This is a genomic window from Variovorax paradoxus (genome assembly GCF_024734665.1).
In the GTDB taxonomy this organism is placed as follows: Bacteria; Pseudomonadota; Gammaproteobacteria; order Burkholderiales; family Burkholderiaceae_C; genus Variovorax.
Genome location: NZ_CP102931.1, coordinates 278,848 through 334,745 on the forward strand (window position 1 = coordinate 278,848; position 55,898 = coordinate 334,745).

Here is a 55,898-nt window from a genome sequence, read left to right on the forward strand (position 1 = left end):
GCCTCTTCGCCTACAGGGCCATCCGCCTGACCGCCGCTACTGCCGGCATAGACATCGTCGCCTTGCAGAACAGCATCAATCTGCTGGCCAAGCTCGACATCAAGCTGGAGGCCAACAAGATCAGCATCACCGCCAAGGAAGAGATCCTGATCAACGGAGGCAGCAGCTTCACCAAGTGGAGCGCCTCGGGGATCGTGCATGGAACCAAGGGCCTTTGGCGCGAGCACGCGGGCATCCACAGCTACGCGGGGCCGATGGACATGGAAAAGCTCCTGCGAATGGAGGGTGTCGGCCACGACGACAAGTACAGCGTTCGCTTCGCACCCCTTGGCAGCGACGAAGTCTTCAAGCACATGGAAATGGCAGGGCTGCCCTACAAGATCCTGGACGAGCGAAAGCAGGTCAAGGCCGAGGGAGTCATTCCCGACGATGGGCGGCTACCGCGAATCAGCTTCGAGACGCCCGACGAAGCAATGCTGGTCGTGGGTGAAGAAGCCTGGGACTGGAGTCCTGTTCCGACGATTCGTGCGGCGCAGAGCAATACCGACGCTTTCGAGCCTGAAAACGGCGAAGACGACAGCGATGACTCGGACGACAGCGCGCCAGATATCGAAAACTCAAGATTCGCCAAATCAATGAGCGATCCCGGCCTCAATCATTTTCTATCTGAGTCCGCAGTGGGATCGCATTTGAAAGAGCGGGCGTAAGCGGTAAATCTGATCATGCCAAAGCTGATATCTGCAACCTACCACCCCAATATCGAAGTCGCCGAATTCATTTGTGAAGACGGCCGCCATTTGCTGCGCTCTGGCGGGACCTTGCCATGGCGAATAAACAATCCTGGAGATTTGACAGCCCGAATGGTAGATGGCGTACCAGCTCCCAGGAAGGCAAAAGGTTACGTCGGATTTGCCACAACCCGATCGGGCAGAACTTTTCTGATCTTCCCCGACGAAGATTCAGGGCGAGAGGAGCTGAAAGCAAACCTGAAGCGGCTGCATGGCGAGCGAACCATTTCAGAGGCTATTCCAATCTATGCCCCGAAGAAAGAAAACGATACGGAAAAATATACGAGTGATTTGCTCAAGACAAGCGGCATTCCGGCTTATAGAAAAATAGGCGAATGCACCAATGCGGAGCTTGAGAAAATAATTAACGGCATTTCAGAGATCGAGGGATATCACGCCAATGCCGAAACCAGGAAAGAAATCTGGGTTGTTGTAAGCAGAATCAACGCGACTAACGGCAGTCAACCTCTGCCCGATACGGAAATCATCCTGCAAAGAGAAGGCAAAGAAGAAAAGGTTCGATCTGATGCGACAGGGCGCTTTCCGCCGGTGATTCATCCTGCGGACAACTCAGCTGTGCACGTCAAGGTCGCGGACCCGAAGACCAAAGAGTACGTGACCGTCGGATCGATTCAAGGCAGTGCGGGCAAGGATTTCAATCTTCTGGCGAAATTCAGAAAATGGAAGGGTGTCGCAGGTTCAGAGAAGATCAATAGTTCCACACCAAGGCAGAAGAAGCCGATGAGCTATGTGGTTCTGCCTGGAGACAGTCTCTGGAAAATTGCAAAGCTTTATCGCACCAGCGTTACAGCAATAAAGGATGAAAATCGCTTGAGCAGCGACAGAATCTATCCTGGTGAGGTATTGCTTATCCATGGGAGCGGCAAGGTAAAACTAAGTGATAACCAACCGACTCCACCAGCAGCAACAGCAAAGGCGCCGGCAACTCCGGTAACTCCGCCGAAGCGTCCAATTTTTCCTCCACCACCAGCGCCTCCAATTTCGTCCAGCATTGAGCCATCGGATTCGGAGCGATCCAAAGGAGGTATGGGGCAGGTCTTGGCATTGATCAATCCGGCACCCGGGCGTGCTCCTTGGATGCCGATTGCTATTGCAGAAGCGAAACTCAGATATGGCAGGCATGAGGAAATATTGGGAGGCGAAATTGACTATCACGTCGAAATTGGGGATGGCTCGAAGTCTCTAGCAAAAATGGCCTGGTGCGCTGCTTTTGCCAATTGGTGCCTGTTGAAAGCGGGATATCCGATAGATAACGTGGGTTTTCGAGACCATCGAGCTACGATGGGACGAGCGCATGGATTTTATGAGATGGATGAAGAAAGAAAGATTCGAAATCCTTTGTTTGTCGAATTGGATAGGCCAATATATGGCGCCATTTCGGTTGCCACATATAGAAGTGGGCACGGATATCACGTGGGGCTTGCATATGGCAAAGCGAGTGAGGAGGATTTGATTTTGCTGGGCGGAAATCAGGATGATCGAATTCGGTTTTCTGCTTTCAATATGAATTTGACGCGAACGATAAAAGTGATTGGCAAAGATGGGCGAAATAAAGATGTGGTCGTGAAAAATCCTAAATACTTGAGATATTTTGTTCCTGTTGCCTATCATGAAAAAGCCAAAAAAGAGCTGGAAAGCCCCGGCCTGGAATCAATGAGCGTCGATGCGCTAAATAAAGTCATTGGCGTTCCTCCTGATTCGAAAAAGAAGAAGGCCAAGACAAAAACCGACTAAGACTCATGAGGGAAAAATGAAGTTCACTGGGTGTTGTGCTTTTGGTAGACGATGTGCTGCTGTTTTATTTTTTATTTCTGTAAATTCTTTTGCGGGATTCAGGGATGATCATTTTGTTGCTTGGATCAGTCTTGGGAAAGGAGCGAATAGTCGCGAGGTCTCGAGAAAAATCGATGAATTTGCAAATAGCGATCGCGTGAATTCGACTTGTAAAATTAATTGGACAGGCAATGATTCAATGTTGTATTTGAATGCAACTATTCCTGGCGTGAGTGACAAATTGATCAAGGGTTTGTTTATCGAGCGAGACGGATCATATTTCCCAAAAATAAATCACGCGCTGCGTAATTTTAGAGATGCCGAGGCTAATGTGCGTGATGGGCTTGACGGGATCATCTTTTATGATGGAGAGCAATCTTTCCGCATGATGAGCTTTACTGCTGGACGGAGGGGAATTAAAACCTATCCACTTATATTGAACGCATCTTCGAAGGCTGAAGAAATTGAGAGTGCATTTTGCGCGCTCATCCCTCCAATAACTCGCGCGCCATAGAATTTTCCTGAGCCGCTCAACTTTCCGGTATTTGGTCATCTCGCTGAAAGAAGTCGAAATACATCATGGTGACTAACTGCCCGAGTGTTTGTTTTTTGAAAAAATGGAAAATGAGACATCCGGAGAAATCACATCATCCCGAGGTAGAGCTGAACCCGCCTACCCAAAAACCGCACCACGCCAAATCCGCTCACCTGCGGGCACGCTCGGCGCTTCAAAAATCCCGCTGGTGCCGGGCGAGTTGTGGCGAATTGATTGCGGACGGCCCGCTCGGTTGGTGGCCATGCTGCAGCGAGGCCTGCCTGAAAACCTGGAATGCTCGTCCTCCCGCAAATCAAATTTCGCGCATCGAGTGGCCTCCTCGCCAGCAAAGCCACGAATGAACGGACCGCAATGAGCTCGCAAGAAATCATCCTCAACCACGACCTCTGGCGCAAAGGCGCGGGCGGTGCCCCGGCCGGCTTGGTTGGACAAGCAGATAGTTCTGCCTACGTCGGTCTTGACCTCGATCTGGCCCAGTTCACCGAGTCAGCGTTCTTCGGTAGCAGTTTCACCGGCACGACTTTTCATCAGGCCCGGTGGGTTGCCTGCACGTTCACCGACTGTGTCTTCAGTGGCTGCGGTTTCGGCGATATCTCGATCTCAGACTGCACCTTCGTCAACTGTGTCTTCGAGTACACCGAGTTCGAGCGAAGCACCCTCAGTGGTAGTTGCTTGATGCAATGCAGCTTGAACGAGGTCAGCTTCGATCAGGGTCGTTGGTCTGAAGTCAAGCTGCTCGAATGCACCGGTACGCGGATCAAAGCCGTTGGATTGCGCGGTGAGCGCATTGACTTCATGGGCAGCAACTTCGAGCAGCTGGAGTTTGAGGACACGATCCTCAACAGCGCGATGTGACGAAGCGTTCTTAGCCGCACGGTGCTGCGCTGACATGCGCACACGCGCACGGTTGCCATGGTCCCCGCACTCGTGACACCATGGCCGCATGCCGTACCAACTCCATTACTGGCCCACCATCCAGGGCCGCGGTGAATTCGTGCGGCTCGCTCTCGAGGCGGCCGGCGCCGACTATGTCGACGTGGCGCGGCTACCTGAAGCCAAGGGCGGAGGCGAGTCCGCACTCGGCGAGCGTTTGGACGACCCCAACAGCGCGCGCCCCGCGTTCGCGCCGCCCTTTCTCGTCGATGGCGACATCGTGGTCGGGCAGACCGCCGCGATCCTGCTGTACCTGGGGCCTCGGCTCGGCCTGTCTGGCGTGGGCGAGTCCGACGGGCTGTGGACGCACCAGCTGCAGCTCACCATCGCCGACGTGGTGGCCGAGGCGCATGACACGCACCATCCGATCTCGGTCGACGCTTACTACGAAGACCAGCGCGACGCGGCGGTGCAGCGTGCACGGGCCTTTCGCGACGAGCGCATCCCGAAGTTCCTGAACTGGTTCGAGCGGGTGCTGCAGCGCAATCCCGCGGGCAACCTGCACCTGGTGGGCGACATGCTGACCTATGCGGACCTGTCGCTGTTCCAGCTGGTGGACGGCCTGCACTACGCATTTCCGAAGGCCACGGCCCGGGCGCTGGCCGCAACGCCCGCGGTCGAGAAGCTGCACGCCAACGTCAGGCGCCGCCAGCGCGTGCATGACTACCTGCAGAGCCCGCGCCGTATCGCGTTCAACGAAGACGGCATCTTCAGGCGCTACGCCGAACTGGACGGCTAAGGCTAGGCTTCTTCCGCGCCATTGCGAATGCGCAGCGCGGTCTCGTACAGCGTGTTGCGCGGCGCGCCGCTGATCTCGGCAGCCAGCTTCACCGCGGTCTTCACGGGCAACTCGGCCAGCAGCAGGCGCAACACGCGTTCGCCTTCCGCGCCGCCATCGCCGCTCACCGCCACGGGGTGCAGCACCAGCGCGAACTCTCCGCGCGTGCGGTCGCGGTCGGCGCTGAACCATTCGGGCAGGGCACTGGCCGCGACGGTGGCGATCTCCTCGAACTGTTTGGTGAGCTCGCGGCCGACGGTGATGCGGCGTTCGCCCAGCGTGGCCAATGCGCGCGCCAGGCTCTCGATGCGGTGCGGCGCTTCGAGCAGCACCACGGCGCGCGGTTCCTGCGACAGCGCCTGCACGGCGGTGTCGCGCTCGCCGGCCTTGCTCGGCAGGAAGCCGGCGAAGACGAAGGCGCTGCTGGCGTTGCCGTCGCTGCCGCCATCCGCCACGAGGCCCGCCGCGCTGATTAGTGTGGTCACGCTGCTGGCACCGGGCAGTGGCAGCACGCGCTGCCCGGCCGCGCGCACGGCTGCGGCCAGCCGCGCGCCGGGGTCGCTCACGCCGGGCGTGCCGGCGTCGCTGACATAGGCGATGCGCTCGCCCTGCGCGAGCCGCGCGACCACGGTCTGCGCGGCCTCGGCTTCGTTGTGCTGGTGCACCGCCAGCAGCCGCGCGCCGGGACGGTCGATGCCGTAGGCGCGCAGCATGCTCTGCGTGTGGCGCGTGTCCTCGCAGGCGATGACGTCCACCAACTGCAGCACATGCAGCGCGCGCAGCGTGATGTCGGCCAGGTTGCCGATGGGCGTGCCGACCACGTAGAGCGTGCCCTGCGGATAATGCTGCGCACCCGCGGCGTCGTGCGCGGCCGCGAGGGCGGCGCCGAAAGAAGCAGGGGCGAGTGAAGCCAAGAGGTTTCTCCGTCGGAATGAACGAACAAAAAAGAAGATTGCAGGCAGGGAGCCATGAAGACCACCACAACGAAGCATCGGGGCGATGCGGCGGAAGACGCCGCGCTCGACTACCTGCGGGACGCCGGCCTGTTGCTGCTCGCGCGCAATTATCGGACGCCCGGGCGCGGCGGCGGCGAGATCGACCTGATCATGCGCGATCCGCGCGGCTCCTCAGGCGGCACGCTGGTGTTCGTCGAGGTCCGCCAGCGCAGCGCCGGCACGCACGGCGGCGCGGGCGGCAGCATCACCGGGCTGAAACAGCGGCGCATCGTGTTCGCCGCGCAGCACTACCTGAGCCGGCTGCGCGCGGTGCCGCCATGCCGTTTCGACGTGGTGCTGGTCGAGGAGAAAATCACCTGGCTTCAAGGCGCCTTCGACGCCGGCTGATGTGCCCTGCATGGGGAACTGAAGCCCTGCCGAGGGCTCCACAACTCACACGTCTTGTTTCACAACCCCCAGTTATCATCCCGCCTCATGCTCGAGCAACGTATTCAGCAGCACTTCATCGATAGTGCCGACCTCAAATACCAGACCGGACCGGTCCTCAGCAAACCCATCTCTCAAGCGATGCAGGCCATCCTGGCCTGTGTGACCAGCGGCGGCAAGGTGCTGGCTTGCGGCGCCGGTGTGTCTGGCCTGCTGGCGGCCCAGTTCGCCGCGCAGTTCGTGGGCCGCTTCGAACGCGAGCGGCCCGAGCTCGGCGCCATCGCGCTGCCAGGCGACACCACCGACCCCGAGGCCGACAGCGCCAGTGCTGCGGACTCCGATCGCTTTGCCCGCCAGGTGCGTGCGCTCGGCCAGGCCGGCGACGTGCTGCTCGCTCTGAGCGCCAGCGGGCAGTCCGCGTCGGTGCTGGCCGCGGTGGCTGCAGCGCACGAGCGCGATATGACCGTGGTCGCGCTGCTGGGCAATGCCGTTTCGGGCGTGCCCTCGGCTCCGGGCGCGGGCAGCAGCGGCTCGGGCGGCGCCATCGGCCGCGCGCTGCGCGAAACCGACGTCCAGATCAGCGTGCCGCACGAGCGTGCGGCACGCATCCACGAAATCCACCAGATCGCGCTGCATTGCCTGTGCGACGGCGTGGATGCCCAGTTACTCGGAGAACAGGAAGCTTCCTCATGACCATGACGACCATGAAGACGACATCGACCCAGCGTTTCGCCCTTGCCCTGACCCTGGGCGCCGCATTGGTTGCAGGCCTTTCTGCCTGCGTGCCGCTCGTCGTGGGTGGCGCGGCCGTGGTGGGCGTGGGCATGGTGGCCACCGACCGCCGCAGCTCGGGCGCGCAACTGGATGACCAGGGCATCGAGCTGCGTGCCGCGGCCCGCGTGCGCGACATCGCCAACGACCAGATGTACGTGAGCGTCACCAGCTTCAACCGCCAGGTGCTGCTGACCGGCGCCGTGGGCAGCGATGCCGACCGCCGCCGCGTCGAGGACGAGGTGAGCCGCATCGTGAACGTGCGCTCGGTGGTGAACGAACTGACCATCGGCGCCTCGAGCACCTTCCAGGACCGCTCGAACGACCTCTACATCACCGGCAAGGTGAAGGCCTCGCTGCTCGACGCCAAGGACATCTTCGCCAATTCCTTCAAGGTGGTGACCGAGCGCGGCACGGTCTACCTGATGGGCATCGCCACGCGGCGCGAAACCGACCGCGCCACCGAAATCACGCGCGGCATCTCGGGTGTGGTGAAGGTGGTGCGGGTGGTCGAGATAGTGAGCGAGGCAGACCTGGCAGCCAGCCAGGCGGCGAACCAGGCTGCGGCGCAGCGCGGCGGCACGGGCCCGGCGCCGGTGACGTCGGCCTCGCCGTCCACGCCTTCGTCGTCGTCTTCCACCTCGCGCGTGCCGCTGCCGCCGATGGATCCGCTGCCTGGGTCGGGCTCCACGTCGACGCAGCCTTCGGGCAACGCGACGACCTCGCCGGTGCGCTGACAAACCGGTGGCAGCGTCGCAATGAAAAAAGCCCGCATCAGCGGGCTTTTTTCATTTGAGTCGAATGATGAGGCTCGACGTGTCCCAGCGCCGCCCGCCGGCCTGCTGCACGTCGGCGTAGAACTGGTCGACCAGCGCTGTCACCGGCACGCGCGCGCCGTTGCGCTTGGCTTCGTCGAGCACCAGGCCCAGGTCCTTGCGCATCCAGTCGACCGCGAAGCCGTAGTCGAACTTGCCTTCGATCATGGTCTTGCCGCGGTTTTCCATCTGCCAGCTCTGGGCCGCGCCCTTGCTGATGACGCCCAGCACGGCCTCCATGTCGAGCCCGGCGCGCTGGCCGAAGGCAATGGCTTCAGACAGGCCCTGCACCAGGCCCGCGATGGCGATCTGGTTCACCATCTTCGCGAGCTGGCCGGCGCCGCTTTCGCCCAGCAGCGTGACCGCGCGCGAGAACGCCATGGCCACCGGCTTGATGCGTTCGAATGCCGCCGCGTCGCCGCCGCACATCACGGTGAGCGCGCCGTTCTGCGCGCCGGCCTGGCCGCCCGAGACGGGCGCGTCGATGAAGTGCAGGCCCAGCGCCTGTGCGGCCTTGGAGAGTTCGCGCGCCACGTCGGCCGAGGCGGTCGTGTGGTCGACCAGCACGGCGCCCTTCTTCATGCCGGCGAAAGCGCCGTCGTCGCCCAGTACCACCGAGCGCAGGTCGTCGTCGTTGCCGACGCAGCAGAACACGATGTCGGCGCCAGCGGCTGCTTCGCGCGGGGTGGCGGCATGGCGCCCGGGCGGGCCGAACTCGGCGGCCCAGGCTTGTGCCTTGGCGGGTGTGCGGTTGTAGACCGTGACGCTGTGGCCGGCCTTGGCCAGGTGGCCTGCCATGGGGCCGCCCATGACGCCGAGGCCGAGGAAAGCCACTGTCTGTGCGGGGACGGATTCGTAGGTGCGGGTATTGATGCTGCTCATGGGGCGACAGCTTAAAGCCATTCCGCGACAGGTGTGATGGCTCAAACATGTACGTGAACGTATAGGTTTGGGTAGAATCGCTTCACCATGACTGAAGCGAGCCCCGCCAAGACCATCACCGTGCGCGATGCCGCGGCCCGGCTCGACGTGACTCCGCGCACGCTCAAGTACTACGAGGAACTGGGCATCGTGGTGCCGGTGCGCAGCGAGGGCGGCTACCGCCTGTACGAGCAGGCCGACCTCGACAAGCTGGCGCGCGTGCTTCGCATGCGCTCGCTGGGTTTTTCGCTCACGGCCATCACCACGATGCTGCAGCAGCCGATGGAGGCGCCGGCCGAAGGCGGGCGCCCGCGGCTGTCGAATGCGTCACTAAAGACGCTGCGCGAAACGCTCACCGAGCAGCTGGGCACGCTCGATGCGCGCGTGGCGCAGGTCCGCCGCGAGCTCAAGGAGGCGGCTTCGCTACAGGCTCAAATACGGCGCGACCTCGACTATGTGGAGCGCCGCCTCGCCGGCGAGCCGGTAGAAGAGGCGCTCGAGCAGCGCCGTAAGGAACGGCCGGCGTCATGAACACTTCGGCTCTGGCGTGGCCTTCGCGCGGTAATGCCGCGGCCGCGCTGCTGCCCTGGGCCATCGGCCTCGTCACGGCCATCGACTATTTCGACAACGCGCTGTTCGCCTTCTTCGCCAGCTACATCGCCGGCGGCGTCAACGCCTCGCCCGACGAACTGGTGTGGGCTTCGAGCGCCTATGCGTTGGGCGCGGTGCTCGGCATCCTGCATCAGCATGCGTGGATCGAGCGGCTGGGTTACCGGCGCTACCTGGCCGTCTGCATGTTCGCCTTCGCCCTGGGCGGCGTGGGCGCGGCGCTGTGCGACAGCTCGATGCAGCTCACGCTGGCGCGCGCCGTGCAGGGCTACTTCGTCGGCCCGATGCTCGGCGCCTGCCGCATCCTGATCCAGATCGGCATTCCGCCCGCGCGCCGCGCCAAGGCGCTGAAGGCGTTCATGGTGCTGATCGTCTTCGGCGGCGCGCTGGCGCCCATCGCGGGCGCCTTTCTCGTGACCAACTTCGACTGGCGCTGGCTGTTCGCGAGCACCGCGCCGGCCGCGGCGCTCATCGGGCTGCTCGTGCTCTGGACGCTGCCCGACATCGGCGACGTCGAGCCGCACGAGCGCACCGAGCCGCACTACGTCGCCTACGTGGTGTTCGCGCTCGCGCAGGCCGCGCTGCAGGTGGTGCTGACGCGCTCGCACTTCGAGCTGTTCACTGGCTCGCCAGCGCTGATCGGCCTCACCATCGCCGGCGTGGCGGGGCTTGCGTGGTTCGGCTGGCAGCAATGGCAACACCCCGCGCCGCTGGTGCGGCTGCATGCGCTGCGCAACGCATCGTTTCGCGTGGGGCTGGCACTCTACGTCGTCTACTACTACCTCTCGACGGGCTTCAGCTACCTGCTGCCGCGGATGATGGAAGGCGGGCTCGGCTTCACCGTGGGAAACACCGGCTATTTCACGGGCGCGGCCTCGCTCGCGACCGGGCTGCTGGTGTTCGTCTACCTGAAGTACTCGGCGCGGTTGGCGCGCAAGAAATGGCTCATCGTCACGGGCTTCGGTATTGCGGCGCTGGCGGCGTGGTGGCTGTCGCGGGTCACGCCGCAGGCGGGGCGCGAGGCCTTGCTGGTACCGCTGCTGTTGCGCGGGCTGCTGATGCTGTTCGTCGTGCTGCCGGTGGCGAACCTCACCTTCAAGCCATTCGCGGCAGAGGAGTTCGCGCACGGCTACCGGCTCAAAAACCTCGTGCGCCAGTTGGCGATTTCATTCGCGACCTCGAGCGTGATCGCGCTGCAGCAGCATCGGCTGGCGCTGCACGAGGTGCGGCTCGGCGAATCGGCCAATGCCGCGAACGCGAGCTTCATGCAGGCGCTGGATTCGTTGACCCGTGGGTTCGCGGCGGTGGGCCACGCTGCCGGTGAGGCGCATGCCATGGCGCTGGGCACGCTGTACCGCACGCTCGAACAGCAGGCCACGTTCATGGCCTCGCTGGACGGGTTCACCGCGATGGCGGTGGTTGCACTGGCGGCAGGAATCTTCGCTGCGTGGCAGCGAACGATCGACTGAGCGATTGCCGCTTAAACGATAGCGAAGTGCTCGGTGCCGGCGGCCAGGTCTGTGCTGCGCGCACGCTGGCTGTTCAGCTTGATCTGCAGCCGCAGGTCGTTTGCCGAGTCCGCGTTGCGGATGGCATCTTCGAAGGTGATCGAGTGGCTTTCGAACAGGTCGAACAGCGCCTGGTCGAAAGTCTGCATGCCCAGGTTGCGGCTCTTGCGCATGATCTCCTTGATCTCGCCCACTTCGCCCTTGAAGATCAGGTCGGAAATCAGCGGCGTGTTCAGCAGCACTTCAACAGCGGCCACCCGGCCCTGGCCGTCTTCGGTTGGCACCAGCCGCTGCGAGACCAGCGAGCGCAGGTTCAGCGACAGGTCCATCAGCAGCTGCGCGCGACGCTCTTCGGGGAAGAAGTTGATGATCCGGTCCAGCGCCTGGTTGGCGCTGTTGGCGTGCAGCGTGGCCATGCAAAGGTGGCCGGTTTCGGCGAAGGCCACGGCGTGCTCCATGGTCTCGCGGTCGCGGATTTCGCCCATCAGGATCACGTCGGGCGCCTGGCGCAGCGTGTTCTTCAGCGCGGCTTCCCAGCTGTCGGTATCGATGCCCACTTCGCGCTGCGTCACCACGCAGTTCTTGTGCGGGTGCACGAACTCGACCGGGTCTTCCACCGTCACGATGTGGCCGTACGAATTTTCGTTGCGCCAGTCGATCATCGCGGCCAGCGTGGTCGACTTGCCCGAACCCGTGGCGCCCACCATGATGGTGAGGCCGCGCTTGGTCATCGACACGTCTTTCAGAATCTGCGGCATGCCCAGGCCGTCGATGGTCGGCAGCTTGGCGGGAATGGTCCGCAGCACCATGCCGACCTTGCCCTGCTGCACGAAGGCGTTCACGCGGAAGCGGCCGATGCCGGTCGGCGAGATCGCGAAGTTGCATTCCTTGGTGCGCTCGAACTCCGCCGTCTGGCGGTCGTTCATGATCGAGCGCGTGAGCGCCAGCGTGTGCGGCGCGCCCAGCGCCTGCTGCGACACTTTGGTGACCTTGCCGTCGACCTTGATGGCCGGCGGAAAGTCGGCGGTGATGAACAAGTCGCTGCCGTTTCGGCTCACCATGAGCTTGAGCAGGTCGTTGATGAACTGGCTGGCTTGATCGCGTTCCATGATGTCTGTGCTCCTGGGGGCTGCTCGTCTTGAATCAGCCCGGGAAGTTTTCGGGGATCTTCGCCTTGCCGCGGGCTTCGGCTGCCGAGATGGTATTGCGGCGCACCAGCTCTGTCAGGTTCTGGTCGAGCGTCTGCATGCCCGAGCCCTGGCCGGTCTGGATGGTGGAGTACATCTGCGCCACCTTGGCCTCGCGGATCAGGTTGCGGATGGCGGGCGTGCCCAGCATGATCTCGTGCGCTGCCACGCGGCCCTGGCCGTCCTTGGTCTTACACAGCGTCTGCGAGATCACTGCCTGCAGTGATTCCGACAGCATTGCGCGGATCATTTCCTTTTCTTCGCCGGGGAACACGTCGATGATCCGGTCGATGGTCTTGGCGGCGGAAGAGGTGTGCAGCGTGCCGAACACCAGGTGGCCCGTTTCGGCCGCGGTCATGGCGAGGCGGATGGTTTCGAGGTCGCGCAACTCGCCCACCAGGATGGCGTCCGGGTCTTCGCGCAGGGCGGAGCGCAGCGCGTTCGAGAACGACAGCGTCATCGGGCCGACTTCGCGCTGGTTGATCAGGCACTTCTTCGACTCGTGCACGAACTCGATCGGGTCTTCCACCGTGAGGATGTGGCCGTATTCGTTCTCGTTGAGGTAGTTGACCATGGCGGCCAGCGTGGTCGACTTGCCCGAGCCCGTGGGGCCCGTCACCAGCACCAGCCCGCGCGGCTTGAGCGCGAGTTCGCCGAAAATCTTCGGTGCGTTCAGCTGCTCCAGCGTCAGGATCTTCGAGGGAATGGTCCGGAACACCGCGGCCGCGCCACGTGCCTGGTTGAAGGCGTTCACGCGGAAGCGCGCGAGGCCGTCGATCTCGAACGAGAAGTCGACCTCCAGGAACTCTTCGTAGTGCTTGCGGTGCGTGTCGCTCATGATGTCGTACACCATGGCGTGCACGCCCTTGTGATCGAGTGCGTCGACGTTGATGCGGCGCACGTCGCCGTTCACGCGGATCATGGGCGGCAGGCCTGCGGAAAGATGCAGGTCGGAGGCTTTGTTCTTGACGCTGAACGCCAGCAATTGGGTGATGTCCACGGGGCTCCTCGGCTCGAGTTCGGTGACGTTTTGATACGATTTTGGACGATTATGACGATGATTGGCGACGACCTCCAGCAAGTAAACAGCCGGATCGCAAAGGCATGTGTAACGGCCGGCCGCGACCCGGGCGAGGTGCGGCTGCTGGCGGTGTCAAAGACCTTCGGGCCGGAGGCGGTGCGCGAGGCGCATGCGGTGGGCCAGTCGGCCTTCGGCGAGAACTACGTGCAGGAAGGTCTGGACAAGATCGAAGCCCTCGCCGATCTGCGCGCTGCCCTCGAATGGCACTGCATCGGCCCTCTGCAAAGCAACAAGACGCGGCCCGTGGCCGAGCACTTCGACTGGGTCCACAGCATCGACCGGCTGAAGATTGCCGAGCGCCTGTCGGCCCAGCGGCCGGCTTCGCTGCCGCCGCTCAATGTATGCCTTCAGGTTAATGTGGACGGCGGTGCCAACAAGTCAGGCGTGCCGCCGGAAGAGGCGCTGGCTCTGGCACGCGCTGTGGCGGCTTTGCCACAGCTTTGGCTGCGCGGGCTCATGGCGATCCCCGAACCGGCGGCGGATTTCGAGGCGCAGCGCGCGTTGTGCCTGCGCGCGCATGCGGTGTACCAGTCGATTCGCGACGCGGGCATCGAACTCGACACGCTGTCGCTCGGCATGAGTGCCGATCTTGAAGCGGCGATCAGCGCGGGCAGCACGATGGTGCGTGTCGGCACGGCGATCTTCGGTGGCCGGGCGCGCTCACACCCCTAGCGGCAGGCGCGCGCTGCTCTTCACTTCTTCCATCACCGCATAAGTCCGCGTCTCGCGCACGCCGGGCAATTGCCACAGCACGGTGCCCGCGAACTCGCGGTAGGCGGCCATGTCGGCCATGCGGGTCTTGAGCAGGTAGTCGAAGCCGCCCGCGACCATGTGGCATTCCATGATCTCGTCGCGCACCTGCACCGCCGCCTTGAACTGGTCGAACACATTGGGCGTGGTGCGGTCGAGCAGCACCTCGACGAAGACGGTGAAGCCGCGGCCCAGCTTGTGCGGATCGAGCCGCGCCTCGTAGCCCTGGATGAAGCCGTCGCGTGTGAGCCGCTGCACCCGCGCCAGCACCGCGGTGGGCGAGAGCGCTACCGCCTCGGCCAGCTTGAGGTTGGTGATGCGTCCGTCCTCCTGAAGGATCTTCAGCAGCCGGAGATCGATGCGGTCCAGGTCGAGCATCAGAAGATTATCCGGCCCGAACGCTGATTGCTGGCGGAAGATGCGGCCTATGACCGCCGACCATAGGAGATAGAACCAAGGCGCTGGCGGCGGTCTACCCTGGCCTACCCAGGGCACCGCCGTGCGCCGTCAGCTCTTTCGCGCCTTCTTTCAGCGGACCTGGGTCTGCGACTGCGCCGCCGCCTGCTGGCCCTTGAGCTGGTCGACCAGCGCGCCATAGGCGGGGCTCGCGCGCAGCTTGGCGTATTCGGCTGCGGCCTGGTGGTAGCCGGGCTTCGTCATATCGGCGCCGGCTTCACCGCTCTGCTGGGCCGCCAGGCCCGACTGGATCCACAGCCGCGTGTCGGCCGCCACTGCGGCGCGGGTGTTGGCCGAGACAACGACCGCCTCTTGCTGATAGCCGCTGGTGTAGCCCTGCGTGGGCGCGGTCTTCAGCCACTGCACAGCGTCGGCGGTTACCGCGGAGCGTGTCGTCGACGAGGTCAGCGGCACGGGACGCGGATCGCCCTCGGCGTAGTTGCCGGCGAAGCTCGGCGCTGCAATCACGCCCAGCAGGACGGCGAGGGTGGCGGTGCCGAGCAGTCGGGTGGCGGAAGCTTGCTTGTTCATTCGTGACTCCTTGAGGGTGGTTGGGTTGCCTTGGTTGGTGAAGCCAACTCTACGAAGCCCATCCGCAGGGTCGATAACCCGTAGATGACGTTTCTGTCATGTACATCGGTGCAATGTGCCTCCCTGGCTGTGAAACCAAACCTCTCTTGCATAACCGCCAGCGCGGCGCGCATAAGCCATGGCGCGACGCGCGGTAGAGGTCTATCGTTGCGGCCACCCGTCTAAACCAAGGGATCTCTCATGAGCGAAAAACTCTCCTTCGTCAATCCGACCGCGAACAGCCCGTGGGGCACCTATCTCTCGCAGGTCGACCGCGTCGTGCCGTACCTCGGCCCGCTGGCCCGCTGGGTCGAAACCCTGAAGCGCCCCAAGCGCGCGCTGATCGTCGACGTGCCGATCGAGATGGACGACGGCACCATCGCCCACTTCGAGGGCTACCGCGTGCAGCACAACATGAGCCGCGGCCCGGGCAAGGGCGGCGTGCGCTTCCACCCCGACGTCACGCTCGAAGAAGTGATGGCCCTGTCGGCCTGGATGACCATCAAGACCGCGGCCGTCAACCTGCCGTACGGCGGCGCCAAGGGCGGCATCCGCGTCGACCCCAAGAAGCTGTCGCTGCAGGAGCTGGAAAAGATCACCCGCCGCTACACCAGCGAGATCGGCATCATCATCGGCCCGCACACCGACATCCCCGCGCCCGACGTCAATACCAACGGCCAGATCATGGCGTGGATGATGGACACCTACTCGATGAACGTCGGCGGCACCGCCACCGGCGTCGTCACCGGCAAGCCACTGCACCTGGGCGGCTCGCTGGGCCGCGTGAAGGCCACAGGCCGCGGCGTGTTCGTCACCGGCCGTGAAGCCGCCCGACGCCTGGGCATGGACCTGCGCGGCGCACGCATTGCGGTGCAGGGCTTCGGCAACGTGGGCTCGGTCGCGGCTGAGCTGTTCGCGGAAGCGGGCGCGAAGATCGTCGCGGTGCAGGACCACACCGGCACCATCGTCAACACCAACGGCCTCGACCTGGCCAAGCTGATCCCGGTGGCCAACAAGGAAGGCGTGGTCGCCTTCAAGTCCGGCGGCGACATCGTGCCGAACGAAGACTTCTGGAACGTCGCCTGCGACATCCTGATCCCGGCCGCCCTCGAAGGCCAGATCACCGCCGAGCGCGCGCAGAAGACCACCGCCAAGCTGGTGCTCGAAGGCGCCAACGGCCCCACCGTGCCGACCGCTGACGACATCCTCGCCGAGCGCGGCGTGCTGGTCGTGCCCGACGTGATCTGCAACGCCGGCGGCGTGACGGTGAGCTACTTCGAATGGGTGCAGGACTTCTCGTCCTTCTTCTGGGACGAAGACGAAATCAACGTGCGCCTGGACCGCATCATGATGAACGCGCTCAACCAGATCTGGGACACGGCAGACAAGCACAAGATCACGCTGCGCACGGCGACGTATGCGGTGGCTTGCGAGCGCATCCTGATGGCTCGTCAAGAGCGCGGCCTGTACCCCTGATGATTTCTTGACGCTCGAGGACGCTACGCTCGGGGGATGAGCACCATCCCCGCGCAGAAACTTCCTCCTCTCCCAGCGGACAGCGCCGCCCGCCTGCAGGCCCTGATGGCCGGCGGGCAGCGCAAGCTGCTGGGGCTGGTCGGCGCACCCGGTGCGGGCAAGTCCACGCTCGCGGCGGCGCTGCTTCAATTGGTGGGCGTTGACCGCGCCCAGGTCGTCCCCATGGACGGCTTCCACCTCGCCAACGTCGAGCTGCAACGGCTTGGCCGTTCCGGCCGCAAGGGCGCGCCCGACACCTTCGACAGCGCCGGCTATGTCGCGCTGCTGCAGCGCCTGCGCGAGCAGCGGCCCGATGGCGACATCGTCTACGCCCCCGAATTCCGCCGCGAGATCGAGGAGCCGATTGCCGGCGCCATCGCCGTGCTGCCCACGACGCAGCTTGTCATCAGCGAAGGCAACTACCTGCTGCACGACGTCGGTCCGTGGGCCGGCGCGGCGGCGATGTTCGACGAGGTCTGGTACGTGGACATCGACGATGCGGTGCGCGAAGAGCGCCTGGTGCGGCGCCACCAGCAGTTCGGCCGCAGCGCCGAGGAAGCGCGCGCTTGGGTGGCGAGCACCGATGCGCCCAATGCACGGCTGATCGCGGCGACGCGGGTGCGGGCGCATCACGTGCTGCCCTGGTCCTGAAAATCTCGCGTGGCAGGGAACGCTGGCGCGCGGACACGCTCGAAGCCTTGCCGGCAAGGCGCCGGTTAGCATTCGCCGCTCCATGCCGTCCATGCACCTCACTTCTTTCCCAGTTGTTCGCGCCCGGGTTCTCGTACTCGGCCTGCTGTCCGCCCTTGTCGTCCTTGTGCTCGCCGGCTGCGGCAGCACATCGCGCCGCGTGAACTATGAGCCCGAAGCCTTCGGCTCGACCACCACCCACACCCGCGACTACGAGGCCACCGAGGCCCAGACCTGCGAAGCCGCGCGCCGCGCACTGCTGAGCCAGGGCTACATGATCACGGCCGCCAACGCCGATCTCGTGACCGGGCGCAAGAGCTTCCAGCCGGCGGCCGAGGTGCATGTCGAGGTCGAGTTCCGGGTGGTCTGCGCTCGCGAGAGCACAAGAAGCGGCAAGGCCAGCAAGAGCACCGTGGCTTTTGCGACCGCGCTGCAGGACCGCTACGGCATCAAGAAGGTGAACAACTCGGCCAGCCTGGGCGTGGGCGCGATCGGCTCGCTTTCGCTGCCGTTCTCGAGCAGCGACGACGCGATGGTGAAGGTCGCGAGCGAGACGCTGACGGACGAGCGCTTCTACGACCGCTTCTTCGCGCTGCTCGACCGTTTCCTCGAAGGCCCGGAAGGAGAGGACGAAGCCGGGACGCCCGCGGAAGCAACGCCGGTCGCCTCGCCGCCCGCTCCCGCCGCTGCCCAGCCCGCCGTCACCTACCCGGTGAACTCGTCGCCGAACCGGGGCTGACGCCGGGGCTCCAAAGTACCAAGATGCGTCTTACAATCCGGGCATGGCTTCCACCATCCCGGATCCGGCGCAATGCGCCTCGCGTCTTCGCACCTCGGTGTCGTTGCTGACGCGCCAGTTGCGCAGCGGCAGCGCAACGCCTGACGGCCCCAGCGTGGCCAAGCTCAGTGTGCTCGGGCAGCTGCATCGGCACGGGCCGTGCACGCCCACGGCGCTGGCGGGGTTCGAGCGCGTCAAGCTCCAGTCGCTGACCCGGCTACTGGCCGAGCTGGAGGCCGAGGGCTGGATCGGCCGCACGCCGCACCCGACCGATGGGCGCCAATGGCTGCTGTCGCTCACGGCGGAGGGCATACGCCGTCTGAAGGCGATCATGCGCACGCGCGAGGCGGCACTGGCAGAGGTGATCGGCGCCACGCTCGATGCCGATCAGCGCGCCTTGCTGCTGCAGGCCTGCGGGCTGATCGACGGCATCGCCGCCGCGCTGGAAGGCGGCGATCCACCGGCGCCAGAAGCATGAACGGCGCCCCGGCACTGCAACGCCTGACGGAGCCGTGGCGCCACGGCCGCTGGCGTCCCGGCGTGCAACTGGCGGCGGCAGTGGCCATCGCCTGGGGCGTGGCCACCGCGTTGCACCTGCCCGAAAGTTTCTGGGCGGTGATGAGCGTGCTGATCGTCATGCGCCCGAGCGCCGGTTCCACGCTCGATGCCGGATGGAACCGCGTGCGCGGCACGGCCGCCGGCGCGCTGTGCGGCCTGGCCGGCGTCTATCTGCAGCACCACGGCGCGCCGATGCTGGCGACCACGCTGGCCGTCGTCATGTTGCTGGCGTTTGCCAGCGCGGCTGCGCCGGGTTTGCGCAGCGCACCGGTTGCCGCGTTGATCATCCTGTCGGCCGGCGGCATTCCCGGCCATTCGGCGCTGCAGGTGGCGCTGCTGCGCATGGCGCAGATCGGCATCGGCGTGGGAGTGGCGCTGGCGGTTTCGACGCTCGTGTCCGAGTACCACGCGGGCGCGCGTTTCGACGAGGGCTGCGCCGCGCTGCTGCACGGTATCGCGAAGCGCATGGCCGCTGCGCGAAGGCCTGCCGGTGCCGAGGCGGAGCGCATTCACGCAGGCACGCGCGCGTCGCTGGGCCGGCTCGTCTTGCTGGCCGGCAGTGCGGACCTGGAGGCGCGATGGTGGCGACGCGGCACCGCCGGGGGGCACAGTGCCTATCGCGACAAGGCCCGGCTGGCGGCGCGCATCTTCCAGGACGCCGTGGTGCTGGATCGCGTGTTCCGGCAGATGCAGGGCGCACAGGCCGACGACGCATGGCGCGAAGCGGCGCAGACTGCCAGTGCCGCAGTCGCCGGCATGGCCGATGCGCTCGCGGGCAAGGGCGCGCCACCGGACCTCGATGGGCTCGACCGCTGCGTGCAGGCGTCGCAAGGCTCCCCGTCGAATGCACTCCTGGCCGCACCCTTGAGCCTGCTCCTGGACGACCTGCGCAACCTGCAGAGTGCTCTTGTTCGCCGACTGCCGGAGCAGCCCACCCACTAGAATCTTCCGAAAATCAATCGTTTCGGAGAGGGACGGGCATGGAAGATCAGTCGCAGGACGCGCGCTACGCGCCGCCGCAATCCCATGTGGAGGACGTGCTGCAGCCGGGCCAGGTGCAGCCCGGTGAACTCGCAACGCGCGGCAAGCGTTTTCTGGCAGCGATGCTCGATGCCGGCATTTCCCTCGCCGCGATCTGGCTCCTGGCGAAGTTCACGCCCATCAATCTCTGGGAGGACGATGGCCTCGGACTCTGGGAGCCGCGCATCTCCGGCGCGGCCTCCGGCATCGTTCTTTACCTCGTTCTGCACGGCTACCTGCTGGCCACTCGCGGCCAGACCATCGGCAAGGCGCTGTTCAAGATCCGCATTGCCCGGCCCGACGGTTCGCGCGCGCAGATCGGACGCATCCTGGCCCTGCGCGACGGCCCCACGTTCTTCACGACCATCTGGCCGCTGCTCGGGCCGATCTACGTGCTGATCGACTGCCTCTTCATCTTCCGCGCGTCGCGCCGCTGCCTGCACGACCAGATCGCCGACACCGTCGTGTTGCAGGCCTGAGCGAGCGCTTCGCCAGTGCGCCTCGACACGCTCTACACCGCCGAGACCCCGGAAGGCATTGCGCTCTCACTGCGCCCGGCCGGCCTGGTTGCGCGCGGGCTGGCGTACCTCATCGACTTCGCGATCCGGCTCGGCATCTTCACTGCGATCTCCATTGCCGTCGGCATGATGGGCAAGATGGGCTTCGGCATTCTGCTCATCAGCTACTTCTGCCTCGAGTGGCTCTACCCCGTGATCTTCGAGCTCACGCGCGCGGCGGCCACGCCCGGCAAGCGCGTGATGGGGCTGCGCGTGGTGATGGACTCGGGCCTGCCCGTGACGCCCGCCGCCGCGCTCACCCGCAACCTGCTGCGCGCGGCCGACTTTGTTCCGGCCTTCTATGGCGCGGGCATCGTGTCGATGCTGTGGCGGCGCGACAGCAAGCGGCTGGGTGACCTGGCCGCCGGCACGCTGGTGGTGTTCAGCGACCACGTGAGCCTGCACGGCGAGGTGCCCGCGGCCGAGCCGCAGGCGCCCGCGCGGCCGCTGTCGGCGCGCGAGCAGATGGCCATCGTGTCGTGGGCCGGTCGCGCGACGCGCCTGACCCCCGAGCGCTTCGACGAACTCGCCCGTGTCGCCGAACCGGTGCTGGGCCCCGACACTTCCGGCGCCTCCGCGTCACAGCGCCTGCTCGGCGTGGCGCAGTGGGTGCTGGGCCGCCGCGCCGGCGCCGATGCGCGAGGAGGCGGGCGATGACGCCACTCGATTTCGAAGCCGCCTACGCGCCGCTGTGGACCGAGCTCGAAGCCGTCATCCGCGTGGCCGAGACCAAGCGCAAGTTCGACGGCGCGCGGCTCGCCACGCTGTACCGTCGCGTGTGTGAGCACCTGGCACTGGCGCAGGCGCGCGCCTATCCCATTCACCTCACGCAGCGGCTCGAAAGCCTGACCCAGAGCGCGCACCGGCTGATCTACCGGCAGCACGACTACGGCCTGGCGCGCTTCGCGCGGCTGGCGCTGGTCGACTTTCCCGAGGCGGTGCGGGCGCACCGCATCTACCTGCTGGTTGCGACGCTGATGTTCGTGCTGCCCCTGCTGGCGGCGGGCTGGGCCGCCTACCGCGACCCGGGCTTCATCCTGCACCTGCTCGATGCCAGCTCCGTGCAGCAGTTCGATTCGATGTACGGCGACAGTGCCGAGTCGCTGGGCCGCACGCGCAGCGCGGGCGACGACTGGCAGATGTTCGGCTTCTACATCATGAACAACATCGGCATCGGCTTCCGCTGCTTCGCGGCCGGCATCTTCGCCGGCGTGGGCAGCGCCGTGGTGGTGGTGTTCAACGGCGTGCAGATCGGGGCGGTCGGCGGCTACCTGATTGCGGCGGGGCATGCCGAGAACTTCTGCTCCTTCGTCATCACGCACTCGGCCTTCGAGCTCACGGCCATCGTGCTGGCGGGCGCGGCCGGCCTGCGGCTCGGCTATGCGTGGGTTGCGCCCGGCCGCTACACACGGCTCGAGTCGCTGCGGCTGGCCGCGCGCCATGCCGTGGTGATCGTCTACGGTGTTTTCGGGCTGCTGCTGCTCGCCGCCGCGATCGAGGCCTTCTGGTCGTCGGCGCGCTGGATCGCGCCGGCCGTGAAGTACGGCGTGGGCGGCGCCTGTTGGGTGCTGGTGCTGGCGTACCTGGGCTGGCAGGGCCGGCCGCGCGCCACTGCTGCAACTGCAAAGGCTGAAGACCGTGCAGGTTGACGGCCTCGCCATTGCGCTGCGGCCACGGCCCATGGCCGAGGCCGCGGACCTGGGCGCCCAGCTGGTGCGCAACCATGCGCGCTCGGTGTGGCGCACCTTCCTGCCGGTGTACATCGTGACGGTGCTGCTGGCCTTGTGCACGGTCGAGATCGCCGGCTGGCTGCCCAGCCTGCTGATCTTCTGGCTCAAGCCCTGGTTCGACCGCAGCCTGCTGTTCGTTCATTCGCGCGCGGTGTTCGGGCAGGAGACGCGCTGGGCCGACCTCTGGCAAAACCGCCGCGCCGTGTGGGGCGGGCAACTGCTGCGTACGCTGCTGTGGCGGCGGTTTTCACCCTGGCGTTCGTTCACCCAGGCAATCGACCAGCTCGAAGGCCAGCGCGGCAGCGCCCGGCGCAAGCGGCGCACGCAGTTGTTGCGCGGACGGCGCGGCGCGGCCACAGGCATGCAGATGGTGTTCGCCAACGTGGAGATGGCGCTCGACATCTGTCTGCTGTCGCTGCTGTTCTGGTTCGCGCCGGAAGGCAGCGCCAAGGATCTGTTCGGCTGGCTCACGCAGTCGGACGTTCCACTGCAGAGCCTGCTGACTGCGGGGGCCTATGCGCTCGTCATCGGCGTGCTGGAGCCGTTCTATGTGGCGGCCGGTTTTGCGATGTACCTCAACCGCCGGGTAGAGCTCGAAGCGTGGGACATCGAGCAGGAGTTCCGCCGTGGGTTCCGCTGACACCTCCAGGCTTCGCGCACTTCGTATCGCGGCGGCTGTGTTGGCTGCGTGCGCCATCGTCGCGATGGCGCCGGCGGCAGTCGCTGCCGAGGCCCCGACCCGCGAGCAGGTGAAGACCGCAGTCGACAAGGTCCGCGCCGATCCGAACATGCCCGGCACCAAGACCGAAAGAAAGCTGCGCTTCAAGGAACGGGACGAAGAGGAAGACGAACCCGAGAAGAAGACAGACAGCCTCGACTGGTTGCGCGATTTCATCAGGGCGGTGGCCGAGGGTGCGCGCTGGCTCATCTGGGGGCTGGGTGCGCTGGCACTGGCCTGGCTGGTGATTCGCCTGCGCCGCTGGATGCAGGTGCGTGCCGGCGGTGCGCGGCCCGGCAAGGAACTGCTGCCCAGCCACGTCGGCAGCCTCGACATCCGGCCCGAAAGCCTGCCCGACGACATCGGCAATGCGGCAGCCGCGCTCTGGCAGCGCGGCCAGCACCGGCCCGCGCTGTCGCTGCTCTACCGCGGCGCGTTGTCGCGCCTCGTGCACGCGCATGAAGTGCCGGTGCGAGCCGCGAGCACCGAGGGCGAGTGCATGCAGCTCTCCGCAACCCGGCTGACACCGGACGCACAGGCCTTCTTCGTGCGGCTGGTCGGTGCCTGGCAACTGGGGGCGTACGGCGGTCGGCTGCCATCCACAGCGCAGGTGCTGGCGGTCTGCGGCGAGTTCGATCTGCATCTTTCCGCCGCCGCGCCGGCCGCCGCCGATCTGAAGGGCGCCGTCGCATGAATGCATGGCTGGTTCGCATCGGCGCGGTGCTGGTGCTGGCGGCAATCGGCTTCTGGCTGGTCTCCGCCACCGAATGGGCCGACACCGAAGTGCCGACGCCCGCGAGCGGCGAGGCCAAGAAGAATTCGTTCTACGGCGCGCAGGTGATGCTGCGCGAGCTCGGCCTCAAGGTGGTCAAGCACGACAGCCTCGACACCATGCCCCCCGCGCAGGCACGGCTGGTGCTCGCCTCCAGCCACTGGGACATGTTCCCCGAGCGCGAACAGCGCCTGCGCCAGTGGGTCGAGCAGGGCGGGCACCTCGTGATGCCCAGCCACCTCATCAACAGCGACCTGCTGGAAGGCTGGATCCCGCTGGTCTGGGAAAAGCCGCCCGCGACGGATGAGAAAAAAGAGAAAGAGAAAGAGCCATCCGGACCCAGGAAGAGACTGCCCAAGTCGCAATTCGCCGAACCTGCCAAAGACGCGGATTGCCATGCGGTGACCGAGCCCGAGACCGTGCCCGCGAGCTTCGCCGGTGGCCGCAGCTTCCGGATCTGCACCTGGTCGGCGGCGCGCTACCGGCCCGCCGACAAGCAGCCGCCGCCCCTGTGGACCGTGCTCGGCGCGAAAGGCCCCGAGGCGATCCGGGTGCAGGTTGGCCGTGGCACCGTCACCGCGATGCCCTGGGGCCTGCTGCACAACGTGAACCTGACGCGCGCTGACAACGCGCTGTTCGCCGTTGCCGCGGTGCAGGCGCGCAGTGGCGCCGAAATCTGGTTCGTCGCCGAGGAAACACGCGAACCTTTCCTGCGCTGGATCTGGCACAAGGGCTGGGCCGCGCTGCTCGTGGGCCTGCTGGCGCTGGCTGTTGCGTTGTGGCGAGCGGCCGTGCGCTTCGGGCCGCTGGCGCCCTCGGCCGGCACGCACCGGCGCTCCATGGCCGAGCAGGTGCGCGGCACCGCCGGCTTCCTGCACATGCACGGCGCCGACGCGCTGCATGCAGCACAACTGCGCGCGCTGAACGAATCCGCCGGCCGCCAACTGCGCGGCTATGCCCGCCGCGATGCCGCCGCGCGCGCCGCCGCCATCGCCCAGGCCACCGGGCTGGAGGCAGCCATGCTCGTTCGGGCGATGGGCGAGCGAGCGCGCCATGCCGGCGCCATGTCGGTCGACCTCGAAGTGCTGGAAACCGCGCGCCGCCGGCTCGACGCCCACGGGCCGTTCATGCCTTCACCCTCATCTTCTTCCTCCACATCCTGAACCGAGAGACGCTCATGCAAGCCATCCAACCCGAAGAACTGACGCGTGCAGCCCAGTGGCTGCAGACGCTGCGCGCCGAGGTCGGCCAGGCCGTGGTCGGCCAGCTCGAGGCGGTCGACCAGACGCTGATAGCGCTGGTCGCTTCGGGCCACGTGCTGATCGAAGGCGCGCCGGGGCTCGGCAAGACCCTGCTCGCGCGGGCCCTGGCGCAGGCCATGACGCTGCGCTATGCACGCGTGCAGTTCACCCCTGATCTGATGCCCTCGGACATCACGGGCCACGCGGTGCTCGATCTCGCCGCGCGTGGCGAAAGCAGCCTCGGCACGCTGCGCGTGCACCAGGGCCCGGTGTTCACTAACCTCCTGTTGGCCGACGAAATCAACCGCGCGCCGGCCAAGACCCAGAGCGCGCTGCTCGAAGTCATGCAGGAGTACCAGGTCACGCTCGAAGGCACGGCCATGCCGCTGCCGCGCCCCTTCATGGTGATGGCCACGCAGAACCCGATCGACACCGAGGGCACCTACCCGCTGCCGGAAGCGCAGCTCGACCGCTTCCTGCTGAAGATCGACATCGGCTTTCCGAGCCACAGCGAAGAAAACGCCATCGTGCAGCTCACTACGCGGCAGCGCGCCGGCAACCAGTTTCCGCTCGAGGCCGTGCGCCCCTGCCTCGATGAGGCACAAGTGCTCGAACTGCAGCGGCTGGCCTGTCTGGTGCAGGCCGACGAGCGCGTGATCGACTACGCGGTGCGCATCGCGCGCGCCACGCGAGACTGGCCGGGCCTTTCGTCCGGCGCCGGGCCGCGCGGCACCATGGCCCTGGTGCGCGCCGCCCGCGCAGCCGCGCTGATGGCCGGGCGCGACTTCATCACGCCCGACGACGTGGCGCGCCAGGCGCTGCCTGCGCTGCGGCACCGCGTGATGATCTCGCCCGACGCGCAGCTCGAAGGCCTGGGCGTCGACACCCTGCTGCGCGCCGCGCGCGACAGCGTAGAGGCACCAAGGCTCTAGGCCCGCGGATGCGCGCTGCTGTTCCGATTCCCGCGCATGCGGCCGTGCTGGCGCTGGCCGGCCTGACCGTGGCCGCCTCCGTGGCGCTGCTGCTGGGCGTGCCGGTGGGCTACGTGGCCATCGTGGCCGGCGTGCTGCTGGCGCTGGGGCTCGTGCTCGCGGGCGCCGATTTGTGGCTGAGCCTGCGCCTGTGGCGCGCCGCGCCGCTGCGCATCGAGCGCAGCCTGCCCGGGGCGTTCTCGCTCGGCGTACCCACGGTGCTCACGCTCACGCTGGTGAACGAAGGCACGCAGGCCTGGCAGGTGTCGGTGTTCGACGAACTCGACGCGCACTTCACCTTCGAGGGCCTGCCGCAGACCGTCGCCGTGCCGGCGCTCTCGCAGGTTGCGCTGCGCTACACCGCCACAGCAACGCAGCGCGGTGTGGCGCAGTTCGGCGCCACCCAGCTGCGCTGGCGCACCCGCTTCGGCTGCTTCGACATGCGCCAGACCCTGGGCGAGCCGCGCCGGCTGCGCGTGTATCCCAACTTCGCCGCGCTGGCGCGCTACGCCTGGCTGTCGGGCGACCGGCGGCTGGCGCAGATCGGCATCAAGACCTATGCGCAGCGCGGGCTCGGCACCGACTTCCGTCAACTTTCTGATTACAAGACCGGCGACTCGCTGCGCCACATCGACTGGAAGGCCACGCAGCGCCAGCGCCGGCCCATCGTGCGCGAGTTCCAGGACGACCGGGACCAGTGCGTGCTGTTTCTGCTCGACTGCGGCCGCCGCATGCGCGCCGACGAGGGTGCGCTGGCGCTGAAGGCCAACAGCCACTTCGACGAGGCGCTCAATGCGCTGATGCTGCTGAGCTACGTGGCGCTGAAGGAGGGCGACGAGGTCGGCGCCATGACTTTCGGCTGCCCCGCCGAGGAGCGGCGCGACTTCGCCCCGCGCAAGGGCACCGCCACCCTCAATGCGCTGATGAACCGGCTGCACGACATCCAGCCCGGCGCCACCCATTCGGACTACCTGCTGGCCGCGCAGGAAATGCTGCGTGTGCAGAAACGGCGCGCGCTGGTCATCGTGCTCACCAATTTCCGCGACGAAGATGCCGCCGAGCTACGCCCCGCAATCAAGCTGCTGCGCCGCAAGCACCTCGTGCTGGTCGCGAGCCTGCGCGAGCGCGTGCTCGGGCGCATCGCCAGCCAGCCGCTGGTGCATGCGCGCGACGCGGTCGATGTTGCGGCGGCGCATCTGTTCGAGCAGTCGCGCCGCGATGCCTTTGCGCGCGTGGTCGGCAACGATCCGCTCTCGGTAGACGTGGAGCCGGCCGACCTCGCGGTGGCGTTGGTGAATCGCTATCACGCCGTCAAAAGGGCTGGTCTTTTGTAAAGGTCTTTGCCCAAAATGTGAACTTCACAACAGAGGAGAGAAGTACATGACAGAGATGACCAATCCCTATGCCGCGCCCCGTGCCGCGGTGGCCGATGTGTACGAGGGCGATGCGGGCGTCCAGCCCGTGAAGCTGTGGTCCGCCAAGGGCCGCATCGGGCGGGCGCGCTTCCTGGCGTACACGATGTTTTCGTACATCATCTTCATCGTCGCGGCCACCTTGCTGGGTTTCATCCTCGGCATCGCCGGCCTCGGGCGTTCCGAGGGCCTGATCGTGGCGCTGACCTTCCTGCTCGCGATTCCGTACTTCGTCTTCTACGTGCTCACGGGCATCCAGCGCTCGCACGACATGGACTGGTCGGGCTGGATGCTGTTCCTGGCGCTGATCCCGCTGGTCGCGCTGATCTGGGTCTTCAAGTCGGGCACCAAGGGCAGCAACCGCTTCGGCGCGCCGCCGCCGCCCAACACCACTGGCGTGCTGATCGGTGCCTGGCTGCTGCCCGTCATCGTGGGGCTCGGCATCGTCGCGGCCATCGCGCTGCCGGCCTACCAGGGCTACACGATGCGCGCCAAGGCCGCGCAGGTCGAGCGCCCCTGACCTGAAGAACCTTAATCTCTAGCGCACCAGCGTTGATTTGCCGAAGAGGCTCTCGATCAGTTCGACGGCCACTTCAGCCGTCTGGTTGCGCACATCGAGCGCCGGGTTCAGTTCGACCACGTCGAGCGAGCCGAGCCGCCCGGTGTCCGCGATCATCTCCATGCACAGCTGCATCTCGCGGTAGGTCGGCCCGCCGCGTACGCCGGTGCCCACGCCGGGCGCGTCGGCTGGGTCGAGGCAGTCGAGGTCAAAGCTCACGTGCAGGTGCGTGTCTTCGTCCACGTCCTGCAGTGCCTCTGTCATGGTCGTGCGCATGCCGTGCTCGTCGATGTGGCGCATGTCGAACACGCTCAGGCCCAGCGTGCGAATGGCTTCCTTCTCGTCGCCGTCCACGCTGCGGATGCCGATGAAGCGGATGGCGTCGTGCTGTAGCGCCGCGCGCTCGCCGCTCCAGCCCGTGAGCACTGCCGGCCCATGGCCCAGCAGGCACGACACCGGCATGCCGTGCAGGTTGCCGCTGGGGCTCGTGGTTTCGGTGTTGACGTCGGAGTGCGCGTCCAGCCACAGCACGCGCAGCTTCTTGCCGCGCTTGCGCGCATGCCACGCCACCGCGCTGATCGAGCCGATGGCCAGGCAGTGGTCGCCGCCCAGCATCACCGGCACATTGCTGGCACCCAGCGCGGTGTCGACGGCCGCGTACACCGAGCGGTTCCAGGCGATCACTTCGTCGAGGTGGCGCAACCCGTTGGTCGGCGGCGCCCAGGGCGTGGCCGGGCCCGCGAGGTTGCCGCGGTCGATGACTGTGTAGCCCTGCCGCGCAAGTGCCTCGGGCAGGCCCGCAACGCGCAGCGCGTCGGGCCCCATGCCGGCGCCGCGCACGCTGGCGCCGATGTCGGTCGGCGCGCCGATCAGTTCGAGGGTGGCGGGGGTGCTGCTGACGTTGCTCATCACGGCTTCTCCAGGTGTTGCCACAGGTACGCGTAGCCCAGTGCGTCCATGAAAGCGGATTCCTTGTTGTCCGTTGCAGCGCTGTGGCCGCCTTCCAGGTTCTCGTAGAAGCTGCTGTCGTACCCCAGCGCCACCATCTTCGCGTGCATCTTGCGCGCATGCACCGGGCCCACGCGGTCGTCGCGCGTGGAGGTGGTGAAGAGGGCGGGCGGGTATGCCTGGCCCGGCTTCGCGTTCTCGTAGGGCGAGAAGGTCTGGATGAATTCCCACTCGTCGGGCTGGTCGGGGTCGCCGTACTCTGCGATCCACGAGGCGCCCGCCGACAGGTGCGTGTAGCGCCGCATGTCGAGCAGCGCCACCTCGCTCACGACGGCGCCGTAGAGCTTCGGGTACAGCGTGAGCATGTTGCCCATCAGCAGGCCGCCGTTGCTGCCGCCCATCGCGCCCAGGTGCCCGGGCGAAGTGATCTTTCGGGCGAACAGGTCTTCGGACACGGCCGCGAAGTCTTCGCAGGTACGCAGCCGGTTCTCCTGCAGTGCGGCCTGGTGCCAGCGCGGGCCGTACTCGCCGCCGCCGCGGATGTTGGCGATGACGTACACACCGCCCTTGTCGAGCCACGCGCGGCCGATGCTGCCGCTGTAGCTGGGCTGCAATGAAATCTCGAAGCCTCCATACGCGTACTGCAGCGTGGGGTTCTTGCCGTTGGCCTGCAGGTCTTTGGCGGCGATCTCGAAGTAGGGCACGCGCGTGCCGTCCTTCGAGGTCGTGAAATGCTGGCTCACGCGATAGCGCGAGGCGTCGAAGAAGGCGGGGCTGTCCTTCAGCACCTCGGGCTCGCCCTGGCCGATGGTGCCAATGCAGAGCGTGGTCGGCTGCAGGAAGCCGCTCACGGTGAGGAAGTAGTCGTCGTTCTCGTCCTCGTCGATGCCGCCCGCCGCGATGGTGGAGAGCGCGGGCGCGCCGCCGAGGCTTTCACGCGCCCACGCACCTTTGCCGTTCGATGGCGGCGTGAGCACTTCGAGCCGGTTCACCACGTCGTGCATCACGTTGACGATCAGGTGGTGGCGCGTCCACGAGTGGCTGTCGAGCGCGGTCGTGTCGTCGGGCTCGAACAGCACGGTGAGTTCGCGCCGGCCCGCCATGTAGTCGTCGAATTTCGCTGCCAGCAGCGAGCCCGACTTGTAGGTGGTGCCGCCCACGGTCCAGTCGGTGCGCGGCTCGATCAGCATCCACTCGCGCGTGATCTCGGCCAGCGAATCGTCGGGCACGTCGATCTTGGCGAGCTTGCCGTCGGCGCCGCGCAGCCAGGTTTCGCTTTCATAGAAATCGATCTGGCGCGAGACGAAGTCGCGCTCGAAGCCAGGCGTGTTGTCGCGGTAGGCGCTGACGGACATGTCCTCGTGCGCGCCTTCGTACACCGTCACTGCGCTTTCGAGCGGCGTGCCGCGCTTCCATTCCTTCACGATGCGCGGATAGCTGGAGCTGGTCATCGAGCCGGGGCCGAAGTCGGTGGCCACGTAGAGGTGGTCGATGTCTTTCCAGCCCACGTGATTCTTGGCCTCGGGCAGCGAGAAGCCGCCTTCGACGAACTGCTTGGTCTCCAGGTCGAACTCGCGCACCACGTCGGCATCGGCGCCGCCGCGCGACAGCGAGATCAGGCAGCGCCTGTAGTCGGGCTCCAGGCAGTCGGCGCCGTGCCAGACCCAGTTCTCCTTGTCGGCCGCGGCCAGTGCGTCGAGATCGATCACCGTCTCCCACGCGGGCTGCGGCTTGCGGTATTCATCGAGCGTGGTGCGGCGCCACAGGCCCTTGGTGTGATCCTTGTCCCGCCAGAAGTTGTAATAGAAGCGCGGGCCGATCTTGCGGACCATCGGAATGCGGTCGTCCGAGTCGAGTACCTCGAGGATGCCCTGCTGGAGTGCCTCGAACGCGGGCGACTGCGCATAGGCCTGCACTGTGAGCGCGTTCTGCGTGCGCGCCCAGTCGAGCTGCTTCTCGCCGTCGATGTCTTCGAGCCAGAGGTTGTCGTCCTGATGCTGCTGCGGGGGGAGGCTGGATGTCATGGCCGCAGTGTACGGAGCCTGTGTGAAACGGGCGATGTGAGCAGTTGTTGCCCTGCCCGCCGGGCACATGGCACTTTTTCGCTACTTCGGGCAAACCCCTGTCTCGCGGGTGCCTTCCCCCGGTGGAAACACTGAAGAACCCGGGGCCCAAGAACGCAATGCGCACGGTATCCTGCCGAACGGCGCATGCCCCACCAAGGAGACACAACACATGAAACACCTGAGCGGTCTTGATGCCACCTTCCTGCACCTGGAAACGCCGGAAATGCCGATGCACGTGGGCTCCCTGAACGTGCTCGACCTGCCCAAGGGCTACAAGGGCGACTTCTACGAAGACGCCAAGAACTTCATGGCCAGCCGCATCCACCTGGCCGACGTGTTCACGCGCAAGCTCGCGCTGATGCCCTTCGACATGACCAACCCGGTGTGGGTCGAGGACGACGACATCGACCTCGACTACCACGTGCGCCACATCACGTTGCCCAAGCCCGGAACCAACCGGCAGTTGCAGCAATACGTGGCGCGGCTGCACTCCTCGCTGATCGACCGCAGCCGGCCGATGTGGGAGTTCTACATCATCGACGGCCTCAAGAGCGGCCAGGCGGCGCTCTACACCAAGGTGCATCACGCGGGCATCGACGGACAGGCCGGCGTGGAAGTGGGCAAGGCCATCTTCGACCTCGAGGCCACCGGCCGCGTCGTGAAGCCGCCGCGTTCGCGTCCGCGCAGCAGCGGCTACCAGCTGGGCATGGCCGAACTCGCCACTGCTGCGCTGCGCAACACCGCGCAGCAGTACGTGAAGCTCTTCAAGATGGCGCCCGCCATCGCGCGCGCCATCGGCGGCCTGGCCAAGCCCGACGAGAAGGCGGCCGAAAAAGACACGGCCGCCGCGCCGAAGAAGTTCAACCTCTTCGCGCCGCGCACCTCGCTCAACGTGTCAATCACCAACCAGCGCACCTTTGCCGGGCGCACCATCTCGCTGGCCGAGACCAAGTACATCGGCAAGCACTTCGGCGTGTCGCTCAACGACGTGGTCATGGCCACGGTGGCCGGCGCGCTGCGTCACTACCTGGCCGACAACAACGAGCTGCCGGCCAAGCCGCTGGTGGCCGGCGTGCCGGTGAGCCTGCGCGAGGCGGGCGACCAGACGGCCAACAACCAGGCCAGCATGATCCTCGTGAGCCTGGCGACCGACATCACCGACCCGGTGCAGCGGCTGAAGGCGATCAACGCCTCGTCGACCTCGTCGAAGTCGACCATGAACCGCTTCAAGGCCGTGGTCCTGGACGACTTCCCGACCTTCGCCGCTCCCTGGCTGGTGTCGGGCATTGCGTCGATGGTGGGGCGCTCGGGCATCGTCAACCTGCTGCCGCCGGCGGCCAACGTGGCTATTTCGAACGTGGCCGGCGCGCCGTTTCCGATGTACTTCGCGGGCGCGCTCGTCACCTGCTACTACCCGGTGTCGATCGCCAGCCACGGCACGGCGCTCAACGTCACGGTGCAGAGCTACAACGGCCGCATGGACTACGGCCTGATTGCCTGCCGCCGTGCCGTGCCCGACATCACCGAGATCGGTGACTACCTGCTGGCCGAGCACAAGCTGCTGATGGAGCTGACGCAGAAGCACCCGGCCGCAGCCGGTGCGGCGCCCGCGCCGGTGCCGGCGAAGACCATCGAGGAGCCGTCGGACGAGGCCGAGCACGCGCCCGTTGCGGCTGCAAAGAAGAAGCCTGCCGCGCGCAAGAAGGCGCCAGTCAAGGTCGCGGCGAAGAAGGCGCCCGTGAAGGCAGCCGCAAAGGCACCGGTCAAGACCGCGGCGAAGAAAGCCACGCCCAAGCCGCCAGCCCGTAAGGCCGCACCGGCCAAGCGTTCCGGCAGCCCCAGGGCTGCTGCGGCATGATCGGCGCACGGAGCCCGGCCTGCAGAAAGAAAATTGGGGCAGTTGGACTAGTTTTCCGACCGTTCTAGTTTTTCAGGCCTAGGCCCTGCAGAAGAAGATAGGCCCATCGCGAAAGACATACCGTTTCCTTCGCGAGCCTTTCAACTTCAAGGAAATCACCATGTCCACGCAAACCACCATCGCTTCCGCAGCTGTTCACGTCGTCGGTCAATACAACGACGCTGGCAAGACCCTGGTCGGCGCTTACCGCACCGGCGTGCATCGCCTCCTGGGCGGCGCCGCTTCGCGCTACAGCAACTTCCTCGGCAGCCGCCAGATTCCGCTGGTGAGCGAGCAGGTCAAGGCCAACCTGATCGGCGCGCAAGAAAAGATCAACGGCTTCCTGGCCAACCGCCTGGACATCGACACCAGCCGCATCGTGAACGTGATGGACCGCGTTGCCGCCGGCACCACCAGCGGTATCGAATCGGTCGCCAGCCGCGTGGCTCGCGTCGAATCGCCGGTTGCCACCTCGGTGATCAACGCACTGGGCGCGCTGAACCAGCCGATCGCCACCGTCTCGGTGCAGATCGCCGACAAGATCGTCGCCGGCACCAAGCAGATCGAAGCCCGCGTGAGCGGCGCCGAAGAAGCCAAGCCGGTTCGCACGGTGAAGGCCAAGGCCGCCGTCGCCAAGAAGCCGGTTCGCCGCGCTGCTGCCCGCAAGGCGGCCTGACCCCCGGGGCGCTTTGCGCCCCTTTTCTTTTTTCCGGCATCTGGAGCACTGCATGGCGACCCGTCCTGACGAAACTGCAAAGTTGAAGAAGAGGGCGGCGCCTGCAAAGAAGAAGACGCCGGCCGCGAAGAAGGCGCCCGCGGCAACGAAGAAGCCCGCCGAGCCCGGCAAGGCCGAAGTCCTGCTGCGCGCCGGCCTCAAGGCGCTGGACAACGTGCGCAACGACGTCGCCAAGCGCCAGGCCAACGTGATCGAAGGCCTGCTCGGCATCGGGCAGGGCAAGGTCCCCAGCCTCGACAGCTTCGGCATCCGCAAGTTCGAGGACGTGTTCGACCAGCGCGTCGCCACCGCCATGCAACGCCTGGGCATGCCCGGCCCCGCCGAAGTGCAGGCCCTGCGCGACGAGGTTGCGCAACTGCGCGAACGCGTGGCGCAACTCGAAGGCGAAGGCACCGGCGCCGCCACCTCCCGTGGCCGCGGCGCCAAACGCTGAGCGACAACCCGACAAGCCGGTTGTGGCCAGTTCCAACACCACACGCGACCGCATCCTGCAGGCCAGCCTCGCGCTGTTCAACGCGCAAGGCCTCGCGGCCGTGTCGACCCACAAGATCGCAGCCGAGCTCGGCATCAGCCCGGGCAACCTGCACTACCACTTCAAGGCCAAGCAACTGATCGTCGAATGGCTGTTCCGGCGCTTCGAGCAACGGCTCGAGGCCCTGAACGGCTCGTCAGCATCGATCGCAGCCATCGACGACCTCTGGCTCGCGCTGCACCTGCGCTTCGAGGCCATCGACGAATACCGCTTCATCTATCGCGACATGGCCTTCCTGGCCAGCGAATACCCGGCGCTGGGCCAGCGTGCGCAGGCCCTCACCGCGCAGAACCTGCTGGCCGCGCAGACGCTGTGCGAAGGCCTGGTGGCCTCGGGTGTGATCGAGACCAGCGCGGAGCAGGCGCGCATCCTGGCGCTGCAGATGGTCTTCACCACCACCTGCTGGCTGTCGTTCGAGCGGCTCGTGCCGGGGCGCGACGCGCTGGCGCAGGCCGACCCCGGTCTGGCGGCTTTCTACACGCTCACGCTGGTTTCCCCGTATGTTTCCAGCGAATCGAGGGCTTACCTTGATTACCTGAGGGGCAAATACCTCGGATAAATGACGTTGTTGTCCGACGGGGCATTGATTCTTTCGGCCTCATGTTCGTCTTGAAGAAGATAAAAACCAAAAAGGATCCATCCATCATCATGACCACCGCCACCCACGCCAAGGAACCTGTCGCACCACCGTCGCGCCTCCTGCTGCTGGCCGAAGCCCGCGCGCTCTGGGAAACCGGCGCCGGCATCGCCATGTGGCCGCTGCTGCAACTCACGCCGCGCGGCGATGGGCACCCGGTGCTCGTGCTGCCGGGCCTCGTGGCGGGCGATGGCTCCACGCTGCTGCTGCGCCGCTACCTGTGCAGCCGCGGCTACGACGCGCACGGCTGGGGCCTGGGCCGCAACTTCGGTCCGCGCGAAGGCGTGGAAGACGGCATGGTCGAGCTGCTGAAGACCCTGCACGACAACAGCGGCCAGAAGGTCAGCGTGATCGGCTGGAGCCTCGGCGGCGTGTATGCGCGGCTGCTGGCGTCTTCCTATGCGCCCATGATCCGCAACGTCATCACGCTGGGCAGCCCGTTCTCCGGCAGCCCGCGCGCCACCAACGCATGGCGCGTGTACGAAGGCGTGAGCGGCCAGAGCTCGCACGACCCGCGCCGCATGAAGTTCGTGCAGCCCACGCCGCCCGTGCCGACCACCTCGATCTTCAGCCGCACCGACGGTGTCGTCGCATGGCGCTGCAGCATCGAGAAGACCGGCCCGCAGTCGGAGAACATCGAAGTCATCGCCAGCCACCTGGGGCTGGGCGCGCACCCGGCGGTGCTCTATGCGGTGGCCGACCGGCTGGCGCAGCCGGAGGGTGAGTGGAAGCCCTTCAATCGTGGGGTGCTGGGGCCGCTGGTTTATCCGGACCCTGATCGAGAGAGCTGAAGGAGGTTGTCTGTCGGTCTTCGTCAGATCCGGGAAGCGCAGCCGAGCGGCTACGCCTAAAGGTCAAGCTCGGCTCTGAGCTTTCTCCTGATGCTCTCCATCACCGATTTGTAGTCCGGGTCGAAGATGAAATCGATTTCTGACTCGGCTGCGGATTCGATCTCTCTCAGGACATGCTCTTCTTCCGGCGAGAGACCAAACTGGGCAATCTTGGTACAGATTTCCATCAGGATGGCCATCTTGGCTTGAGGCAGAGTGATGTTCACTTCCTTGTCGAAGTCGTACTTGTCGTTCGTCACAGGCTGCCTCGTGTTTGGACGTTGTTGATCTGGGCCGGATTGAGCCGCCACCCGGAAAGAAAGTTGTGAGAAGTATCCGTCATGACATTCAGGCCCGTGGAGGGATTGAGGTAGTGGATGACAGGGTCGCCACGATACGTTCCGTTGAACATCTGTGTGCCCGGATCCTGCACGTGCGCTTCCAAGGCTGATTGATAGTTTGCGGCCGCATTCTTGCCCCAAGGATCGTTCACGCCGAAGTCCTTGGCGTGCTTGTACTTGGCCTGTAGTTGTTTCTTGTCGTACTGAACCGTAGGCCTTGGCGGTGGTGCTGGAGGGGGAGGCGGGAGGCGTCGAACGACAGTGCCTTGTGCCGGGGGCTCCGGTGGCGGATTCTGCGTCGAAGACTTTCCTCCGACGGGCCGGCCGACCGGTTCGAGGGGGGCGCCGCGAGCGTTCTCCCCGGGTCTTGGCAGAGGCTCGGGGGCATTCTTCTTTCCGCCAAGACCCACATGCGCAGCGGCCATGTCGAATGCGGCCGCGCCGACTTGATTGGCCGCCGCTACTTGCTCCTCGCTTCCTCCGAGTACACGCGTGGCCGCACCGGGGGCGCCGAAGATCGGACCCAGCAAGGCGATGCCCAGCGTGTTGCCGAAGCGCAGGTTCTGCGCACTCAGCCAGGCACTTTCGCTGCCGGAAAGCCCGTTCTCCCAGCGTGGCCCCGGCGTATAGACGTCCTGCAGGAAAGAGACTCTTCTCTTGAGCTCCAAGGACTGTTCGGGCGGCAAGGGGTTCTTGCCGGTGTAGTGGTCGTTCAGCTGCTGGAGCTTGTCGTCCAGCGCCGACTTGGGGATTTCATCTGGCATCTTTTCGCATGCCTGCTGAAATGTCTTCGCGGCCTGCAGCGCATCCGTGGGCTCAAGGCGCGCGTCGCGACCAGTGCCGATCCACATCCGCTCGTACCACGGTATCTTTTCGAAGTCTGCCTTTTCCCGCTCGTACCGCTCGCTGCAGATGCCGGGCCGGCGCCGCACCATCGGCCCCTTGGGCACCTCGAAGGTCAGCACCCTGCCGAGCGTGCCGTTGCTGTTGAAAGAGGGGGGCGAGAAGGAGGAAGAGGGCGACGACGAGGAAGACGTGGACAGCACCTGCCCCAGCGTCTTCTTGTCGTCGGGAATCGAGCTCATCAGGCGGCCCCGTTCATCTCGCAGAGATCGCCGTGGCGGGCCACGGGGCGGCTCTCGACGAAGACCGTCTGCGAGCCGGAGATGATCTTCACGTTGCCCGCGCCGAGCGAGACCCCCGAGCGCACGCCGCTGCCCGCGTTGCCCGCCACGCCCTTGACGATGCTGTCGACCATCAGCACCTTCTCGCTGCGCGCGAACACGGTGTGCGAGTAGGCCGCTTTCTCGGGCGGAAGGATCGACACGATGTCGAAGGGAACGACCTGGTTGCCGACGATGCAGAAGTCCGGCGCCACGTTGACCACCATGAACCGCGACTCCGCATCTGCGATGTGCTTTTCGGCGCTCATGCCGGTATCCCTTGACGCGCGGCGCCACCGGCCGCGATGACTTCGGTGATTGGCCGCTCGAAGAGGTCGACCGCCACCGTGTCGAGCGCCTGGTCGAGCGTGAGCCGCCAGGTCAGGTGCACGAGCATCTCGTCGAGGTCGATGTGCACGGTGTCGAGCTTCATGGCTTCGCTGCGCTCGATGCCGTCCCCGTTCCTGCACAGCGCCTCGATCCACAGGTGCGGGAGCTGGGTCTCGGTGCAGGGCGTCGAGGCGAAGAAGCCGCTCATGCGAAGGGATTCGTCGCCCCGCAGGCCACCGGCCACGACCTGGTCGGCGGGGGCGTACTGGAAGAAGCGTTCGTCGAAATCGTCGGCGTAGTCCATGTAGGGCTGTCCAGCGTGGCGTTCGCGCCAGGCGTCGTCGTAGGTTCCCGCCAGCGCGACGCGCGGCTGCCAGAAGCGCGCGACCGGCCCGAAGCCGACGGGCTGGGCGTCCTTGTGGTTGGCGTGCTGCAGCGGTGCATCGGTGTGCTCGATCTGCGGGCCGGGGAACGGCTGTCCGGCGGCATGGCGCGCCCCGGGATGATCCTCGCGGGCTGCGCTACCGAACCATCCGGTGCCGCAGGGGTTGGCCGAGTGGGTGCGGGGCGGGGCCGATTCGTCGTCGCCCTGGTCGAATCCCCATCCGCCGTAGGCGAGCTCGTAGCGCAGCGGCACGGCGAGCGTGGGCTGCGCGTCGGACAGGCTGCGCTGCGCGGCGTCCGGCTGCCAGTCCCAGTGGCGCGGCCCGGTCAGACGCAGCGCCTTGTGCAGCAGCGGTGCGTCATGGTGCCTGTGCACCTGCAGCTCCGCGCGCCAATCGCGCCTTGGCGTCCAGTCGAGGGCGTGCGCGGTGCCCGTCACGTAGACATCGGCGTCGGGCTTGAGCAGCAGCACGTCGGTCGCCATGCGCAAGCTCGACAGCGTGGCGTGCGCGGCATCCCAGGGCTCGTCGGCGAAGACCGGGCCGCGATGAAACGCCGCCGGTTCGAGCCGGCCGGGCGCGAGCACGAAGCTCGCGCACACCACCACCACGTCGTGGAAGCGCCGCCCCTTGCCCATCTTGTCGAACTGGAAGTGTGGAAAGGGGGTGCCGTTGCGCAATTGCCTCAGGCGCGGCGCGGGGATCGGCGGCGCGGGCTCAGCCATGGGCGTTGCCCTTGTCCGCCGCCAGCATTCCGACGCCGGCGGAGACCGCGGCCGAGACAGTGCCGAGCACTTGTGTCGCATGGCCTGCAGCTTCGCCGCCTCCACCGCCGCCCCCGGCCACCTGCTGGGCGATCGAGGCGAGCTGCCCCGCCTTGCCAAGCAGGTCGGCGGGGTTGCCGCCCATCAGTGCGCCCAGGCTCGCCAGCGGGCTGCCCGGCGGCTCGGCCGGCGGTGGGGTCGGCACCGCGTTGGGTTGCAGAGCGGCGCCACCGCCCATGGGGTTGAGCCAGATGTGCTCGCCGTTGACGGTCACGTCGTCGCCTTGCGCCGTGATATTGATCTTCTTGCCCGTGACGGCAATCGAGCCGTCGGCCTTGAGCTGCACCACCGACGCGCCCACCCGCAACGAGATGGTCTTGCCGTCCATCTCGATGTGGCTACCCTTGTCTCCGCCCACGGACAGCAGGTACTTCTCGCCGACCTTGGTGGTCTGGGTCTTGCCGACCATGGTGTTGTCCATCATGCCGACGACGGTGTTGCGCAGCATGCCGACGTTGAAGGAGTAGGCCAGGCCGATATTCACCATCTTGGCGAGGCCCACGTTGTGCATGTAGGCCATGCCGATCGTGGCCATCTGGTTGCGGCCCACTTTCTTGCTGCGGTCGCGGCCCACCGAGTGGGTTTCGTCATGCTCGACCTCGATGTCCTGGTTGCGCTCGGCGTGCAGCCACACCTGTTCCTGGCCTTTCCTGTCCTCGAAGCGCAAGGCATTGGCGTTGGCACCGCTGCCGCCCTCGGAGCTGCGTGTGAGCAGGCCGCTCTGCGTGGCGTTGTCGGGCAAGCTCCACGGCGGCATGTTGTCGGCGTTGTAGACGCGGCCCGTCACGATAGGCCGGTCGGGGTCGCCATTCTCGAAGTCGACGATCACCTCTTGCCCGATGCGCGGGATCTGGATGCCGCCGAAGTTGGTACCTGCCCAAGGCGAGGAAACACGAATCCAGCACGAACTGTTCTCGTCCTTGGTGCAATAGCGGTTCCAGTGAAAGCTCAGTTTCACGCGGCCGTATTCGTCGGTCCAGATCTCGCGGCCCGCCGGGCCCGTGACGATGGCGGTCTGCGGACCTGTGGTGCGCGGCCTTGGCTCCGGCGGCACTGGCGCACGAAAAACCTTGCTCGTCGGGATGACCTCGAAGTCCACCCGGCATTCGAACTCCTGCTGCGAGCTTGCATCGCCCACGTCCTGCAGTCGCAGGTGTGTGTTCGTCACGAGGTACTGCCGATTCGCTTCGTTCTGAGGATGGCGCTCCAGCGTGAGCAGGCAGCCCGGCACCACCGCACGCAGGTTGCCCGAGCCGCTGGCACGCTCGCCCTGACTGCCGACCTCCTCCATGCGCGTGCGCACCAATTGCTCGCCTTCGGATTCGACGACGTAGTCGCCCGGCCATCTGTAGTGCTCCCATGTGTTTTGCGCGGTCTTGCGCGGCATGGCACTGACTTGCTGCAACTCGGCCTTGGGGCGCTTGAAGTCGAAGTCGTCGGTGACCCAGCGGCCGCTTTGCAATTCCTCATGCGCATTGAAGCGGTCGCAGCGTTCTTCGCGTGCGGTCGCGTCGGCGGCATGGAAAGGAATGGTCTGATAGCCCGCGTGCGCGAAGGGCTGGTGAGAGGCCATGTCGTCCACGATCACCAGCTTGTGGTTGTTTTCTTCGTGCACGAAGCAGTAGTACAGGCCCCACTCGTGCAGCAGCCGGGCAATGAAGTCGTAGTCGGTTTCCCCGTACTGGACCTGGAACTCACGAGCCGGATAGCTTCGCGTGGCCCGTATCTCGAAGGGCAAGCCGTACTTGCCGAGAACAGTCTTGACGATGCCCAGCACGTCTTCGTTCTGGAAGATGCGGTAGTCGCTCGTGCGCGTTGCCAGAGTGAGCCAAGGCTCGACGACGGCTTCGTACAGCGCGCGGCGATTTTCCAGCCGCAGGAAGCGCACGCGCGTGACCAGCCCTGAGATGTGGCGCTGCTCCGGACCTGAGCCGGGCCTGCCATCCAGAACGATGTGCGTGGTGAGCGTCTCGCCGATCAACTGCTTGATGGCGACATTGGCCGCCTGACGCTCGTTGTAGCCCTGCTGTTCGGGGGTGGCGAGGGTCAGGGTATAGCGAAAAAGACGGCTCAAACCCTCTTCGCCTTCAATCGCGATGGGCTCCAGTGCCGGCTCGTTGCCGAACGCAGGCATTGCAGACGAGGAAGCGGTGAGAACACGCGCAAGCTGCGCGGTGCCTATTGGCATGAAATCTCCCTGGTGTTCTGACTGACGAAGCAAATCGTAGCAATTCGAGCCTGAAACGCCAGTAGCACGATAGATTGCTATCGCCCCAACAATCTGGTGGGACCGGGCGGGCGTTTTGCAAAGCCGGCTCGCGCGACCATGACTTCCGTCACTTGTGCCGCAGCGGCCCCGCCCAAAACAATAGCGGAGTCATGTACCCCGACCTGCCGCCCGTCTATCCCCGCATCAAGCACGTCGACTTCCTCGAAGCCGTGCAGCCGATGCTCGACCAGATCGAGGCGCGGGGCGGCAACCGCGAGGCGCAGACGCCCGTGGCCTACCCCTTCGCTGGCGATTCCGATCTGCTGATGACGTTCGCGCTCGACACGCCCACGCAGTTCGTCACGCTGACGCACGAAGGCATGGCGGAAACGGGGCTCGACCCGCAGTCGCTGTACGAACTGGCGATCGACAACATGCTCCGGCAGGTGGAGCCCAATCTCGGCACGCAGGATCTTGTCATGTACAAGGCCCTGGTGACGGGCGACGACTTTGAGGCCTGCATGCTGCTGCTGCCGGACCTCTGGGAGCAGCTGTCACAAGGGTTCAAGGGCGAGTTGATAGCCGTGGTGCCGAGCCGCAGCGTCATCTACTTCATGGACAGCGGGGCGAGCTTCGAGGCCCGGGGGAAGTCGATCACGGCCGAGACCATGCTGGGCCTCATGTGTTCAGCCGCTGCCGAGGTCAAGGCCGAGGCGGGGCCCAATGGCCTCTCCGACAAGGTGATGGCGCTGACCCCGGACGGCTGGCACGTTCGCGGCACCTTCGAGGACCACATGTCGGCACTGGAGGCCTGACGAGGCCTCCACGGGCTTCCTTTCAGCTGCCGGCCCACACGTCCAGCACGTAGCGCTGGTCGGCAATCATCTTGTCCATCCACGCCGTGCTGTCGTGCCCATGCTCGCGCGCCAGATCGCTCAGCGTGCGCCGCACGTCGGGCTCCATGCGCGAGCCGTCGCCGCACACGTAGACCACCGCGCCGGCCTCCAGCAGCTTCCACACTTCGGCGGCCTGCTCGCGGATCAGGTCCTGCACATAGACCTTGCGCTCGCCCGCGCGCGAGAACGCGGTGTGCAGTTTCATCACGCCGCGGTGCGCCCAGGCCTGGAGTTCGTCGGCGTAGATGAAGTCCTGCTCGGGATGGCGGCATCCGAAGAACAGCAGCGCCTCGCCGAGCGCGTTGCCTGCCTCGATCTGCGCCGCGCGCTCCTGCAGGAACCCACGGAACGGTGCGAGGCCCGTGCCTGGGCCGACCATGATGAGCGGTCGGCTCGCATCGTCCGGCAGCCGGAAGCCTTCGGCCGTGGTCTCGCGCACCACGCCGTGCACCGTGTCGCCGGCCTCTGCGCGCGCCAGGAAGTTGGAGCACACGCCCTCGAAAGTACCGATGCCCGACTTGGCCGGGCCGCTCACCACACCCACCGTCACGCTGCACTTGCCCGGCGTCATCGTCGGCGACGAAGAGATCGAGTAGTAGCGCGGCGACAGCGGCGACAGCATTTCGAGAAACACAGCGAACGGCACCTGGCAGGCGCGGTGCTCTTCCAGCAGGTCGAGCAGCGACTTGCGCTTGTGGAGCACGTCGGCCTTGTATGCGGCCTGCGAAGCCTCGTCGCTGCCCGACAGCGCCGCGAGCCTGGGCTTGGTGAACGGGCACTCGGTGTAGGCCGCGAGCGTGGCGATCTGCTTGCGCGTGGCCACGTCCTGCAGCTCGACGTAGTCGCCCAGCAGGCGGTCGACCGCAATCACCTGCTCCACTGGCAGCGCTGCCTTGCGGCCCGCGCCAGCATGCAGGCGCACGTGGGCCGTGCGATCGAAGCCGAAGCGCGCCATCGCGCGTTCGACCTGCGCCGGGCTGTTGCGCGGCACCACGCTCAGGTGGTCGCCGGCGCGGTAGATCAGGCCCTCGGGCAGCATCAGCTCGACGTGGCGCGTGGAGCGGCCGGCTTCTCCGTTGCCTCCGCTTTGCAGCTCGCGGTTCTCGATCACCCGCAGCGCCACCGCGCCCAGCGCATCGACGATCGCGTTCTTCTGCGGCGGCGGCAGCTCTTCGAGCGTGTAGAGCGGTTCGCTCTGCACGGGCGTGTCGGCGCCGGTCTTGATGTCGAAGGCCTTCACCAGCTCGGGCCAGAGCGCGTCGCTCCAGTCCTGGAAGGCGCCGTCCATGTCCTCGCGCGCATCGCCTTCGCCGCGCGGATGCACGCGCGTGGCGCCCAGTGCTTCGAGCCGCTCGTCGATGCGGCGCGGCACGGCCTGGTAGGTGGCGGCCCAGTCGGTGTTGCCGCAGCCGAACACGCTGAAGCGCACGCCGTTGAGCGAATCGTCGGCCTTGTCGAGCCAGCGATGGAACTCGGCCGCGTTGTCGGGCGCCACGCCGTTGTACGAGGCGCAGACGATGGCCACCGCGCCGTTGGCAGGCAGCCGCTCGGCATAGTCGTCGAGCGAGGCCAGCTGCGTGGAGAAGCCGCGCATCTCGCCGGCCTCGGCGAGTTGGCGCGCAAGGTCTTCGGCCGTGCCGAGGTTGGAGCCCTGCAGCACCAGCAGCGAGGTGCCATGGCGTGCTGTCTGGGGTTTGCGCGCGGCAGCTTGCACGGGCTGCACGGGGGCTGCGGCCGCGTCGGTCATGTTGCCGCGCGGACGCGAAGCCGGGTCGCGCAGCAGCGCCTTGATCTTGAAGTTCTCGGGCTTGATCGTCAGCGCTTCCTTGATCTTCAGCTTGTAGCCCGTGTGGTCCACGAGGTTGAAGCGCTGCAGGATCATCCCCAGCGTGAGCACCGCCTCCTGCAGCGCAAACTGCCGCCCGATGCAGGCGCGCTGCCCGTTGCCGAAGGGCTTGAATGCGTTCACCGGCCGCTCGCGCTCGGCCTCGCGCGTGAAGTTGTCGGGGTTGAACTGGTCGGCATCCTCGCCCCAGATGCCCTTGTCACGATGCAGCGCCAGCGCATGCATGATGATCATGTTGTTCTTCTTGATCGTGTACTGGCCGCCGATCTTCGTGTCTTCCTTGGCGCGCATCGAGATCGCGGGCGCGGTCGGGTACAGGCGCAGCGATTCCTTCAGCACCTGCATCACGTACTGCAGGCGGTTGACCTGCGCGTAGGTGGGCTTCTGCGTGGTGTCGGGGCCGAACACGTTGTCGACCTCGGCCTGCGCCTTGGCCATGGCCTCGGGACTGTTCAGCAGGAAGTAGATGGCAAAGGACAGCAGGCCGCTGGTGGTTTCATGCCCCGCGATGAGAAATTCGATGCACTCGTCGCGGATCATCTTGTCGGTGAGCTGCTCGCCGCTCTTCTTGTCCACGCCCGCGATCATGTAGCTCAGCAGGTCGGGCTTGGTGGCGATGTCGGCGCCGCTCGTGCGCCGCTCTTCGATGATGTCTTCCACCATCTTGTGCATGTAGCGGATGTCCTTGCGCTGCTGCGTGAGCTCCTTCTTCAGCATCAGCTCTTCGAGCGGCAGGCCGCGGCGGTTCTGCACCGTCTCCAGCGTGCGCACCATCGCATCGACGAAGGGATGAAAGCCCTCGCGGTAGAACGAGTTGAAGCGATAGCCGAAGCCGCACAGGCCTATGGTGTCGAGCGTGAGCGCGGTCATGTCGCGCACCACGTCCACCTCTTCGTCGAAGTTCAGGCGCTCCCACTTGGTGACCAGCTGCCCCGCGATGTCCAGCATCATCGGGTGATAGGCCTGCATCGCGCGCTGGCTGAAGTTGGCCAGCAGGATGTTGTGCGGCTTCGACCAGGTCTCCTCGTGCGTGTCCGAAGTGAAGAGCCCGTGCGAGGCGGCGCGCAGCCGTCGCAATGCACCGCGCGTGCTCTTGTCGAAGCGCGGCTCCTCGCAGAGTTCGTCGACCAGCGCGGGCGACGACACCACGATCACCGGCATGCCCGGCATGTCCAGCCAGTAGATACCACCGAGGTCTTGCGCGATCTTCCACATGTCGAGCACGGGAGAGTCGGACCCGATCGACAGCAGATTCCCGACGAAGGGTTTCTTCGCCGGATGCGGGATCGGGTAGAGCGAGTTTTTGCCTGCCATGGTCTTGTTGTGCCTTTGGAATGGACCCGCCTCTGATATCCGGGGTGTAACAACCGGAGTATCCCGATGGCATGGGGGGCAGGCAGGACGGGGTTTCCCTTAGGCTGGGGAGTTCATTCAGGGCGAGCTCACACCGACGGGGTGCCTTGCTCCGCGAATGTCCCCCGGCCTGCGGCCTCCTCCTTTATTTCGCTGCGCAAGGCACCCCATCGGCGTGAGCGTTGGGCAGAGCGGTGGTTCATCGCGAGATCACCAGCAGCGTGCCCCGGTGCGAAGAGCACCGGGTGCTCCCCGCAGCGAAATAAAGGAGGAGCCGAAGGCGGGGGACATTCGCGGAGGGGAGTACCCGGTGTTCTTCGCATGCACCCTGAAAGTCAGAGAGTCAGGGCCGAACCATCTTGCACTCAGTCCCCTGCGCCAGCTCGTTCCCGGTATAGACCGCGTCAGTGCGAAAGCCGTAGTTGGTGCCTTCCCAGCCCGTCTTCACGGTCTTGCCATCCACCGGCACGATGGTGTTGACCACCTGCGGCAGCAGCAACTGGTGGTCTTCGGCACGCATACGTACCGGCCCCACCACCGAGTCGAACGTCAGGTCTTCGAGCGCCCGCGCCACCTTGATGGTGTCGGCGCTGCCGGCCTTGTTGATGGCCGCGGCCAGCAGGCGCGGCGTCATGTCGATGCGCGGCGCGAGGAAGTCCTTGCCCGTCTTGGCCTTGTAGGCCTTGGCCAGCGCGTCGACCTTCGGCGTGTCAGCCTCGCCCGGGTGCCATTCGGCCACCCAGGTCAGCTGCCCCAGCTTCGCCTGCGACACCGCAGTGACCGTGCCCGGCACCGAGCCCGCGCTGTGGTTGAAGTAACGCAGGTTGTAGCCCGCGTCGCCCGCTGCCTTCAGCAGCAGCGTCATGTCCTGGCCCCAGTTGCCGGTAATGACCGAATCGGCCCCGCTCTGCTTCACGTTGGCGATGTACGGCGCGAAGTCTTTCACGCGGCCGATGGGGTGCAGCGCCTCGCCCACGAACTGGATGTCCGGCCGCGCCAGGCCCACCAGCTGGCGGCCATAGCTGGCCCACTGCTTGCCGTGCGCGTAGTCCTGGTTCAGCAGATAGACCTTCTTCACATCAGGAGTCTTCTTGATGTAATTGGCCAGCGCCTTCATCTTCATCGCCGTGTTGGCCTCGGTCTGGAAGTGCCAGAAGCTGCAGCCCTTGCCCGTCATCTCGGGGTCGATGGAGGAATGGTTCAGCACGATCAGCTCCTTGCCCGGGTTGCGCTGGTTCCAGCGCGCCACCGACTGCACCAGCGCCGTGACCACCGACGAGCCCGAACCACCGGTGACGATGGCTTTCGCACCCTGGTCGATCGCCGCCTGCAGCGCGCTCTGGCTCTCCTGCGCCGAGAGCTTGCTGTCGAACTGCAGCAGCTGGAGCTTGGTGCCGCCGAGCACGCCGCCCTTGGCGTTGATGTCCTCGATGGCGTACGGCGTGTGCATCAGCATCAGCTCGCCGACGTTGGCAAAGGGGCCGGAGAGCGGATCGATGTAGGCGATCTTGTAGGTCTGCTGTGCTTGCGCGTGCGCGGCGCCGGCAGTGGCCAGCAGGCAGGCAAGGGCGATCCGCGCCAATGGCGCCTTCTTCAACTTCATGGTTTGTCTCCGGGGTGGTTGTCTTGTCAGTTCTTCGCTTGCAGTCCGATCACGCGGCTGGCCAGCTTCGTGAGCTCGGCCACCACCTCGTCGGGCGACAGGCGCCCGCCCGGGCGGTACCAGCTGTACAGGAAGCCCGGCAAACTGCACGCCGCGAGCGCGGTGATCTTGGTTTCCGCAAAGTCGAGATCGCCATCACGCCGCGCTTCTTCGAGCAGCGGGCACAGCAGGTCGTAGAAGTGATGCGCGAGCTTCTTCTGCGCGGCGATGTACTCGGGCCGGTACACCTGCGGCTCGCGGTAGGGGAAGAAGGCGACGGGGTGATGCGTGATGGTCGCGCGAATCAGCCGCTCGATGCCTTCGAGCACCTTCTCGCTCGCGCGGCGCGGGTCGGTGGCCGCGAAGTCGAGCGCGGTGAAGCAGTCGACCGCGGGGCGCCACGACAGCGTTTCGAAGATCTCCTGCTTGTCGCGGAAGTAGTAGTACACGAAGGGCTTGGTCACGCCCAGTGCGCGCACGATCTGCGCCATGGTGGTGTTCGCGTAGCCCTGTGCCGCAAAGAGTTGCGCGGCCGCCTGCAGGATGCGCTCGCGCTGCAGGTCGGTGCCCTGCGTGGCTGCGCGCTGTCGGCCCGTGCCCTGGGGCAGGTGCGGCTGCGCCGTCGTGTCGCTCTGGTCCCCAGAGGGTTTGTGCCGTGTCGCGGAAGTTATACCCATGGGTAGGATTGTTCGTGCACCATGCACCATTGGCAAGCGCCTGCCCGGTGCAGGCGGCTATCGATAACCCTGAGAAAGTGACGCCATGGAGACATTGCCCAACCGCCCGCAGCAGCCGCTGCACGAGTACCTGCGCACCCACGCACGCGAGCGTGGCGGAAGCACCGCCTGCCTCTGGTACGGCCACGCAATGAGCTGGGCCGAACTCGACCGCGCCAGCGACGCCTTCGCGGCGCGCCTGCAGGCACTGGGCGTGAAGAAGGGCGAGCCCGTGGTGCTCTTTCTCAACAACTGTCCGCAGTACCTGGTCGCCCACTTCGGCATCCAGAAGATCGGGGCCATCGTCTGCCCGAGCGGTCCGCTCAACAAGGAGCACGAGCTGGCCTACCAGGTCAACGACCTGAAGGCGCGCGTGATCGTCGCGGCCGCACCGCTGCTGCCGGTGGTGCGCAAGGTGCAGCCGGAGAGCGCGCTCGAACATGTGTTCGTGGTGCACTACGCCGACCTGCTGCCCGACCCGTCGTCGCTCGACCTGCCGGCCGAACTGGCCGCAGAGCGCAAGGCCGAACGCAGCGTGCCCGAAGGCTACGAAGACTTCCTGGCCGTGATGCGTGGCAACGCCAAGCCGCAGCCCGTGGCCATCGACATGGACGACGTGGCGCTCATGACCTACACGTCGGGCACCACAGGCCTGCCCAAGGGCGCGATGCTGAGCTACGGCAATGCGCTCTTCAAGACGCGCGCCGCGGCCGACTGCAACGGCGTGGGGCCGGGCGACGTGCTGCTGTCCATCGCGCCGCTGTATCACATTGCCGGCATGCTGATGGGTGTCAACGTGCCGGTGCTGACCGGTGCGGCTTCGGTGCTGTTGCACCGTTTCGACCCACGCGCCGTGCTGCAGGCCATTGCCGCCTACAAGGTGAGCTGGTGGTACAGCATCGCGCCGATGAACGTGGCCTGCATGCAGGTAAGCGACATCGCAAGCTTCGACTTGAGCAGCCTGAAGATGAATCCGGTGACCAGCTTCGGCATCACCTTCACCGAGCCGCTGGCGCAGCAATGGCGCACGCACGCACCGAACTGCACTTCATTCGAGGCCGCCTACGGCCTGAGCGAAACCCACACCTGCGACACCTACACACCGCACCACGCGCCGCGCTGGGGCACGCAGGGCATCGCAGTGCCGGGCGTGACCATCCGCATCGTCAATCCCGACGTGGAGGGCGACACGCAGGCTGACATGCCGGTGGGCGAGGTCGGCGAGATCGTGCTCACCAGCCCGGGCACCTTCAAGGGCTACTGGAACAAGCCCGAAGCCACTGCTGCCACGCTGCGCAATGGCTGGGTGCACACCGGCGACATGGGCAAGCTCGATGCCGACGGGTATCTCACCTTCATCGGCCGCTTCAAGGAAATGATCAAGGTCTCGGGCTACAGCGTGTTCCCCGAAGAGGTCGAAACCATCCTCATCAAGCACCCGGCAGTGGCGCAGGCGGCCGTCATCGCGCAGCCCGATGCAGAGAAGGGCGAGGTCGTGAAGGCATTCATCGTGCGCAAGCCAGGTGCCGGGCTCGATGCCGACGCCCTCATCGCCTGGGCGCGCGACAACATGGCGAGCTACAAGGCGCCGCGCGCCGTGAGTTTCATCGATGCATTGCCAACGACCGGCGCGGGCAAGGTGCTGCGCCGTTTGCTCAAAGACAAAAGCTGAGAGGTCCCGCTTGTTGTTCTCCAAAGTTCTGATTGCCAACCGCGGCGAGATCGCCGTGCGTCTGGTGCGCGCGCTGCGCGACCTGGGCATCGCCAGCGTGGCGGTGCATGCGCGCGACGATGCGGCGGCGCTGCATGTGCAGCTGGCCGACACAGCAGTCGCGCTCGATGCGACCGGGCCTTCCGCGTATCTCGATGTCGCGGCGCTGATCGCGGTGGCCAAGGCACAGGGCTGCGATGCGGTGCATCCCGGCTACGGCTTTCTCAGCGAGCGCGCCGATTTCGCACAAGCCTGCGCGGATGCCGGCCTTGTCTTCATCGGCCCCACGCCAGAGCAACTTGGCCTGTTCGGCGACAAGGCGCGCGCACGCGCACTGGCCGCGCAATGCGACGTGCCTGTGATGCCCGGCAGCGTGGGCGCAGTGACGCTCGCGCAGGCACAGGCCTTCTTCGCCGAGCAGCATGCAAAGGGCGCGGACGTGATGGTCAAGGCCATCGGCGGCGGTGGCGGGCGCGGCATGCGCGCGGTGCTGAACGCTGAAGAACTGCCCGAGGCGCATGCGCGCTGCATGTCCGAAGCCAAGGCCGCCTTCGGCATCGAAGGCGTGTATGTCGAGCGGCTGATGCGCAATGCGCGGCACATCGAAGTGCAGGTGCTGGGTGACGGCCACGCCGTGGCCAGCCTCGGCGAGCGCGAATGCACGCTGCAGCGGCGCTTTCAGAAACTGGTGGAGATCGCGCCGAGCCCTTCGCTGCCCGAGGCCCTGCGCGCACAGGTCACGCAAGCTGCGCTGCGCATGGCGAAGACGGTGAGCTATCGCGGCCTCGGCACCTTCGAATTTCTGGTCGATGCGGCATCGACGACGCTGCCCTTCGTCTTCATCGAGGCGAACCCGCGCCTGCAGGTCGAGCACACGGTGACGGAAGCTGTGACGGGGCTGGATCTCGTGCAGTTGCAGATCGCCGTGGCAGCGGGGCAGTCGCTGGGCGAACTTGGTGTTGAGCCCGATTGCACCGCGCCGCAGCGCGGCTTCGCGGTGCAGTGGCGCATCAACGCGGAGACGCTCGATGCGCAAGGAAACGCGCGGCCTTCGGGCGGCACGCTCGCGCGCTTCGACCTGCCGGCCGGCCCCGGCGTGCGCGTGGACACGCACGGCTACGCGGGCCTCGCGCCTTCGCCGCATTACGACACGCTGCTCGCCAAGCTCATCGTGCACTCGCCCTCGCCGCGCTTCGAAGACGCCCTGCGCCGTTCGCTGCGCGCGCTGGACGAATGCCACATCGACGGCATCGCCACGAACCTTTCGCTGCTGCGCGCCATCGCGGCGCGGCCCGAGTTTGCGACGCAGGCGGTGCACACGCGCTTCGTGGAGGCACATCTGGGCGATCTGCTCGCGGCTGCTGCGGTGCTGGAGAAGCATGCAAAGAAGACGGTGGCGACACCCGCAGCGCAAGCGGTCGTCGCCGATGACGAATCGGACGAGCTCACCGTCAAGGCCCCGATGCCCGCCCGCCTCGTGCAGTTCGAAGTCGCCGTCGGCGACGTGCTGCCCGCAGGCGCGCAACTCGGCGTGCTCGAAGCCATGAAGATGGAGCACCTGCTGCACGCGCCGGTGGCTGGCCGCGTAGTCGCGCTGCTGGCCGAGCCCGGTGACTATCTGGTCGAAGGCCAGTCGCTGGTGCAACTGGAAGCCGTCGACGCGCAAGCCGTGCAAGCCGAGGCAAGCGCAGAGCACGATCTCGATGCGGTCCGCCCCGATCTGCAGAAGGTCATTGACCGCCACGCGCCCACGCTCGACGCGAATCGCAAGGCCGCCGTCGACAAGCGGCACGCACAAGGCGGCCGCACCGCGCGCGAGAACATCGCCGACCTGTGCGACACCGAGTCCGACCCTGGCAACTTCATCGAGTACGGCGCACTCGCCATCGCCGCACAAACGCGTCGTCGCACGCTCGAAGACCTGATCGCCAACACGCCCGCGGACGGCATGGTCACGGGCCTGGGCAGCATCAACGCGAAGCAGTTCGGCCCCGAGGTGTCGCGCTGCGCCGTGCTGGCCTACGACTACACCGTGCTGGCCGGCACGCAGGGCATGCGCAACCACCACAAGACAGACCGGCTGCTGACGGTGGCGCATCAGCTGAAGCTGCCAGTGGTGCTGTTCGCCGAAGGTGGCGGTGGTCGTCCCGGCGATACGGACATGCCGATCGTCGCGGGCCTGAACAATCACACCTTCAGCCAGTTCGCGGCGCTGTCGGGCAAGGTGCCCGTGGTGGGCATCGTGCACGGACGATGCTTCGCGGGCAATGCGGCGCTGCTGGGGTGCGCCGACGTGATCATCGCCACGAAGGGCAGCAACATCGGCATGAGCGGCCCCGCAATGATCGAGGGCGGCGGGCTCGGCACCTTCGCGCCCGAGCAGATCGGGCCCAGCAGTGTGCAGTCGCGCAACGGCGTGATCGACATCCTGGTGGAAGACGAAGCTGCGGCGGTGGCCGCAGCCAAGCAATACCTGTCGTACTTCCAGGGCGCGACCACCGATTGGCAATGCGCCGACCCGCGCACGCTGCGCCACGTGGTTCCCGAAAACCGCCTGCGCGTGTACGACGTGCGTGCCGCGATGCGCGGCGTGGCCGACACCGGCTCGCTGCTCGAATTGCGCGCGGGTTTCGGCGCGGGCATCGTCACTGCGCTTGCGCGCATCGAGGGCCGGCCGGTGGGGCTGATGGCCAACAACCCGCATCACCTTGGTGGCGCGATCGATGTGGAAGCAGCCGACAAATCCGCGCGATTCATGCAGCTTTGCAATGCGCATGGCCTTCCAATTGTTTCGTTGTGCGACACGCCCGGCTTCATGGTCGGGCCCGAAATCGAGGCGCAGGCGCAGGTGCGCCATGTGTGCCGCATGTTCATGGTGGCCTCGCATCTGCGCGTGCCATTCTTCGCCGTGGTGCTTCGCAAGGGCTACGGGCTGGGCGCGCAGGCGATGACTGCGGGCGGCTTCGACGCGCCGGTTTTCACCGTGGCCTGGCCCACCGGCGAATTCGGCGCGATGGGGCTGGAAGGTGCTGTGCGGTTGGGTTTTCGCAAGGAACTGGCCGCTGCACCCGAGGGTGCGGAGCGCGATGCACTGTTCAAGAAACTGGTCGCGCAGCAGTATGCGAACGGCGAAGCAATCCACATGGCGCAGACGCTGGAGATCGACGCGGTGATCGATCCGGCCAACACGCGCACCTGGTTGGTGCGTGGCCTCTCGTCCGCGACGAAAGCACCAGAGGCTGCCTCTGCCTATGTAGACACTTGGTAACTCGCCCTTAGACCTCGTCACGCGCGGGGGCACAGTGGCTCCGTACACTGCGACGCTTTGCGCGCATGAAACTGGTTTCCATTTGGGCAGAGCGCCTGCGCGACGTGACCGTCGCGCACTGGGTGGCTGCCCTTTGCCTCGCAGTGCTGGCCGTCGGCGTGCAGGCTGTGACGCCCGACGACCATCCACGGCAGCCCGCCGAGGCGCATTGGGTTGCGAGCTGGGCCGTGGCGCCGGTCGATTTCACGGAGATGGCCGCAGCCCCCGGCGGTGCGAACTATTCGTCGCCCGCCGGTAATGACCTGCGCGGACGGACGCTGCGTCAGAAGGTCGAAATGTCGCTGGACGGCGAGCGCATCCGCATCCGCTTCTCGAACCGCTTCGGCAAGACGCCGCTGCGCATTGCCGCCGCGAGCGCGGCACGCGGCACCGGTGCCGATGCGTTCTCGCCGACCACGCTGCGCGTGCTGCGTTTCGGCGGCCGCACCACCATGACCATTGCGCCCGGGGCGGATGCCTGGAGCGATGGCATCGACCTGCCGGTGCAGGCGGGACAGACGGTGGTCGTGAGCGCCTTCTTCGACCGCACCACGCCTTTTGCCACTGTCTCCATGCTGGAGCCGGGCACGACATGGGTAGCGCCCGGCAATGCCGTGATGGCGCCGAAGCTGAAGAACCCCTCGCCGCTGGTGCTGAACCAGATCGTGACCGGGCTCGACGTGCTCACCACCAAGTCCGTGCGCACTGTCGTGGCCTTCGGCGACTCGATCACAGCGGGCACCGCAGAGGCCAACTTCGGGGCCTATCCCGACATGCTTGCCACGCGCCTGCGCGATACGCAGCGCGCCGGGCAAGACGTTGCAGTGCTCAATGCCGGCATTGGCGGCAATCGCCTGCTGGCCGACGGCCTGGGGCCCAGCGGTCTCTCCCGTTTCGAGCGCGATGCATTGCGGCAGAGCAGCGTGACGCACGCGATCATCCTGCTGGGCACCAACGACATCGGCCGCACCTTGTTCACCAAGGTGCCGGGCGCAGAGATAAAGCCGCGCGACATGCCGACGACCGAGCGCATCACCGAGGGGTTGGAGCAACTGGTCAAGCAGGCCCGCGCCAAGGGCGTGAAGGTGCTGCTCGGCACCGTGCCGCCGTTCAGGAACACGCCTTACTGGAGCGAGGCCAGCGAGGCCATGCGCGAAGGTGTCAACCGCTGGATCCGTGGCCAGCAGGACATCGACGGCGTCGTCGATTTCGACGCGGCATTGCGCGACCCTGCGGACCCGAAGGCGCTGAATCCGCTGTATGACTCGGGCGACCACCTGCACCCCAACAAGGCCGGCCATGCGGCGATGGCCACAGCCATCGATCTGCGCGAATTGCAGGAGTGAGCGCTCGCCGGGGCGCTCAAAGGCGAGTCAGAGCTTTACACAAGACTTCGTGCATTGCTTACAGGCGGTTCACATGGACTGGGCAGCATGAAGGCTCCTCCAACAACTCATGAGGAGTCCTTCATGAAAAAACTCGCATTGGCTCTTTCCGTCGGCGCTGCATCGCTTCTGTCGGTGGGCGCATTGACTGTTCCCACGGCCGCGCAGGCGCAACCCGTGGTCATACAGGTGGCGCCGCCCCCTCCGCGCTCCGAACGCGTGCCCCCGCCGCGCCGCGGCTATGTGTGGGCGCCGGGGCACTATGAGTGGCGCGGTGGGCGCCATGTTTGGACCCGCGGCGTCTGGGTGCGCGCCCGTCCGGGCTATGCCTACCGTGCGCCGGAGTGGCGCGAGGAAGGCGGGCGCTGGCAGTACAACGCAGGCCGCTGGGATCGTGACGGCGATGGCGTGCCGAACCGCTACGACCGCCGGCCGAACAACCCGAATCGCAACTGACGCTGAGCGGGATGCATGCCTCCCAAGTGGAGGCATGCTTTTTTGGAGGCCTAGCGGAACACCACCGTGCGGTGTCCGTTGAGCAGCACGCGGTGCTCGCTGTGCCACTTCACCGCACGCGCCAGCACTTGGCTCTCGGTGTCGCGGCCGCGGGCCGTGAGGTCTTCCACGGTGTCGGTGTGGTCGGCGCGGGCCACGTCCTGCTCGATGATCGGGCCTTCATCGAGGTCGGCCGTCACGTAGTGGGCGGTGGCGCCGATCAGCTTCACGCCGCGGTCGTGTGCCTGGTAGTAGGGCTTGGCGCCCTTGAAGCTGGGCAGGAACGAGTGGTGGATGTTGATCGCGCGGCCGGCGAGGTTGCGGCACAGGTTGTCGCTCAGGATCTGCATGTAGCGCGCGAGCACCACGAGTTCGGCGCCTTCGGCCTCGATGATTTCAAGCTGCTTCGCCTCGGCCTGCGCCTTGGTCGCGGCCGTCATCGGGATGTGGTGGAAGGGCACGTTGTAGCTGGCGGCCAGCTGGTAGAAGTCGCGGTGGTTCGAGATGATGGCTCGCACGTCGATGGCGAGCAGGCCGCTCTTCCAGCGGAACAGCAGGTCGTTGAGGCAGTGGCCTTCCTTGCTGACCAGAATGACCGTCTTCATAGGCTCGGCGGCGGCGTGCAGCTGCAGCGTCATGCCGAAGCCGGCGGCGAAGGTCTTGAGCTCTTCGCGCAGCGTGGCTTCGCTGTGGTCGCTGCAGGCGAAGCGCACCCGCATGAAGAAAAGACCCGTGTCGTGGTCGTTGTACTGGGCGGCCTCTTCGATGTTGGCGCCGCGTTCGAGCAGGAAGCCCGAGACGGCGTGCACGATGCCCGTACGGTCGGGGCAGGAGAGGTTCAGGATGTAGGCAGGCGTAGTGGTCGTCATCAGGGGCGTAATTGTGGCAGGGGTGCCAGAATCGCGATTTTCCCCGTTGATATAACCGCAGGAGACACGCATGGCCTTCCAGGACTTCAACATGGACAACCAGTGGTTGCCCTTCACCCCCAACCGTCATTTCAAGAAGGACCCGCGCGTCTTCGTGGCGGCCGACGGCATGGAGTTCACCACCCATGACGGCAAGAAGGTGATCGACGGCATCTCGTCCCTGTGGTGCGTGGGCGCGGGCCATAACCGCAAGCCCATCAACGAAGCCATCAAGAAGCAGCTGGACACGCTCGACTACGCCACCGCCTTCCAGGTCAGCAACGACAAGGCCTTCAAGGCGGCCGAGATGATCGCCTCGCTCGCGCCCGGCGACCTCAACAAGGTGCTGTTCTGCAACTCGGGCTCGGAAGCCGCCGACACTTCGATGAAGGTGGCTCTGGCCTATCACCGCGCGCGTGGTGAAGGCCACCGCAATGTGTTCATCGGCCGCGAGAAGGGCTACCACGGCGTGGGCTTCGGCGGCATGTCGGTGGGCGGCATTCCGGGCAACCGCAAGGTGTTCGGCTCGGCCTTCCTGCCGCGCGTGGACCACATGCGCTTCATCCACGACCCGGTGAACCACGCCTACATCCACAACGAGGAGCCGGTGTGGGCCGAAGACCCGCTGGTCGAGCTCGAAACCCGCATCCTGCCGCTGCACGATCCGAGCAACATCGCCGCGATCATCGTGGAGCCGGTGGCCGGTTCGGCCGGCTGGTACCTGCCGCCCAAGGGCTATCTGAAGCGCCTGCGCGAGATCTGCGACAAGCACGGCATCCTCTTGATCTTCGACGAGGTCATCACCGGCTTCGGCCGCATGGGCACCAACTTCGCGTCCGACTACTTCGGCGTGGTGCCCGACATGCTGAACTTCGCCAAGTGCGTGACCAACGGCGTCATTCCGCTGGGCGGCGTGATCTGCCGCGACAAGCTCTACGACGCGATGATGAAGACCGACGCGCCCGAGCACGTGGTCGAGTTCTTCCACGGCTACACCTACTCGGGCCACCCGGTGGCCTGCGCCGCGGCCATTGCCACGCTCGATCTCTTCAAGGAGGAAAACCTGTTCGCGCGCGCCGGCGAAATGGGCAAGGTGCTGGGCGATGCCTTCCACAGCACCTTCAAGGGCCTGCCCAACGTGGTCAGCATCCGCAGCCTCGGCCTCGCCGCGGCGGTGGAGCTCGCGCCCATCGCGGGCACGCCGGGCAAGCGCGCCTATGAGGTCTTCCTCGATTGCTTCCACAAGGGCGCTCTCGTGCGGCCCGCTGGCGACGTGCTGGTGATCGCGCCGCCGTACATCGTGGAGAAGTCGCACATCGACAC

53 protein-coding genes (2 of these 53 only partly in view) are annotated in these 55,898 nt (G+C 66.0%); 36 read left to right on the top strand and 17 right to left on the bottom strand.

Annotated elements, in window-relative coordinates:
- The 5 genes from NWF24_RS01320 to NWF24_RS01340 form a co-directional block, all read left to right on the top strand.
- A protein-coding gene (locus tag NWF24_RS01320; RefSeq protein ID WP_258352664.1) for a type VI secretion system Vgr family protein crosses the window boundary here: on the top strand, positions 1–707 show its final stretch. Its footprint begins 2,071 nt before the window's first position; the window shows 707 of its 2,778 coding nt (coding positions 2,072–2,778); its start codon lies off the left edge, out of view; the stop codon is at positions 705–707.
- Positions 708–722: 15 nt separating this feature from the next.
- Complete coding sequence (locus tag NWF24_RS01325; protein ID WP_258352665.1) at positions 723–2,543, top strand: LysM peptidoglycan-binding domain-containing protein; 1,821 nt, start codon at positions 723–725, stop codon at positions 2,541–2,543.
- Between the two features lie 16 nt (positions 2,544–2,559).
- The gene (locus tag NWF24_RS01330; RefSeq protein WP_258352666.1) at positions 2,560–3,096 is read left to right on the top strand and encodes a hypothetical protein; all 537 of its coding nucleotides are present in this window, start codon (positions 2,560–2,562) and stop codon (positions 3,094–3,096) included.
- Between the two features lie 393 nt (positions 3,097–3,489).
- Complete coding sequence (locus NWF24_RS01335; RefSeq protein ID WP_258352667.1) at positions 3,490–3,993, top strand: pentapeptide repeat-containing protein; 504 nt, start codon at positions 3,490–3,492, stop codon at positions 3,991–3,993.
- Between the two features lie 88 nt (positions 3,994–4,081).
- Complete coding sequence (locus NWF24_RS01340; RefSeq protein ID WP_258352668.1) at positions 4,082–4,810, top strand: glutathione S-transferase; 729 nt, start codon at positions 4,082–4,084, stop codon at positions 4,808–4,810.
- Between the two features lie 2 nt (positions 4,811–4,812).
- On the opposite strand, the gene rsmI is transcribed toward NWF24_RS01340, so the two are convergent.
- Positions 4,813–5,763, bottom strand: a complete 951-nt coding sequence (rsmI, locus tag NWF24_RS01345) for a 16S rRNA (cytidine(1402)-2'-O)-methyltransferase (RefSeq protein WP_258352669.1) — start codon at positions 5,761–5,763, stop codon at positions 4,813–4,815.
- 54 nt (positions 5,764–5,817) lie between these two features.
- Here rsmI and NWF24_RS01350 point away from each other — a divergent pair, with 54 nt between their 5' ends.
- The 3 genes from NWF24_RS01350 (at position 5,818) to NWF24_RS01360 (ending at position 7,739) form a co-directional block, all read left to right on the top strand.
- Entirely contained in the window at positions 5,818–6,192 is a 375-nt protein-coding gene (locus tag NWF24_RS01350) for a YraN family protein (protein WP_258352670.1), read from the top strand.
- Between the two features lie 87 nt (positions 6,193–6,279).
- Complete coding sequence (locus NWF24_RS01355; RefSeq protein ID WP_093057690.1) at positions 6,280–6,924, top strand: SIS domain-containing protein; 645 nt, start codon at positions 6,280–6,282, stop codon at positions 6,922–6,924.
- Positions 6,921–7,739 carry a BON domain-containing protein gene (locus NWF24_RS01360; protein ID WP_258352671.1) on the top strand — a complete coding sequence of 273 codons (819 nt, stop codon included), beginning with the start codon at positions 6,921–6,923 and terminating at the stop codon, positions 7,737–7,739. Before NWF24_RS01355 ends, NWF24_RS01360 begins: the two co-directional genes overlap by 4 nt.
- 51 nt (positions 7,740–7,790) lie before the next feature.
- On the opposite strand, the gene NWF24_RS01365 is transcribed toward NWF24_RS01360, so the two are convergent.
- Positions 7,791–8,699 carry an NAD(P)-dependent oxidoreductase gene (locus tag NWF24_RS01365; protein ID WP_258352672.1) on the bottom strand — a complete coding sequence of 303 codons (909 nt, stop codon included), beginning with the start codon at positions 8,697–8,699 and terminating at the stop codon, positions 7,791–7,793.
- 87 nt (positions 8,700–8,786) lie between these two features.
- Between NWF24_RS01365 and NWF24_RS01370 the strand changes: the two genes are divergently transcribed.
- Together NWF24_RS01370 and NWF24_RS01375 are read left to right on the top strand one after the other, a co-directional pair.
- Positions 8,787–9,269, top strand: a complete 483-nt coding sequence (locus NWF24_RS01370) for a MerR family transcriptional regulator (protein WP_258352673.1) — start codon at positions 8,787–8,789, stop codon at positions 9,267–9,269.
- Positions 9,266–10,816, top strand: coding sequence for an MFS transporter (locus tag NWF24_RS01375; RefSeq protein WP_258352674.1), 1,551 nt, complete (start codon positions 9,266–9,268; stop codon positions 10,814–10,816). Before NWF24_RS01370 ends, NWF24_RS01375 begins: the two co-directional genes overlap by 4 nt.
- Before the next feature lie 11 nt (positions 10,817–10,827).
- Here the strand turns inward: NWF24_RS01375 and NWF24_RS01380 are convergent, their stop codons facing one another.
- Both NWF24_RS01380 and NWF24_RS01385 read right to left on the bottom strand, forming a co-directional pair.
- The gene (locus NWF24_RS01380) at positions 10,828–11,964 is read right to left on the bottom strand and encodes a PilT/PilU family type 4a pilus ATPase (RefSeq protein ID WP_097197835.1); all 1,137 of its coding nucleotides are present in this window, start codon (positions 11,962–11,964) and stop codon (positions 10,828–10,830) included.
- Between the two features lie 34 nt (positions 11,965–11,998).
- On the bottom strand, positions 11,999–13,042 hold the full coding sequence (locus NWF24_RS01385; RefSeq protein ID WP_007833310.1) for a type IV pilus twitching motility protein PilT: 1,044 nt from the start codon (positions 13,040–13,042) through the stop codon (positions 11,999–12,001).
- 51 nt (positions 13,043–13,093) lie between these two features.
- Between NWF24_RS01385 and NWF24_RS01390 the strand changes: the two genes are divergently transcribed.
- Positions 13,094–13,795 carry a YggS family pyridoxal phosphate-dependent enzyme gene (locus NWF24_RS01390; RefSeq protein ID WP_258355407.1) on the top strand — a complete coding sequence of 234 codons (702 nt, stop codon included), beginning with the start codon at positions 13,094–13,096 and terminating at the stop codon, positions 13,793–13,795.
- Here NWF24_RS01390 and NWF24_RS01395 read toward each other — a convergent pair.
- Both NWF24_RS01395 and NWF24_RS01400 read right to left on the bottom strand, forming a co-directional pair.
- The gene (locus tag NWF24_RS01395) at positions 13,784–14,251 is read right to left on the bottom strand and encodes an Lrp/AsnC ligand binding domain-containing protein (RefSeq protein ID WP_258352675.1); all 468 of its coding nucleotides are present in this window, start codon (positions 14,249–14,251) and stop codon (positions 13,784–13,786) included. The two genes, NWF24_RS01390 and NWF24_RS01395, sit on opposite strands and share 12 nt — an antisense overlap.
- 150 nt (positions 14,252–14,401) lie before the next feature.
- Positions 14,402–14,860, bottom strand: a complete 459-nt coding sequence (locus NWF24_RS01400; protein ID WP_258352676.1) for a hypothetical protein — start codon at positions 14,858–14,860, stop codon at positions 14,402–14,404.
- A 240-nt stretch (positions 14,861–15,100) separates the two neighbouring features.
- Here NWF24_RS01400 and NWF24_RS01405 point away from each other — a divergent pair, with 240 nt between their 5' ends.
- The 14 genes from NWF24_RS01405 to NWF24_RS01470 all read left to right on the top strand — a co-directional run bounded on the left by NWF24_RS01405 (position 15,101) and on the right by NWF24_RS01470 (position 27,381).
- Positions 15,101–16,375 (top strand): Glu/Leu/Phe/Val family dehydrogenase, encoded by a 1,275-nt coding sequence (locus NWF24_RS01405; RefSeq protein WP_258352677.1) that lies wholly within the window; start codon positions 15,101–15,103, stop codon positions 16,373–16,375.
- 36 nt (positions 16,376–16,411) lie between these two features.
- Positions 16,412–17,065: a nucleoside/nucleotide kinase family protein gene (locus tag NWF24_RS01410; RefSeq protein ID WP_258352678.1), complete on the top strand. Its 654-nt coding sequence runs from the start codon at positions 16,412–16,414 to the stop codon at positions 17,063–17,065.
- A gap of 82 nt (positions 17,066–17,147) precedes the next feature.
- Positions 17,148–17,843 carry a DUF2242 domain-containing protein gene (locus NWF24_RS01415; RefSeq protein ID WP_258352679.1) on the top strand — a complete coding sequence of 232 codons (696 nt, stop codon included), beginning with the start codon at positions 17,148–17,150 and terminating at the stop codon, positions 17,841–17,843.
- A 43-nt stretch (positions 17,844–17,886) separates the two neighbouring features.
- Positions 17,887–18,360, top strand: coding sequence for a MarR family winged helix-turn-helix transcriptional regulator (locus NWF24_RS01420; RefSeq protein WP_258352680.1), 474 nt, complete (start codon positions 17,887–17,889; stop codon positions 18,358–18,360).
- Entirely contained in the window at positions 18,357–19,382 is a 1,026-nt protein-coding gene (locus NWF24_RS01425) for an FUSC family protein (protein ID WP_258352681.1), read from the top strand. Before NWF24_RS01420 ends, NWF24_RS01425 begins: the two co-directional genes overlap by 4 nt.
- 38 nt (positions 19,383–19,420) lie before the next feature.
- Entirely contained in the window at positions 19,421–19,939 is a 519-nt protein-coding gene (locus tag NWF24_RS01430; protein WP_258352682.1) for an RDD family protein, read from the top strand.
- Between the two features lie 15 nt (positions 19,940–19,954).
- Positions 19,955–20,674, top strand: coding sequence for an RDD family protein (locus NWF24_RS01435; protein ID WP_093178447.1), 720 nt, complete (start codon positions 19,955–19,957; stop codon positions 20,672–20,674).
- Entirely contained in the window at positions 20,671–21,666 is a 996-nt protein-coding gene (locus NWF24_RS01440) for a stage II sporulation protein M (protein ID WP_258352683.1), read from the top strand. The genes NWF24_RS01435 and NWF24_RS01440 overlap by 4 nt, the downstream gene beginning before the upstream one ends.
- Positions 21,656–22,387 carry a hypothetical protein gene (locus NWF24_RS01445; protein ID WP_258352684.1) on the top strand — a complete coding sequence of 244 codons (732 nt, stop codon included), beginning with the start codon at positions 21,656–21,658 and terminating at the stop codon, positions 22,385–22,387. Before NWF24_RS01440 ends, NWF24_RS01445 begins: the two co-directional genes overlap by 11 nt.
- Positions 22,374–23,159 carry a DUF4129 domain-containing protein gene (locus NWF24_RS01450; RefSeq protein WP_258352685.1) on the top strand — a complete coding sequence of 262 codons (786 nt, stop codon included), beginning with the start codon at positions 22,374–22,376 and terminating at the stop codon, positions 23,157–23,159. Before NWF24_RS01445 ends, NWF24_RS01450 begins: the two co-directional genes overlap by 14 nt.
- Positions 23,156–24,400 carry a DUF4350 domain-containing protein gene (locus tag NWF24_RS01455; RefSeq protein WP_258352686.1) on the top strand — a complete coding sequence of 415 codons (1,245 nt, stop codon included), beginning with the start codon at positions 23,156–23,158 and terminating at the stop codon, positions 24,398–24,400. The genes NWF24_RS01450 and NWF24_RS01455 overlap by 4 nt, the downstream gene beginning before the upstream one ends.
- Before the next feature lie 14 nt (positions 24,401–24,414).
- Positions 24,415–25,410 carry an AAA family ATPase gene (locus tag NWF24_RS01460; protein ID WP_258352687.1) on the top strand — a complete coding sequence of 332 codons (996 nt, stop codon included), beginning with the start codon at positions 24,415–24,417 and terminating at the stop codon, positions 25,408–25,410.
- Positions 25,411–25,418: 8 nt separating this feature from the next.
- Complete coding sequence (locus NWF24_RS01465; RefSeq protein ID WP_258352688.1) at positions 25,419–26,783, top strand: DUF58 domain-containing protein; 1,365 nt, start codon at positions 25,419–25,421, stop codon at positions 26,781–26,783.
- Between the two features lie 46 nt (positions 26,784–26,829).
- The gene (locus tag NWF24_RS01470; protein ID WP_258352689.1) at positions 26,830–27,381 is read left to right on the top strand and encodes a DUF805 domain-containing protein; all 552 of its coding nucleotides are present in this window, start codon (positions 26,830–26,832) and stop codon (positions 27,379–27,381) included.
- Between the two features lie 18 nt (positions 27,382–27,399).
- On the opposite strand, the gene rocF is transcribed toward NWF24_RS01470, so the two are convergent.
- Both rocF and NWF24_RS01480 read right to left on the bottom strand, forming a co-directional pair.
- Complete coding sequence (gene rocF / locus NWF24_RS01475) at positions 27,400–28,329, bottom strand: arginase (protein ID WP_258352690.1); 930 nt, start codon at positions 28,327–28,329, stop codon at positions 27,400–27,402.
- The gene (locus NWF24_RS01480; protein ID WP_258352691.1) at positions 28,329–30,392 is read right to left on the bottom strand and encodes a prolyl oligopeptidase family serine peptidase; all 2,064 of its coding nucleotides are present in this window, start codon (positions 30,390–30,392) and stop codon (positions 28,329–28,331) included. Before NWF24_RS01480 ends, rocF begins: the two co-directional genes overlap by 1 nt.
- Positions 30,393–30,603: 211 nt before the next feature.
- Here NWF24_RS01480 and NWF24_RS01485 point away from each other — a divergent pair, with 211 nt between their 5' ends.
- The 5 genes from NWF24_RS01485 (at position 30,604) to NWF24_RS01505 (ending at position 35,027) form a co-directional block, all read left to right on the top strand.
- Positions 30,604–32,292, top strand: coding sequence for a WS/DGAT/MGAT family O-acyltransferase (locus NWF24_RS01485; protein WP_258352692.1), 1,689 nt, complete (start codon positions 30,604–30,606; stop codon positions 32,290–32,292).
- A gap of 160 nt (positions 32,293–32,452) precedes the next feature.
- Positions 32,453–33,007 (top strand): hypothetical protein, encoded by a 555-nt coding sequence (locus tag NWF24_RS01490; protein WP_258352693.1) that lies wholly within the window; start codon positions 32,453–32,455, stop codon positions 33,005–33,007.
- 52 nt (positions 33,008–33,059) lie between these two features.
- Complete coding sequence (locus NWF24_RS01495) at positions 33,060–33,500, top strand: phasin family protein (RefSeq protein ID WP_258352694.1); 441 nt, start codon at positions 33,060–33,062, stop codon at positions 33,498–33,500.
- A gap of 22 nt (positions 33,501–33,522) precedes the next feature.
- Entirely contained in the window at positions 33,523–34,158 is a 636-nt protein-coding gene (locus NWF24_RS01500; RefSeq protein WP_093057664.1) for a TetR/AcrR family transcriptional regulator, read from the top strand.
- 89 nt (positions 34,159–34,247) lie between these two features.
- Complete coding sequence (locus NWF24_RS01505) at positions 34,248–35,027, top strand: esterase/lipase family protein (protein ID WP_093178436.1); 780 nt, start codon at positions 34,248–34,250, stop codon at positions 35,025–35,027.
- A 56-nt stretch (positions 35,028–35,083) separates the two neighbouring features.
- Here the strand turns inward: NWF24_RS01505 and NWF24_RS01510 are convergent, their stop codons facing one another.
- From NWF24_RS01510 to NWF24_RS01530, 5 genes are read right to left on the bottom strand one after another with little or no spacing between them, the layout of a single operon-like run.
- Entirely contained in the window at positions 35,084–35,326 is a 243-nt protein-coding gene (locus NWF24_RS01510; RefSeq protein ID WP_093078958.1) for a hypothetical protein, read from the bottom strand.
- Complete coding sequence (locus tag NWF24_RS01515) at positions 35,323–36,492, bottom strand: colicin D domain-containing protein (RefSeq protein WP_218137524.1); 1,170 nt, start codon at positions 36,490–36,492, stop codon at positions 35,323–35,325. Before NWF24_RS01515 ends, NWF24_RS01510 begins: the two co-directional genes overlap by 4 nt.
- Entirely contained in the window at positions 36,492–36,839 is a 348-nt protein-coding gene (locus tag NWF24_RS01520) for a PAAR-like domain-containing protein (RefSeq protein ID WP_093078957.1), read from the bottom strand. The genes NWF24_RS01515 and NWF24_RS01520 overlap by 1 nt, the downstream gene beginning before the upstream one ends.
- Positions 36,836–38,008, bottom strand: a complete 1,173-nt coding sequence (locus NWF24_RS01525; RefSeq protein ID WP_258352695.1) for a DUF2169 family type VI secretion system accessory protein — start codon at positions 38,006–38,008, stop codon at positions 36,836–36,838. Before NWF24_RS01525 ends, NWF24_RS01520 begins: the two co-directional genes overlap by 4 nt.
- Positions 38,001–40,295 carry a type VI secretion system Vgr family protein gene (locus NWF24_RS01530; RefSeq protein ID WP_093078954.1) on the bottom strand — a complete coding sequence of 765 codons (2,295 nt, stop codon included), beginning with the start codon at positions 40,293–40,295 and terminating at the stop codon, positions 38,001–38,003. Before NWF24_RS01530 ends, NWF24_RS01525 begins: the two co-directional genes overlap by 8 nt.
- Before the next feature lie 191 nt (positions 40,296–40,486).
- Here NWF24_RS01530 and NWF24_RS01535 point away from each other — a divergent pair, with 191 nt between their 5' ends.
- Positions 40,487–41,131 (top strand): hypothetical protein, encoded by a 645-nt coding sequence (locus tag NWF24_RS01535; protein ID WP_258352696.1) that lies wholly within the window; start codon positions 40,487–40,489, stop codon positions 41,129–41,131.
- Positions 41,132–41,153: 22 nt separating this feature from the next.
- On the opposite strand, the gene NWF24_RS01540 is transcribed toward NWF24_RS01535, so the two are convergent.
- The 3 genes from NWF24_RS01540 to NWF24_RS01550 all read right to left on the bottom strand — a co-directional run bounded on the left by NWF24_RS01540 (position 41,154) and on the right by NWF24_RS01550 (position 46,730).
- A complete protein-coding gene (locus NWF24_RS01540; RefSeq protein ID WP_258352697.1) occupies positions 41,154–44,372 on the bottom strand; it encodes a bifunctional cytochrome P450/NADPH--P450 reductase in 3,219 nt (1,072 codons plus the stop codon).
- Between the two features lie 382 nt (positions 44,373–44,754).
- Positions 44,755–46,014 carry a branched-chain amino acid ABC transporter substrate-binding protein gene (locus NWF24_RS01545; RefSeq protein WP_258352698.1) on the bottom strand — a complete coding sequence of 420 codons (1,260 nt, stop codon included), beginning with the start codon at positions 46,012–46,014 and terminating at the stop codon, positions 44,755–44,757.
- A gap of 26 nt (positions 46,015–46,040) precedes the next feature.
- Positions 46,041–46,730, bottom strand: coding sequence for a TetR/AcrR family transcriptional regulator (locus NWF24_RS01550; RefSeq protein WP_093078947.1), 690 nt, complete (start codon positions 46,728–46,730; stop codon positions 46,041–46,043).
- A gap of 85 nt (positions 46,731–46,815) precedes the next feature.
- Here NWF24_RS01550 and NWF24_RS01555 point away from each other — a divergent pair, with 85 nt between their 5' ends.
- The 4 genes from NWF24_RS01555 (at position 46,816) to NWF24_RS01570 (ending at position 53,628) form a co-directional block, all read left to right on the top strand.
- Positions 46,816–48,441, top strand: a complete 1,626-nt coding sequence (locus NWF24_RS01555; RefSeq protein WP_258352699.1) for an AMP-binding protein — start codon at positions 46,816–46,818, stop codon at positions 48,439–48,441.
- A 13-nt stretch (positions 48,442–48,454) separates the two neighbouring features.
- Complete coding sequence (locus tag NWF24_RS01560; RefSeq protein ID WP_258355408.1) at positions 48,455–51,748, top strand: carboxyl transferase domain-containing protein; 3,294 nt, start codon at positions 48,455–48,457, stop codon at positions 51,746–51,748.
- Between the two features lie 65 nt (positions 51,749–51,813).
- Complete coding sequence (locus NWF24_RS01565; RefSeq protein ID WP_258352700.1) at positions 51,814–53,133, top strand: SGNH/GDSL hydrolase family protein; 1,320 nt, start codon at positions 51,814–51,816, stop codon at positions 53,131–53,133.
- Positions 53,134–53,256: 123 nt separating this feature from the next.
- Positions 53,257–53,628, top strand: coding sequence for a YXWGXW repeat-containing protein (locus NWF24_RS01570; protein WP_093057657.1), 372 nt, complete (start codon positions 53,257–53,259; stop codon positions 53,626–53,628).
- Positions 53,629–53,678: 50 nt separating this feature from the next.
- Here the strand turns inward: NWF24_RS01570 and purU are convergent, their stop codons facing one another.
- Positions 53,679–54,536, bottom strand: coding sequence for a formyltetrahydrofolate deformylase (gene purU, locus NWF24_RS01575; RefSeq protein ID WP_258352701.1), 858 nt, complete (start codon positions 54,534–54,536; stop codon positions 53,679–53,681).
- Between the two features lie 70 nt (positions 54,537–54,606).
- Between purU and NWF24_RS01580 the strand changes: the two genes are divergently transcribed.
- Positions 54,607–55,898, top strand: the 5' portion of a protein-coding gene (locus NWF24_RS01580; protein WP_258352702.1) for an aminotransferase class III-fold pyridoxal phosphate-dependent enzyme. 43 nt of this gene lie beyond the right edge of the window; the window shows 1,292 of its 1,335 coding nt (coding positions 1–1,292); the start codon lies at positions 54,607–54,609; the stop codon falls past the right edge of the window.

Bases quoted from the DNA above. Each gene is read 5' to 3' on its own strand.
- NWF24_RS01370 (WP_258352673.1), top strand. From the start codon at position 8,787: ATGACTGAAGCGAGCCCCGCCAAGACCATCACCGTGCGCGATGCCGCG.
- NWF24_RS01410 (WP_258352678.1), top strand. From the start codon at position 16,412: ATGAGCACCATCCCCGCGCAGAAACTTCCTCCTCTCCCAGCGGACAGC.
- NWF24_RS01570 (WP_093057657.1), top strand. From the start codon at position 53,257: ATGAAAAAACTCGCATTGGCTCTTTCCGTCGGCGCTGCATCGCTTCTG.
- NWF24_RS01440 (WP_258352683.1), top strand. From the start codon at position 20,671: ATGACGCCACTCGATTTCGAAGCCGCCTACGCGCCGCTGTGGACCGAG.
- NWF24_RS01415 (WP_258352679.1), top strand. From the start codon at position 17,148: ATGCCGTCCATGCACCTCACTTCTTTCCCAGTTGTTCGCGCCCGGGTT.
- NWF24_RS01525 (WP_258352695.1), bottom strand. From the start codon at position 38,008: ATGGCTGAGCCCGCGCCGCCGATCCCCGCGCCGCGCCTGAGGCAATTG.
- NWF24_RS01540 (WP_258352697.1), bottom strand. From the start codon at position 44,372: ATGGCAGGCAAAAACTCGCTCTACCCGATCCCGCATCCGGCGAAGAAA.
- NWF24_RS01390 (WP_258355407.1), top strand. From the start codon at position 13,094: ATGACGATGATTGGCGACGACCTCCAGCAAGTAAACAGCCGGATCGCA.
- NWF24_RS01495 (WP_258352694.1), top strand. From the start codon at position 33,060: ATGGCGACCCGTCCTGACGAAACTGCAAAGTTGAAGAAGAGGGCGGCG.
- NWF24_RS01335 (WP_258352667.1), top strand. From the start codon at position 3,490: ATGAGCTCGCAAGAAATCATCCTCAACCACGACCTCTGGCGCAAAGGC.
- NWF24_RS01430 (WP_258352682.1), top strand. From the start codon at position 19,421: ATGGAAGATCAGTCGCAGGACGCGCGCTACGCGCCGCCGCAATCCCAT.
- NWF24_RS01480 (WP_258352691.1), bottom strand. From the start codon at position 30,392: ATGACATCCAGCCTCCCCCCGCAGCAGCATCAGGACGACAACCTCTGG.
- NWF24_RS01420 (WP_258352680.1), top strand. From the start codon at position 17,887: ATGGCTTCCACCATCCCGGATCCGGCGCAATGCGCCTCGCGTCTTCGC.
- NWF24_RS01485 (WP_258352692.1), top strand. From the start codon at position 30,604: ATGAAACACCTGAGCGGTCTTGATGCCACCTTCCTGCACCTGGAAACG.
- NWF24_RS01395 (WP_258352675.1), bottom strand. From the start codon at position 14,251: ATGCTCGACCTGGACCGCATCGATCTCCGGCTGCTGAAGATCCTTCAG.
- NWF24_RS01530 (WP_093078954.1), bottom strand. From the start codon at position 40,295: ATGCCAATAGGCACCGCGCAGCTTGCGCGTGTTCTCACCGCTTCCTCG.
- rocF (WP_258352690.1), bottom strand. From the start codon at position 28,329: ATGAGCAACGTCAGCAGCACCCCCGCCACCCTCGAACTGATCGGCGCG.
- NWF24_RS01340 (WP_258352668.1), top strand. From the start codon at position 4,082: ATGCCGTACCAACTCCATTACTGGCCCACCATCCAGGGCCGCGGTGAA.
- NWF24_RS01555 (WP_258352699.1), top strand. From the start codon at position 46,816: ATGGAGACATTGCCCAACCGCCCGCAGCAGCCGCTGCACGAGTACCTG.
- NWF24_RS01355 (WP_093057690.1), top strand. From the start codon at position 6,280: ATGCTCGAGCAACGTATTCAGCAGCACTTCATCGATAGTGCCGACCTC.
- NWF24_RS01465 (WP_258352688.1), top strand. From the start codon at position 25,419: ATGCGCGCTGCTGTTCCGATTCCCGCGCATGCGGCCGTGCTGGCGCTG.
- NWF24_RS01520 (WP_093078957.1), bottom strand. From the start codon at position 36,839: ATGAGCGCCGAAAAGCACATCGCAGATGCGGAGTCGCGGTTCATGGTG.
- NWF24_RS01505 (WP_093178436.1), top strand. From the start codon at position 34,248: ATGACCACCGCCACCCACGCCAAGGAACCTGTCGCACCACCGTCGCGC.
- NWF24_RS01460 (WP_258352687.1), top strand. From the start codon at position 24,415: ATGCAAGCCATCCAACCCGAAGAACTGACGCGTGCAGCCCAGTGGCTG.
- NWF24_RS01350 (WP_258352670.1), top strand. From the start codon at position 5,818: ATGAAGACCACCACAACGAAGCATCGGGGCGATGCGGCGGAAGACGCC.
- purU (WP_258352701.1), bottom strand. From the start codon at position 54,536: ATGACGACCACTACGCCTGCCTACATCCTGAACCTCTCCTGCCCCGAC.
- NWF24_RS01470 (WP_258352689.1), top strand. From the start codon at position 26,830: ATGACAGAGATGACCAATCCCTATGCCGCGCCCCGTGCCGCGGTGGCC.
- NWF24_RS01330 (WP_258352666.1), top strand. From the start codon at position 2,560: ATGAAGTTCACTGGGTGTTGTGCTTTTGGTAGACGATGTGCTGCTGTT.
- NWF24_RS01365 (WP_258352672.1), bottom strand. From the start codon at position 8,699: ATGAGCAGCATCAATACCCGCACCTACGAATCCGTCCCCGCACAGACA.
- NWF24_RS01360 (WP_258352671.1), top strand. From the start codon at position 6,921: ATGACCATGACGACCATGAAGACGACATCGACCCAGCGTTTCGCCCTT.
- NWF24_RS01425 (WP_258352681.1), top strand. From the start codon at position 18,357: ATGAACGGCGCCCCGGCACTGCAACGCCTGACGGAGCCGTGGCGCCAC.
- NWF24_RS01375 (WP_258352674.1), top strand. From the start codon at position 9,266: ATGAACACTTCGGCTCTGGCGTGGCCTTCGCGCGGTAATGCCGCGGCC.
- NWF24_RS01325 (WP_258352665.1), top strand. From the start codon at position 723: ATGCCAAAGCTGATATCTGCAACCTACCACCCCAATATCGAAGTCGCC.
- NWF24_RS01380 (WP_097197835.1), bottom strand. From the start codon at position 11,964: ATGGAACGCGATCAAGCCAGCCAGTTCATCAACGACCTGCTCAAGCTC.
- NWF24_RS01535 (WP_258352696.1), top strand. From the start codon at position 40,487: ATGTACCCCGACCTGCCGCCCGTCTATCCCCGCATCAAGCACGTCGAC.
- NWF24_RS01565 (WP_258352700.1), top strand. From the start codon at position 51,814: ATGAAACTGGTTTCCATTTGGGCAGAGCGCCTGCGCGACGTGACCGTC.
- NWF24_RS01490 (WP_258352693.1), top strand. From the start codon at position 32,453: ATGTCCACGCAAACCACCATCGCTTCCGCAGCTGTTCACGTCGTCGGT.
- NWF24_RS01550 (WP_093078947.1), bottom strand. From the start codon at position 46,730: ATGGGTATAACTTCCGCGACACGGCACAAACCCTCTGGGGACCAGAGC.
- NWF24_RS01515 (WP_218137524.1), bottom strand. From the start codon at position 36,492: ATGAGCTCGATTCCCGACGACAAGAAGACGCTGGGGCAGGTGCTGTCC.
- NWF24_RS01400 (WP_258352676.1), bottom strand. From the start codon at position 14,860: ATGAACAAGCAAGCTTCCGCCACCCGACTGCTCGGCACCGCCACCCTC.
- NWF24_RS01405 (WP_258352677.1), top strand. From the start codon at position 15,101: ATGAGCGAAAAACTCTCCTTCGTCAATCCGACCGCGAACAGCCCGTGG.
- NWF24_RS01455 (WP_258352686.1), top strand. From the start codon at position 23,156: ATGAATGCATGGCTGGTTCGCATCGGCGCGGTGCTGGTGCTGGCGGCA.
- NWF24_RS01545 (WP_258352698.1), bottom strand. From the start codon at position 46,014: ATGAAGTTGAAGAAGGCGCCATTGGCGCGGATCGCCCTTGCCTGCCTG.